The 57,671-nt window shown below is 47.6% G+C and carries 46 protein-coding genes (2 of these 46 running past the window's edge); 21 read left to right on the forward strand and 25 right to left on the reverse strand.

The window, feature by feature from the left end; all coding sequences use genetic code 11:
- From KOD92_RS22095 to KOD92_RS22105, 3 genes are all read left to right on the forward strand, one after another.
- A protein-coding gene (locus tag KOD92_RS22095) for a DUF4347 domain-containing protein (RefSeq protein ID WP_215235780.1) crosses the window boundary here: on the forward strand, positions 1 to 764 show its 3' end. The gene continues 2,968 nt to the left of window position 1, outside the view; 764 of the gene's 3,732 nt are visible here — the last part of the coding sequence; the start codon falls outside the window, past its left edge; its stop codon occupies positions 762 to 764.
- A 222-nt stretch (positions 765 to 986) separates the two neighbouring features.
- Entirely contained in the window at positions 987 to 2,180 is a 1,194-nt protein-coding gene (locus tag KOD92_RS22100) for a serine hydrolase domain-containing protein (protein WP_215235781.1), read from the forward strand.
- Between the two features lie 122 nt (positions 2,181 to 2,302).
- Positions 2,303 to 3,088, forward strand: coding sequence for a hypothetical protein (locus KOD92_RS22105; protein ID WP_215235782.1), 786 nt, complete (start codon positions 2,303 to 2,305; stop codon positions 3,086 to 3,088).
- Positions 3,089 to 3,091: 3 nt separating this feature from the next.
- On the opposite strand, the gene map is transcribed toward KOD92_RS22105, so the two are convergent.
- A complete protein-coding gene (map, locus tag KOD92_RS22110) occupies positions 3,092 to 3,856 on the reverse strand; it encodes a type I methionyl aminopeptidase (RefSeq protein WP_215235783.1) in 765 nt (254 codons plus the stop codon).
- 154 nt (positions 3,857 to 4,010) lie between these two features.
- Between map and KOD92_RS22115 the strand changes: the two genes are divergently transcribed.
- Positions 4,011 to 4,322: a hypothetical protein gene (locus KOD92_RS22115; protein ID WP_215235784.1), complete on the forward strand. Its 312-nt coding sequence runs from the start codon at positions 4,011 to 4,013 to the stop codon at positions 4,320 to 4,322.
- A 105-nt stretch (positions 4,323 to 4,427) separates the two neighbouring features.
- Positions 4,428 to 6,851, forward strand: coding sequence for a TonB-dependent receptor (locus tag KOD92_RS22120; RefSeq protein ID WP_215235785.1), 2,424 nt, complete (start codon positions 4,428 to 4,430; stop codon positions 6,849 to 6,851).
- A gap of 147 nt (positions 6,852 to 6,998) precedes the next feature.
- On the opposite strand, the gene KOD92_RS22125 is transcribed toward KOD92_RS22120, so the two are convergent.
- Complete coding sequence (locus tag KOD92_RS22125) at positions 6,999 to 9,086, reverse strand: CehA/McbA family metallohydrolase domain-containing protein (RefSeq protein ID WP_229254799.1); 2,088 nt, start codon at positions 9,084 to 9,086, stop codon at positions 6,999 to 7,001.
- A gap of 277 nt (positions 9,087 to 9,363) precedes the next feature.
- On the opposite strand from KOD92_RS22125, the gene KOD92_RS22130 reads away from it, so the two are divergent.
- Positions 9,364 to 10,317 carry a lysophospholipid acyltransferase family protein gene (locus KOD92_RS22130; RefSeq protein ID WP_215235786.1) on the forward strand — a complete coding sequence of 318 codons (954 nt, stop codon included), beginning with the start codon at positions 9,364 to 9,366 and terminating at the stop codon, positions 10,315 to 10,317.
- A 44-nt stretch (positions 10,318 to 10,361) separates the two neighbouring features.
- Here KOD92_RS22130 and KOD92_RS22135 read toward each other — a convergent pair whose 3' ends face one another.
- Positions 10,362 to 11,360 carry a 2-hydroxyacid dehydrogenase gene (locus tag KOD92_RS22135; protein WP_215235787.1) on the reverse strand — a complete coding sequence of 333 codons (999 nt, stop codon included), beginning with the start codon at positions 11,358 to 11,360 and terminating at the stop codon, positions 10,362 to 10,364.
- 136 nt (positions 11,361 to 11,496) lie between these two features.
- On the opposite strand from KOD92_RS22135, the gene KOD92_RS22140 reads away from it, so the two are divergent.
- Together KOD92_RS22140 and KOD92_RS22145 are read left to right on the forward strand one after the other, a co-directional pair.
- Positions 11,497 to 11,658: a hypothetical protein gene (locus KOD92_RS22140; protein WP_215235788.1), complete on the forward strand. Its 162-nt coding sequence runs from the start codon at positions 11,497 to 11,499 to the stop codon at positions 11,656 to 11,658.
- 31 nt (positions 11,659 to 11,689) lie between these two features.
- Entirely contained in the window at positions 11,690 to 11,962 is a 273-nt protein-coding gene (locus KOD92_RS22145; protein WP_215235789.1) for a hypothetical protein, read from the forward strand.
- Between the two features lie 81 nt (positions 11,963 to 12,043).
- Here KOD92_RS22145 and KOD92_RS22150 read toward each other — a convergent pair whose 3' ends face one another.
- Positions 12,044 to 12,643 (reverse strand): SRPBCC family protein, encoded by a 600-nt coding sequence (locus tag KOD92_RS22150; protein WP_215235790.1) that lies wholly within the window; start codon positions 12,641 to 12,643, stop codon positions 12,044 to 12,046.
- Positions 12,644 to 12,904: 261 nt separating this feature from the next.
- Between KOD92_RS22150 and KOD92_RS22155 the strand changes: the two genes are divergently transcribed.
- A complete protein-coding gene (locus KOD92_RS22155; RefSeq protein WP_215235791.1) occupies positions 12,905 to 13,993 on the forward strand; it encodes a Gfo/Idh/MocA family protein in 1,089 nt (362 codons plus the stop codon).
- Between the two features lie 37 nt (positions 13,994 to 14,030).
- Here the strand turns inward: KOD92_RS22155 and KOD92_RS22160 are convergent, their stop codons facing one another.
- Positions 14,031 to 14,423 (reverse strand): response regulator, encoded by a 393-nt coding sequence (locus KOD92_RS22160; RefSeq protein WP_215235792.1) that lies wholly within the window; start codon positions 14,421 to 14,423, stop codon positions 14,031 to 14,033.
- 92 nt (positions 14,424 to 14,515) lie between these two features.
- A complete protein-coding gene (locus KOD92_RS22165; protein WP_215235793.1) occupies positions 14,516 to 14,779 on the reverse strand; it encodes a hypothetical protein in 264 nt (87 codons plus the stop codon).
- Between the two features lie 190 nt (positions 14,780 to 14,969).
- Between KOD92_RS22165 and KOD92_RS22170 the strand changes: the two genes are divergently transcribed.
- From KOD92_RS22170 to KOD92_RS22180, 3 genes are read left to right on the forward strand one after another with little or no spacing between them, the layout of a single operon-like run.
- On the forward strand, positions 14,970 to 15,350 hold the full coding sequence (locus KOD92_RS22170; RefSeq protein WP_215235794.1) for a hypothetical protein: 381 nt from the start codon (positions 14,970 to 14,972) through the stop codon (positions 15,348 to 15,350).
- Positions 15,351 to 15,364: 14 nt separating this feature from the next.
- Complete coding sequence (locus tag KOD92_RS22175; RefSeq protein ID WP_215235795.1) at positions 15,365 to 15,712, forward strand: hypothetical protein; 348 nt, start codon at positions 15,365 to 15,367, stop codon at positions 15,710 to 15,712.
- A 14-nt stretch (positions 15,713 to 15,726) separates the two neighbouring features.
- Positions 15,727 to 18,216 carry a M4 family metallopeptidase gene (locus tag KOD92_RS22180; protein ID WP_215235796.1) on the forward strand — a complete coding sequence of 830 codons (2,490 nt, stop codon included), beginning with the start codon at positions 15,727 to 15,729 and terminating at the stop codon, positions 18,214 to 18,216.
- A gap of 40 nt (positions 18,217 to 18,256) precedes the next feature.
- Here the strand turns inward: KOD92_RS22180 and KOD92_RS22185 are convergent, their stop codons facing one another.
- Positions 18,257 to 19,786: a SulP family inorganic anion transporter gene (locus KOD92_RS22185; protein ID WP_215235797.1), complete on the reverse strand. Its 1,530-nt coding sequence runs from the start codon at positions 19,784 to 19,786 to the stop codon at positions 18,257 to 18,259.
- A gap of 89 nt (positions 19,787 to 19,875) precedes the next feature.
- On the opposite strand from KOD92_RS22185, the gene KOD92_RS22190 reads away from it, so the two are divergent.
- From KOD92_RS22190 to KOD92_RS22200, 3 genes are all read left to right on the forward strand, one after another.
- On the forward strand, positions 19,876 to 21,687 hold the full coding sequence (locus tag KOD92_RS22190) for a TrkH family potassium uptake protein (RefSeq protein ID WP_215235798.1): 1,812 nt from the start codon (positions 19,876 to 19,878) through the stop codon (positions 21,685 to 21,687).
- Positions 21,688 to 21,698: 11 nt separating this feature from the next.
- Positions 21,699 to 22,376, forward strand: a complete 678-nt coding sequence (locus KOD92_RS22195) for a potassium channel family protein (protein WP_215235799.1) — start codon at positions 21,699 to 21,701, stop codon at positions 22,374 to 22,376.
- 68 nt (positions 22,377 to 22,444) lie between these two features.
- Entirely contained in the window at positions 22,445 to 23,641 is a 1,197-nt protein-coding gene (locus KOD92_RS22200) for a cytochrome-c peroxidase (RefSeq protein WP_215235800.1), read from the forward strand.
- A 15-nt stretch (positions 23,642 to 23,656) separates the two neighbouring features.
- Here the strand turns inward: KOD92_RS22200 and KOD92_RS22205 are convergent, their stop codons facing one another.
- The 5 genes from KOD92_RS22205 to KOD92_RS22225 all read right to left on the reverse strand — a co-directional run bounded on the left by KOD92_RS22205 (position 23,657) and on the right by KOD92_RS22225 (position 31,703).
- Positions 23,657 to 24,823, reverse strand: a complete 1,167-nt coding sequence (locus KOD92_RS22205) for an FG-GAP repeat domain-containing protein (protein WP_215235801.1) — start codon at positions 24,821 to 24,823, stop codon at positions 23,657 to 23,659.
- A gap of 111 nt (positions 24,824 to 24,934) precedes the next feature.
- On the reverse strand, positions 24,935 to 26,428 hold the full coding sequence (locus tag KOD92_RS22210; RefSeq protein WP_215235802.1) for a RagB/SusD family nutrient uptake outer membrane protein: 1,494 nt from the start codon (positions 26,426 to 26,428) through the stop codon (positions 24,935 to 24,937).
- Positions 26,429 to 26,461: 33 nt separating this feature from the next.
- Positions 26,462 to 29,746: a TonB-dependent receptor gene (locus KOD92_RS22215; RefSeq protein WP_229254800.1), complete on the reverse strand. Its 3,285-nt coding sequence runs from the start codon at positions 29,744 to 29,746 to the stop codon at positions 26,462 to 26,464.
- A gap of 241 nt (positions 29,747 to 29,987) precedes the next feature.
- Entirely contained in the window at positions 29,988 to 31,025 is a 1,038-nt protein-coding gene (locus tag KOD92_RS22220) for a FecR family protein (protein WP_215235804.1), read from the reverse strand.
- 114 nt (positions 31,026 to 31,139) lie between these two features.
- Positions 31,140 to 31,703, reverse strand: a complete 564-nt coding sequence (locus KOD92_RS22225) for an RNA polymerase sigma-70 factor (RefSeq protein ID WP_215235805.1) — start codon at positions 31,701 to 31,703, stop codon at positions 31,140 to 31,142.
- 168 nt (positions 31,704 to 31,871) lie between these two features.
- Between KOD92_RS22225 and KOD92_RS22230 the strand changes: the two genes are divergently transcribed.
- The gene (locus KOD92_RS22230) at positions 31,872 to 34,142 is read left to right on the forward strand and encodes a cation:proton antiporter domain-containing protein (RefSeq protein ID WP_215235806.1); all 2,271 of its coding nucleotides are present in this window, start codon (positions 31,872 to 31,874) and stop codon (positions 34,140 to 34,142) included.
- A gap of 142 nt (positions 34,143 to 34,284) precedes the next feature.
- The gene (locus KOD92_RS22235; protein ID WP_215235807.1) at positions 34,285 to 36,444 is read left to right on the forward strand and encodes a T9SS type A sorting domain-containing protein; all 2,160 of its coding nucleotides are present in this window, start codon (positions 34,285 to 34,287) and stop codon (positions 36,442 to 36,444) included.
- 12 nt (positions 36,445 to 36,456) lie between these two features.
- On the opposite strand, the gene KOD92_RS22240 is transcribed toward KOD92_RS22235, so the two are convergent.
- On the reverse strand, positions 36,457 to 36,867 hold the full coding sequence (locus tag KOD92_RS22240; protein WP_215235808.1) for a hypothetical protein: 411 nt from the start codon (positions 36,865 to 36,867) through the stop codon (positions 36,457 to 36,459).
- A gap of 188 nt (positions 36,868 to 37,055) precedes the next feature.
- On the opposite strand from KOD92_RS22240, the gene KOD92_RS22245 reads away from it, so the two are divergent.
- The gene (locus tag KOD92_RS22245; RefSeq protein ID WP_215235809.1) at positions 37,056 to 37,679 is read left to right on the forward strand and encodes a hypothetical protein; all 624 of its coding nucleotides are present in this window, start codon (positions 37,056 to 37,058) and stop codon (positions 37,677 to 37,679) included.
- Between the two features lie 124 nt (positions 37,680 to 37,803).
- The gene (locus KOD92_RS22250; RefSeq protein WP_215235810.1) at positions 37,804 to 38,658 is read left to right on the forward strand and encodes a glycosyltransferase family 2 protein; all 855 of its coding nucleotides are present in this window, start codon (positions 37,804 to 37,806) and stop codon (positions 38,656 to 38,658) included.
- A 31-nt stretch (positions 38,659 to 38,689) separates the two neighbouring features.
- On the opposite strand, the gene KOD92_RS22255 is transcribed toward KOD92_RS22250, so the two are convergent.
- Positions 38,690 to 39,811, reverse strand: coding sequence for an AI-2E family transporter (locus KOD92_RS22255; protein WP_215235811.1), 1,122 nt, complete (start codon positions 39,809 to 39,811; stop codon positions 38,690 to 38,692).
- 68 nt (positions 39,812 to 39,879) lie between these two features.
- Between KOD92_RS22255 and KOD92_RS22260 the strand changes: the two genes are divergently transcribed.
- The gene (locus KOD92_RS22260) at positions 39,880 to 40,872 is read left to right on the forward strand and encodes an FAD:protein FMN transferase (protein WP_229254801.1); all 993 of its coding nucleotides are present in this window, start codon (positions 39,880 to 39,882) and stop codon (positions 40,870 to 40,872) included.
- On the opposite strand, the gene KOD92_RS22265 is transcribed toward KOD92_RS22260, so the two are convergent.
- From KOD92_RS22265 to KOD92_RS22275, 3 genes are read right to left on the reverse strand one after another with little or no spacing between them, the layout of a single operon-like run.
- A complete protein-coding gene (locus KOD92_RS22265; RefSeq protein WP_215235812.1) occupies positions 40,866 to 43,061 on the reverse strand; it encodes a PepSY domain-containing protein in 2,196 nt (731 codons plus the stop codon). The genes KOD92_RS22260 and KOD92_RS22265 overlap by 7 nt on opposite strands.
- Positions 43,062 to 43,076: 15 nt before the next feature.
- Positions 43,077 to 43,565: a DUF2271 domain-containing protein gene (locus KOD92_RS22270; protein ID WP_215235813.1), complete on the reverse strand. Its 489-nt coding sequence runs from the start codon at positions 43,563 to 43,565 to the stop codon at positions 43,077 to 43,079.
- Positions 43,566 to 43,570: 5 nt separating this feature from the next.
- Entirely contained in the window at positions 43,571 to 45,040 is a 1,470-nt protein-coding gene (locus KOD92_RS22275; protein ID WP_215235814.1) for an ankyrin repeat domain-containing protein, read from the reverse strand.
- Between the two features lie 345 nt (positions 45,041 to 45,385).
- Between KOD92_RS22275 and KOD92_RS22280 the strand changes: the two genes are divergently transcribed.
- A complete protein-coding gene (locus KOD92_RS22280; RefSeq protein WP_215235872.1) occupies positions 45,386 to 47,047 on the forward strand; it encodes a GH39 family glycosyl hydrolase in 1,662 nt (553 codons plus the stop codon).
- A gap of 75 nt (positions 47,048 to 47,122) precedes the next feature.
- Here KOD92_RS22280 and KOD92_RS22285 read toward each other — a convergent pair whose 3' ends face one another.
- The 8 genes from KOD92_RS22285 to KOD92_RS22320 all read right to left on the reverse strand — a co-directional run.
- Complete coding sequence (locus KOD92_RS22285) at positions 47,123 to 47,431, reverse strand: hypothetical protein (RefSeq protein WP_215235815.1); 309 nt, start codon at positions 47,429 to 47,431, stop codon at positions 47,123 to 47,125.
- A gap of 124 nt (positions 47,432 to 47,555) precedes the next feature.
- A complete protein-coding gene (locus tag KOD92_RS22290; protein ID WP_229254802.1) occupies positions 47,556 to 48,233 on the reverse strand; it encodes a hypothetical protein in 678 nt (225 codons plus the stop codon).
- 133 nt (positions 48,234 to 48,366) lie between these two features.
- Complete coding sequence (locus tag KOD92_RS22295) at positions 48,367 to 49,206, reverse strand: endonuclease/exonuclease/phosphatase family protein (RefSeq protein ID WP_215235816.1); 840 nt, start codon at positions 49,204 to 49,206, stop codon at positions 48,367 to 48,369.
- 311 nt (positions 49,207 to 49,517) lie between these two features.
- On the reverse strand, positions 49,518 to 50,774 hold the full coding sequence (locus KOD92_RS22300; RefSeq protein ID WP_215235817.1) for a purple acid phosphatase family protein: 1,257 nt from the start codon (positions 50,772 to 50,774) through the stop codon (positions 49,518 to 49,520).
- A 36-nt stretch (positions 50,775 to 50,810) separates the two neighbouring features.
- Positions 50,811 to 52,547: a RagB/SusD family nutrient uptake outer membrane protein gene (locus tag KOD92_RS22305; RefSeq protein WP_215235818.1), complete on the reverse strand. Its 1,737-nt coding sequence runs from the start codon at positions 52,545 to 52,547 to the stop codon at positions 50,811 to 50,813.
- 32 nt (positions 52,548 to 52,579) lie between these two features.
- A complete protein-coding gene (locus KOD92_RS22310) occupies positions 52,580 to 56,179 on the reverse strand; it encodes a TonB-dependent receptor (protein WP_215235819.1) in 3,600 nt (1,199 codons plus the stop codon).
- A 156-nt stretch (positions 56,180 to 56,335) separates the two neighbouring features.
- Positions 56,336 to 57,352 (reverse strand): FecR family protein, encoded by a 1,017-nt coding sequence (locus KOD92_RS22315; protein WP_215235820.1) that lies wholly within the window; start codon positions 57,350 to 57,352, stop codon positions 56,336 to 56,338.
- Between the two features lie 72 nt (positions 57,353 to 57,424).
- A protein-coding gene (locus KOD92_RS22320) for an RNA polymerase sigma factor (RefSeq protein WP_229254803.1) crosses the window boundary here: on the reverse strand, positions 57,425 to 57,671 show its 3' end. It continues 338 nt past the right edge of the window; the window shows 247 of its 585 coding nt (coding positions 339–585); its start codon lies beyond the right edge, outside the window; its stop codon occupies positions 57,425 to 57,427.

A 57,671-nucleotide genomic window follows, 5' to 3' on the forward strand; every position in this document is an offset into this window, starting at 1 on the left:
CAGCCGGTACCGGATACGACCAGATAGAGGCCGCTGGATTTTCCGCAGGGGGAAATTTGTCAGTGTCATTCATTAACGGTTTCACTCCTCTCCTGGGTAATGCTTTCGTGTTGATAAATGCGTCCGAGATTGCTGGAACATTCGAAACACTTACATTGCCCGACATTGCGCCGCTCGTTTGGGAAACGAAGTATTCAGATGGTCAATTCATAATAAGAGCTGTGAATGACCCCATGCCCGTTACCCTCATCAATTTCAAAGCTTCAAAGAGCGAATCGGCGGTAGATCTTGTCTGGAATACTTCCAGCGAGGTGAACAACAGCCATTTTGAGATTCAGCGCAGTGCAGAAGGGAAGGTTTGGGAAAACATCGGCACCGTCGACAGACTTGACGATAACCTGGTAATCCGCCGCTACCGGTTCACTGATGCAATGCCACTGCTATCCGAAAACTTCTACCGCCTCCGCATGGTAGATAACGACGGTACTTTCGCATTCAGTGAGATCGAGCACGTGCGCTTTGCCGACAACAAAACGCCGATCAGGAGCTATCCAAACCCGGTTACAGACAAGATTTTCCTGGATGCCGCAAATATTGAAAGCATCACGTCGGTGGAGATCTATTCCGCTTCCGGAGCCCTGCATTATTCGGGTACATATACCCGCGCGGGTATTGATGTGAAAACATTTCCCGCTGGCATTTTTATAGTAAGAACGACAAGTTCGAATCGCGAAGTGTCGACTTCCCATTTCGCCAAATACTGATAAAACTTCTTTTTCATTTTTAGTAATCCCAGCGTAGATATCTTATCTGCGCTGGGATTACTATGTATTCACCAATCTCATTTTAATACTTTTTAATACTTCTTTACATACGTTAAAAGTTCGGGTGGTTTCGCACATATACCTTTGTTGTCATCAAAGTGTAAGTGCACTTCGATTAAATTATTTACACAATCTTTTAAAATGAACACTCAACTTTTAAAAATGAAAACGCAACTTTTGAAATCAGTAAGTGCATGTCTTATTGTAAGCACAGTATTATTTTCAACTTCTTGTAAAGAAGATCAAATTCTACAAGAGAGTCAGGTAGAACAAAATATCAGGGACGATAGTAATGCAAAGCTTCTGGGTACAAAACTGGATAAATTTGTATTTGCACAAAAAATCGAAGATTATCTTTATAATGTTGGATTCGGCTATTCAATTTATGTAGAGGGAGAAGAAATATTTAAAGGAAATGGAGGTGAAGGTTTTGCAAGAAAAGGCTTTGAAGTCGGCGGAGCTAAACCGCACGGGGCTTCCGTCAGGCAAGAAACGCTTGCAGCTACACAGTTCGTAACAGCGCTTGCAGTACTTAAAACTTTAAGGAAATACAATATCTCAGTCAAAGCGAAGGTGTGGCCTTACTTACCAAAAGGCTGGGTTCCCAGCCAAAAGTTTAAATCGCTGAGCTTCGAGCAATTGCTCGCTCACAAAACAGGATTAAGCAATGTTTTCGCGCCGAATAAGATCAAATTAGTTGTAGAGGGTAAAATTGATAATGCCCCTCTTATTGGGAATGCTGATATTAATTACAGTCTGCTCGGGATTATTACTCCATTTGTTGAAGCGGTTGAATTGAGCAAAAAGGGAAATGCAACCAGATTGAATCTGCTTAATAAGGTCCCGATGGCGTTTAATACCTATGCAAATGCGTTTGGGGAAATTGTTCTGGCCAATGTGTTCGTACCAGCAGGACTTCCTTACGCCAATAGAGTTTCCTGGAGTGCCTGGAATGAGAGCGGTCCGATAAATGCATCTCTTGCAACGCAGGGATATCCCGCACTGAAAGGCGATGCTCCCGGACTTGATAAAGCTGAGGTTGTTGCACATGCAGGGGCAACGGGATTATATCTGAGTGCGTCCGAATTTGCAAAAATTCAGTCAGCAGCTTCTCAATTCAAGATAGTTAGTTCAGACGATTTGAAACTAATGAAAGATAGCCTTTTAGGCTTTACCGGAAAAATTAATGGCGGAGCGGGTACTTACTATTACAAAACTGATTCAGGACTCAATTGCGAAACAATGATCATGGATTTTGGCAAAGTTCAGGTTTGTATATTGGCCAATTCAACACAAAATGATTTTGTTCAAAACCCTGCTGCTATTGCCAAGTTATTTGATCAATCATTACATTAAATAAACTTAAAATTAATACTATCGGAACCACTGGATCAATACGTGCAATTACATTGCCAGTTGGTTTCGATATTAAATGAACACATAAATTAATTCAACAATAATTTAATCAATTCAACACAATGAAAAAGAACATGACATTAATCGGGTTATCAAAATATGCAGGATTGGCTTGTATCGTATTGTTAAGTGCTTGCAATAACGATCACGAACCGGACGCAGAAATTCCGGGAACTTATAAGGTAGTGACGGGCAGCGGGGACATTAATGCAAAGCTCGCCGAATTCAGGACTTTACTTGGCGATCCGCTGAATACTACGCCCAATCAGCCCGCGGTTGGCAGGCGCGAAATCAACTGGGACGGTGTTCCTGACAATCTTACAAATACGGATACATTTCCGGGAGATTTTTTCAACAGCACAGATCCCGGGGCTCCTGCCGGCAGAAAGCGGGGCGCCGTTTTATCAACTCCCGGACAGGGTTTGCGTGTGAGCAACAACGATTTTACCGATGTTCTTACAGGGGATGCCAATCATTTTAACGCTTTTAGTCCGGCACGTACATTCGCAGCCGTTGGAAGCAACAAAATGGATGTTACCTTCAAAGTCCCGGGAACAGCGACCGATGCTTCTGTGAAGGGTTTCGGGGTTATATTTTCAGACGTTAACCTGGAAAATTATACTACAGTTGAATTTTACGACGGAGATAAAAGTCTGGGCCAGTTTAAAGCTCCGGTAAAAACGGACGAAAACGGATTTTCTTTCCTCGGTGTAGCCTTCACAGATGCCAAAGTAACGAGAGTGAGAATTACTTCCGGCACCGCAGCGATCGGGAAGGCTACCTATAATGCGCCGAACGATCAGGTGATTATGGACGATTTCTTTTACAGCGAGCCGCTGGCGCAATAGGAGTTACCTGAATATCTCATTCATTTCCGTTAATATCAACGGCGCCTTATCAGTCACAACAATTGTATGTTCGTGCTGAGCCATAAAGCCACCTTTATTTCCCACCATCGTCCAGCCATCGTTGAGTTCGGTTGCGAAGGATGAGGTTGTGGAAATAAAGGTTTCAATGGCTACAACCGAATTCTTCTTAAACCGTCTCTGATCAGATTTATTTTTATAGTTCAAAAGTTCGTTGGGCTGCTCGTGAAGAGCTCTGCCGATACCGTGGCCTGCCAGATTTCTGATCACTTTGAAGCCGCGTTTCTTAGCCTCCGATTCCATTAAATGACCAATATCCGCTATTCTCACACCGCCTCTGATACTATTGATCGTCTTGATCAGAATCTCTTTCGATGCATTCACGAGCTTCTGGTGCTGATTAATATCCTGTCCGAGCACGAAAGAGCCTCCGTTATCTGCCCAAAATCCATCCAGCTCGGCTGAAACATCGACGTTAATTAAATCTCCTTCTTTTAGTATCCTTTTATCCGAAGGTACACCGTGGCAAAATTCGTTGTTGACACTAATGCACGTCCATCCCGGAAAACCATAAGTGGAGTGGGGGGCTGATTTCGCTCCGAATTCAGCCAGTATTTTTGCTCCGAATTCATCAAGTTCTTTGGTCGTCATTCCAGGCTGAGCGTGCTGTATCATTTTCTTCAAAGTATATGCTACCGCCTCACTCGCTTTTTGCATTCCTGACAAATCTGACTCTTTCGTAATTGACATATATTCCCGTTGTTTATTGAAATGCTGCACCGTGATATACTGGCACCAGTTAGCGAACACCAGATATAGCTCTTTGGTTTTGCAAAATACAAAGGTTCCGTTTTTGATTACAACTAATTTTATGTCCTAACGGTCTTCCGAAAAAAGCTGTGTTATGAAAAATTTGTTATACTTACTACTTGCGCTATTGTTAGGTTGCAAAGATCGCCCCGCGGAACCAGATGAATACCAGGGTGTAATCACTGGATATATGGTAATCGACAACTGGGCCAAAGGATGCGGCAGTGGCGGACTTGCAATCGATATTAAAGGCAATACCTATCTGGTCACTAATTCAGTCGCAGACACTTTCGAAGACCCGAATGCCTGGCCCGTTCCGGTTTGGGTACGCTACAAACCAGCACCTGCCGACTCTTGTACCGGCTCTAAAAACCGAATTGAAATACTGTCGATCCGCAAGCAGTAGGTTCAGGCCGCATTTAAATCTCTCTTAATTTTTCGAATAGTTAGGAAGTGTTCTCTTGGCAAAATACATTTGCGCATCAATTTGTATTCTGTCTAAATAAGTTTAATGAAACCGCTTCTATCTATCTGTATTTGCCTCCTTTTATCAGCCCAATGCTTTGCGCAGACGGGAAAACTGAAAGGAATTGTAGTTGACAACGCCAAAAGCGGCCTTCCGGGTGTCAATGTAATGATCAAAAATACCAGCGCCGGGTCCCAGACCAACGAATCGGGTTACTTCGAAATATCCAATATTAATGACGGTGATTTCGTATTGTCCATTTCTTCGGTGGGGTTTAAGACCAAAGAAGTGCGCTTCACGATTGCTCAGAATGAAGTGGATCTGCAAACGATCACCCTGTATGCGGGCGACGAGATCTTGCGGGAAGTGGTGATCGAAGGCGAGCGGGAGAATAAATTTTCCAGAAGTAAAACAGCTTATGTTTCCAAACTGCCGCTGCGCGATTCCGAAAATACGCAGGTTTACAGCACGATTACCAATTATCTGCTAAAATCCCAGATCATCACCAACTTCGATGATGCATTGAAAAACGCAACCGGAGTGGAAAACCTGTGGACTTCTACCGGCCGCGGCGGCGACGGCGCTGGCTACTTTTCACTGCGCGGATTCGCAATTCAGCCCAAGCTGGTGAATGGACTGCCTGGTTTGACCAATGGAACGATCAATCCTGCCAATATCGAGCGGATCGAAGTATTGAAAGGACCGTCCGCGACATTGTTTGGAAATGCTGTAAGTTCTTATGGCGGACTGATCAACGTGGTTACTAAAAAGCCTTACGTCGGAACCGGCGGAGAGCTTTCTTATACAACAGGTTCTTTTGGATTAAATCAGATTACAGGGGATTTTAATACTGCCTTAAACAAAGAGAAAAACCTGTATTTCCGGTTGAATACCTCTTACGCCACTGAGCGCAGCTTTCAGGATGCGGGTTTTAGAAAGTCGTTTTTCGTAGCGCCTTCGCTTTCTTATAAAGTGAACAATAACCTGTCATTTTCTTTCTACGGCGAGATTACGCAGGCCGAGCAAACCAATCCGATGTTCCTGTTCCTGAACAGAAGTGCGCCCACGGATGCCAGAAACATCAAAGACCTTAATTACAACAACAAGCTTTCGTTTACCAGCAATGACCTGACATTGCAAAACCCTACCCAGAATTACCGCGTAGAAATGGACTACAAATTGTCGGATACGTGGGAATCGCAGACACTGATCTCAAAAAGCGCCACTTCGACGAAAGGATACTATTCCTATCTGTTTGATTACGGCATATTAGGGAACGATACTTATTCGAGGTTTTTGAACAAACAAAATGAATATACCGGTACTTCTGATATTCAACAGAATTTCATCGGCGATTTCAGGCTGGGTTCGTTGAGAAACCGCGTTGTGATCGGGCTGGACTATTTTTCAGCTACTTCAACCAGCAATGGAACGGGTTATGCTTTTTACGGAAATGTAACGCCTGAGGGTGGGGCAAATGGGGATAATCCTTTTACGCCTGATGAGGTTGAAACTACGGCTTACCCGCTTTCTACCGCCGCTGTGGATGCCGTTTTGGCGACTCAACCTGTTTCTAATGCAAAGTCGAAATTCAATATTTACAGCGCTTATGCTTCGGACGTTTTGAATTTAACCAATAACCTGTCCGTTATGCTGGGCCTTCGCCTGGACCATTTTGATAATGTCGGTGACGTGGCAACTGCTGCCGACGACTATAACCAAACCACTTTGTCGCCTAAATTCGGGATATTATACCAGCCGGTTATCGACAAGGTTTCGATTTTTGCCAACTATCAGAACGGTTTTACAAATGTAGCGCCGGCACTTGTAGGGAATCCGGAAGACGGACCCCAAACGATCAAAACTTTCAGGCCGGAACAGGCAAACCAGATCGAGTTTGGTATTAAAACGAATATCATTAAAAACAGGCTGAATGCGACGATCAGCTATTACGATATCCGCGTCAAAGATCAGGTTATCTCAGACCCTGCGTCCCCTTTTAACAAAATCCAGGGAGGCGAAATTTATAGTAAAGGTTTTGAGATTGAATTGAATGCAAATCCAGCCAACGGGTTGAATATCAGAGCAGGATATAGCAACAACGATAGCAAGACAACCAGGTCGGACAATACCGAAATTTTGAACAGACGTCCACTCGACGCCGGCTCAAAACATACTTACAATGCCTGGGCAAACTACGAGGTACCGGGCGGCAAATTACAGGGATTCGGGATCGGCGCAGGCTTTAATGGTGCAAGTGAAAGGTTTGCGATAAACTATGCATCTACCGGCAACTTCATGCTCCCGGCTTACACAGTAGCCAATGCATCCCTCTTTTACCAGGCCGAGAACTACCGCATCGGTGTAAAGCTGAACAATGCATTTAACAAAGAATACTACAAAGGCTGGTCAACGATCGCCCCACAAACGCCGCGGGCATTGATTGCGAACATTACTTATAGTTTTTGAGCAGTTAATAGAGCTTGCGTTGAAGGTCAGGGGATTTGTTTCCTCTGGCCTTTTTTGTGATGAAGCAAGTGGAAGCGTGAAGATTTTAAATAGGAGATTGGAAGGAGAAAAAAGTAGGGCAGTTACTCAGAAAACGGGATAGCCGGATCATTTCAGGTAAAACGTCTGACTGAAAGCACCGTTTGCCGCGCTGTCCCAGGCTTCCACGCGCATCCATTTCCTCCCTTTCAGCTTGGGACGAAACTGCAATTGCTGCTCACCGAATGCGCGGGTATTGGTCAGGTCCATTCGTTCACGGTACACTTTTTCGCCGTCGCCGGATATTACCTCCACAAAGTTCATCGGAAAAGTCCAGCTCAGTTTCAGGCGCAGATCAGCTGTACCGTCTGCATTCAATGCGAGCGAGTCGCCGGACAATTTTCCGTTTACTTTTAATTCATGCATTAATACCTCGCCGGTAGTCGCAAAGAATTTGCCGCGCTGCATTGCGTCCACCACCGGCTGCCAGCCTTCATTGAATTTGGGAAGCTGGTCGAGCATCAGGTAGTTCACATTCATGTGCGCATACATTTCATTTTCCTGCGTAACCGTGAAGAGATCAGCCTCGGCAATCACCGTTTTCTTTTCCCCCCAGTTATTCATATCGTCCAGCAGGTCCAGCACGCGGTTTCCGAGTCGGGGCTGCGACAGGTCGGCGGGCATTGCTTTCCAGGCTGCTCCCATAAACCGATCGGATTTAAAAAAGGGTTCGTGGTTATAAATGTCGGGGGTATTCACTGATCCTTTGGTGCGCGCATGGGCTGTCCACGCCAATCCCTGCTCATCCTGCAACAGTTTCAGCATTTCATTTTTATCCCCGATGTGATATACCTTGCCAAAACCCGGCTTATCTTCCACATAAGGCGTTTCCTTTTTCCGCGACATGATCCAGTAGACTGGTTTGGGGAAGATCTGCATCCAGTGCCCGCCAAAGAATTCGTTGGGTTCTTCTCCCGGCATCAGCAGAAATTCATGATCGGAAAGCCGCTCGCATTGTTCAAAAAGCGCTTTCAACTCCCTCAGCCGAAGTGAATCCGGGCCTTTTGGGTGGGCGGTGTAATGAAACTCTCCCAAATGGACCATATCAACACCCAGCCGCTTGAATACTTCCACAAACTCTGGCTTTTCAGGAACGGGCTTGCCGGCCAGTACCACGTTCATAATGAATTCATTATGGAAATGGCTCGACATAGTTTTGAATCCCGGCAGCTTGACATACTTGTCCGCATTTGTGAATTTTTTGACAGCATTAATAGCCTCTTTGCCACCGGCATTATCCAAAAGGCAGAAGAAATTTAGCCGCTGCTGCGTTCCCGGCGGGGCATTGAACCACGGCACAAAACGCTGGTCACCTTCCAGTTCCTGACGGATGCCAATCCCGTAACCGTCCAGCATTTTGCGGTAACCCTTTCCGTGCCAGATGAATTTCAGGTTAAAAGCTTCGTCGAGCGGATAAAAGTACTGGTGCGGCGCAGGGAAAACCGCCAGTGTTCCGCCGGTAGTCTGGGCAGCAATAGTTCTGTATTTCAAAGCAAGATTTTTGGCAGAATCACCATAATGTACCGGAATTGATTCGATCTGTTCTGCTGTATTTGTCCAGGATAGGTTTTTCCACTTTTCCGTCTGGCTTATCAGCCCCGCATCGTACACGATCGCGGCCGCCTCTGCTTTCGTGGACATCACAGCAGCAATGTTGAAAAGCGGGCTGCCGTTGTAGAAAGTTACTTCCAGCACTCCGGAAAACCGGTCGGCCGAGAGGCTGCCTATCGTTACTACCGTGCGACTGCCCACACTTTTAACCGCGATATTTGTCTTTTTTAGTTTAATAGGATAGGTTTCAAAGGGGCGGGAGGGGACTTTGTCAAAGAAGATATTCCACCCGTTCTGAGAGAGCAGGTCGCGTTTTCCGACGGTCAGCAAAAAAGCGGCATCCAGATCTTCCGAAACAGTTTTGGGGTCTGATTTTGTGCCTAATGCAATGCGTTTGAACAATGGATTAGCGGGCGACATATCGAACTGCACATTTGCAAACTTCCCGTTACCGGCCGGCCATGAAACTTCCACAAGTTCTTTCTGGCTCGTGACGGTAGCCTCATTTTTCCGGTTAAACTGGTCGGTATTCAATTTCACCTGCGACCACGCCTGCACGGATCCCACAGCCAGGATAGTGATCAGAAATAAAGTTCTGCGTATCATAAATCGTCTCGACAGTTCCGACATGAAATTTTTTCTGGCATAAGTCCAAACCCGGTGACTTTTACCCGGTTACCGGCTCAACAACCGCTCGATTGTCTCAAATGGCCGTTTTTTGGATGAAATGTCGGATATTTGCCGCGCCATATTTGTCTTTTGCGAGTTCATTAAGTCGACTTATCAGGTGCGATTTGAAAATTTTCGGACTTTTTTTGTAGGGCGGGAGGGATTACGGTTGTCTTCCTGTTAAGTAGTCAGATAGCCATTTAAATTAAAAGATATGAAAGATCGTGCTGAACATTTTCCGGGAGAGGGGCGAGATCGGGGGATTCCGGTATCCCGGCAACAAATGTCGTCGGCCCCGAAAATGAGTATCGGATTGAATTTACTGCTGATAATCTGCCGCGCTGCTTCTTTTGCCATCTATTTCACGACAAGATTTGTACTCAGGTACCGGCGTGAGATACTTGAAGAAAATTTCAAAAATGCATTTCCGGATAAGTCAAAGGCCGAAAGAAAGGCGCTGATCAAAGTATATTACAAGCATTTGGGCGACCTGGTTGTTGAGCCGGTACTTTTCTCGATTGTGAATGCGAATGTGAAAAAGAGGCTGGCCACCTATCAGAACAAAGAATTGCTGAGCAAGTTATATGCTGAAAACAAGCACGTAATCCTGTTGGCCTCCCACCATGGAAACTGGGAATATCTGATCAACCTGCCGCGGGAGGTCGATTTCAAGGTTTATACCGCCTATACAGCTATTTCTAATGCACACGTAGACAGTTGGGTGCACAAAATGCGGTCGAAAATGGGGGTGGAAGTGATCGTGAAAAAGAACTTTTACAAAACCGCCTTGTCCGCATTGAGATCGCCGGATCAGCCTGCATTGGTTGTCGTGATCGCCGACCAGCGACCTGCGCCGGGAAGTACGAAATACAGCGTCGAGTTTTTGCACCAGACTACCAGCGTGCAGATTGGCGCTGAGCGGCTTGCACTGGCTTCAAATGCAGTGGTTTTATATCTGCAATGCGAAAAAGTTGCGCGGTTCCATTACCAGTATACCTTTCATCTCATCACCGAAAATCCCGCTGCCGCAGAGCCGCTCAGCATTACAAAAGCCTATTACGAGAAGATTGAGCAGGATATTCAAGCCGATCCCGGTTACTGGCTGTGGACGCACAAACGGTGGAAGCCCGTCGCGTCGCTTTCAAAAGCGGACCCCGTCGTCGCCTGATTTGTAGGGTAGTTTTGGTTGATAAAAAAACTTAACAGTCGTTACTAGACCAATATCACAGCAGTATTTTCAGGTTCGGAACCTTGTGCCAGCCGGGCCACTGAGCCAAGCGTGACGCGCGCGATTTCGGACAAAGCTTCTTCTGTAAAAAAGCCCTGGTGCGCCGTCACGAGCACATTTGGAAAGCTCATCAGCCGCTGGATCACATCGTCGTCAATGATAGAACCAGAAAGGTCCCGGAAAAAAAGTGCCTCTTCCTGTTCATACACATCAAGTCCAAGCAACCCGACCTGCTTCGCTTTCAGTGCATTGATCACATCCTTCGTATTGATAAGCCTGCCCCGGCTGGTATTGATCAGCGTCACGCCAGGCTTCATCAGTTGCAGCGTATTTTTGTTTATAATTTCAAAAGTGCTGTCATTCAGCGGGCAATGCAGCGACAATACGTCTGAAATGCGCAGTACTTCTTCCAGCGTTTCGTATACTACGCCCGCCTGGCGCAGCTGCTCATCGGGGAATATGTCATAGGCGACAACCCGGCAGCCGAAGCCCTGGGCGATCTTGCAAAATGCCCTTCCGATCTTCCCGGTACCGATCACGCCGATCGTTTTTCCGTGGAGATTGAAACCCATTAGTCCATTCAATGCAAAATTCTGCTCTCGCACGCGGTTGTAAGCTTTGTGGGTTTTTCGGTTCAGTGTCAGCAGCAGCGCCATCGCATGTTCGGCCACAGCCTCGGGTGAATATTCGGGCACCCTGCAAACCCGGATACCGGCCGCCCGGGCAGCATCGAGGTCAACATGATTGAAACCTGCGCTCCTGAGCGCGATGATCTTAACTCCTTTTTCTGCCAGCGCACGGATCACCTCCGCATTAACCTGATCATTTACAAAAACACAAACCGCAGCCCCACGTTCGACCACACTCGTTGTGCCAGGCCTCAGGCCGGTTTCGAGGAACTCCAATTCAAAGCCTGTTTCACTATTATATTGCTCAAAGAACTGTTTATCATAAGGTTTCGCTGAGAAGAACTGAATTTTCATGCCTTTGCTGTTTTGTAAAATGTAAATGTCTGCTGGCGGCATTGCGCTTGCCTTCCTTCAAACCTACCAATTTTCAGTTAACACTTGACACGTAACGTGTCGATTATTACCTTTATAAAATACACCACTATCATCGATGGATAAAAGACGACTGATATTTGAACTCAGGATGGAAATTGCAGCAGTCAGACAAGCACTCAGGGATTCGGAAGATGCCGGTTTAACAGAGTTGCAGATTAACGGACTACTGGAAAGGCTGAGTTACCTGTTGGAAATTGTGCGAAAATTGGAAGAATAGGGGAAGTGGAAATTTAGAGAACAGATCAACAATGACTACAACGGAAAAAACTAACGTGAACGTAGATGAGCTTCTTAGAAGGGCTGATCAATTGATCAATGCAGGAAAGGAATTTCTGGTGAGTGAGGGAAAAGTCCTTGAATTGAGTGACTGGCTGACAATCACTCAATATGCAGATAAATATGGTGTTACAACGCAGGTCGTTTCCAAATGGATCGAGCGGGGTGTGATCGGGGAGGATGACTATGTGGACGTTGGTAAGTTCGGTAAAAAACTCGTCAGAGATACAGCATACAGATCCTGATCCTGTTGCACAAAAAAATCGCCTGCGCTGGTTATTTTCAGCGCAGGCGATTTTTATAATATCACAGGTCAAATCAATATATCAACCACCTCCAACTTTGGCTTGTTCGGGCAATCCGTCGTAGCCGCCTGACTGGTCTGCGGCTTCTGCTTCACTTTGGTGCGCATTTTCGGGTTGGTTCGTATTTTCTGAGGTATGTGTTTCACTTTCAGCTTCCTGCGATGTTGCCGAATCTGTATTGTCACCATTGGAGGACAGGTAACTGGTCAGATCATTCAGTCCTTTTTCCCAGCCTTCCTGATGTGGGGAGAGAAATTCCGGACCTGAAAATCCTTCCTGTACTACCCGCAGCCTGCTTCCTTCGCCTTCTGAAGTGAATGTAATATGAAGGGTATAACCGCTTTCGGAACCTTCGTCATTCATATTCCAAACCCAAGTATAAACAAGTTTTTCGCCGGGTACCACTTCGCTGTATGTGCCGGTGATCTCTAAATCTGCATCTCCCACGTAATATTCCACGGCCCCGCCTTCGCGCAGCTCATTCTTCACGTCGGTGATCGTTTCTCCCATTGGCTTCCACCATTTTTTCAATTGCTCAGCTTCTGTCCAGGCAGCGAAAAGTGTCGCTACATCGACATCAAAGTCACGCTCTATTTCAAGCACATTATTGTTCTGATCCATTTCCATTTTTCAATTTTTAGTTTGTTGACTACGCGCACCGCGTTATGCGTCGCAGTGTCATAATAACTATGCCGCGGAAAGGTTGTTTTCTTGCGGGTCAAAAAGCGACCTCATATTTGTAGCGAATAAGAAGGTCCGTTTTAAAGTAAATATGCATTGTCGCCGAGTTTAGTATTAATTAGCTGAGGCGATTCGAAAAGTGTTTTCAGTTGTTTGCTGATAAATTTTGATATTACTATTTTTAAAGTATTCAAACAGACTATGATACTAGAACGGCGTGAATTCCTTTCCTCACTGACCCTGGCCGGCGCGGCTACTTTGTTTCCGGGCATTTCCCTGCTGGCAGCGACTTCTCCCAAAAAAGAAAAACTGGGCGTAGCACTTGTTGGTCTGGGTTATTACAGCACCGACCTGCTGGCTCCCGCACTACAACTTACCGAGAAATGCTACCTCGCAGGTATTGTGACCGGAACACCGGCAAAGGCGGAAACGTGGAAAACCAAGTACAATATTCCTGAAAAGAATATTTACACCTACGAGAACTTTGATAAGATCGCGGACAATCCAGACATCGATATTGTGTACGTGGTATTGCCGCCTTCCATGCACCGGGAGTTTGTAGTACGCGCAGCAAAAGCCGGTAAGCACGTGTTTTGCGAAAAACCGATGGCACCTTCCGTCGCCGACTGTGAAGCGATGATCGCCGCATGCAAAAGCAACAAGGTAAAGCTGGCAATCGGGTACCGCTGCCAGCACGATCCGAATATTCAGGCTTACATGAAAGTAGCGAAAGAGCAGAAATTCGGGAAAGTGAAAATGGTGACCAGCGCGGCCGGATATGTAGACAACCGGACAACGCATTGGAAGCAAAATAAAAAACTGGGCGGCGGCGTAATGGGCGATATGGGCGTTTATGCATTGCAGGGAGCAAGACTGGCAACCGGTGAGGAGCCGATCAGTGTGATTGCGCAGGCGTCGACCACCCGCCCGGAAATTTATAAGGAAGTAGAGGAAACGATGATGTTTATGCTGGATTTCCCTAGTGGTGCACGCGCGGCTTGCCAGACAAGTTTTGGCACTAATATGAACCACCTGCAAGTCAATTACGAAAAAGGCTGGCTGAAAATGGAGCCGCATTCGGGTTATAACGGGAATAAGGGTAGCATGTCTGACGGTACGGTGATCAACTTCCCGATTAAAAGTCAGCAGGCGAAGCAAATGGATGAAGACGCGCTGGCGATTATGAATAACACAGACCTGATCGCGCCGGGAGAAGAAGGATTGCGGGATATCAGGGTAGTGGAGGCGATTTATAAATCTGTTGCTTCCGGTAAAAGTGTTAAGATCTAGTTTATCATTAAAAAGGAGCGTGCAAATGCGCTCCTTTTTAATCAGCTTCGGTCAGGTGCCGGATCTCATCCACGAGCGTAGGTACTGAAAATGTTTTTTCTATAAATTTATCTACACCCAGATTAGAAAGCCTCGATTGCCATTCTTTGGGGATAGAAGTCGAATAAACGACGATACAAGGGTGGTCAAATTCTTTCAGCTTCTGTAATTCCTGTAAGCAGCGGTCGCCGGCAATCCTCGGCAGGCTAAGATCTATAAAAACATAGCCGGGCGTAGAAGCCGCTGGTTTACTGAAATACCTGATTGCAGACTCACAATCGGAGAAGAACAGACAGTCAACGGATCTTCCCAGGTCGTCGAGTGCCATCTTGAATATTTCATGATCATCCGTATCATCGTCGATCATTACAAAAAGTCCTTTATTACTCATATAGTGTTGTTTCAATCTTTTATGTAAAGTGGGTAATCAAAAACAGGTACCTCATCAGCACCTGTTTTTGATTTTGGATATTGATTCGCGGATCAATATTCATCCAGATTTTCTTCCTGATCGTGGCCCTGCAATTTGACGATCTTGTTGTAAAGTCCAAGTAACAGGAAAGGCGCCGGCCATTGTCCCACAAATAGGGCATTGTGTTTATGTCCCATAATTTTAAGTCCAAGCGAAACACCTATTGCTCCCACCGCTGCCCAAAGAAAAAGGTCTGACGGTAATTTAGAAGTTTGTTCTTCGATTGCTTTTGCAACTTTCCCCTCGCCATGTCCGGCATTTGTTAGATCTTTCATAGTAATTATTGATGATTAGTGTACGGCGCGCTTGTTAAAAAAGCATACCAGGAATGCATGAGGCGGGATGGGGAGTGATGGAAAAATAAATTTTCAAAAAAATGTGACCATCTGACGAGTCGGACGTCTAAAGGATTGTATCGCTGCAATTACAGGGCGAACACAACATCCATAAATCATCCGGAACCTCATGAGACAACTTATCGCTTTCGCACTGATCCTGTGCCTTGCTGGCTGTAAGAAAGACAAGATCGATCCCCATCAGGCTATCCTGGGGAAATGGGATGAATTCTATCTAGGAAACGGCGAATACCGCCCACCGATAAAAAATCCTTCTGCTTATTGGCACTTTTTACCCGACAGTGTATTGCTTGAATATGAATACGCCACCAAAAAAACATGGCATAAAAAATATTGGATCGATACGCTATTGCACATAGGAATACCCCGGGGAGATGGCTACCTGCTAAGATTCGATTATGAATGCAGGTTTGAGGCAGACACGCTCCGACTCTATTGGGTTAATGCAAGTCCCCAATTCAGCGTCTCCAAATGGAAAAGAATTCACTAAAACAAATACACACTATGAAGCAACTGATCACATTAGTGCTGCTCTGTTTCCTTGCCAGCTGCAAGAAAGACAAGATCGATCCCCACGAGGCTATTCTGGGGAAATGGGAGCTCGTTTACCATGGAAATGGTGAGCCTATTCCAATAAACTCACGCAGCTACCTCGAATTCCTTCCCGATAGTGTATTGTTAACTCACGATTATAATCCAAACATCACAATGAAACATAAGTATTGGATTGATTCACTCCTTCATATCGGATCAGCTTATTACAGCTATGAGTTTCATGCTGACACATTAGAACTAAATATAGAATATGCTACATCAATATTTAGCCTTTCAAAATACAAGCGAATTCAATAAAACAAGTACACACTATGAAAAATCAGTTACTCTCCGCTATGATTTTGGCGTTTCCGATGCTGGGCGAGGCGCAGCAGCCGGAATCCGTACCGACCGTTTTAACAGACAAAAATGGCATTATCCAGGCGATGGAATTTCCGGATAACGCGCCGAGCCCGAGTGATCAGGAATTTATGAGGCAGTATTTAAAGGTATCCGCCGACGATCGTTTTGAAAAAGCAAACGACAAGCAGCGAAGTCCTGGAAATACCGACGATCACTTTGACCAATTTTATAAAGAGATAAAAGTGGATGGGGCAGGATACAATTTTCACTACAAAAAAGGAAAGCTATTTTACGCACACGGTCATTTTGTTAAAATTGAAAACCTGGACATAGTATCATCGATTAATTCGGAAAGAGCGAAAGAACTATTTGCCCAATACAAGCAAATACCTGCTAACGAAATCTCTGACTTCACTTCGGAGTTGTTGGTTAAGGAAATCGCCTCGGCAGACAGCGCGGCTTATCTGGTATTCGAAATTTACCTGCACAGCAACGCTCCGGTGAATGATGAAATTGGGTATGTAGACGCTAAAACCGGCGAAGTCCTGGCGACGGAGCAGATTTTTTCGCATAGCTCGCCACACGTTAAAATCATTCAGCCGAAGATAACTCAAACGACCACCCCCGCCTTGAAACGTGCATTAGCTCCTGCAAATGGCAACTTTGCTACCCGGTACAGCGGAGCCAAGACGGGGAGCACGGACGAAGATGGGCTCAAATATCGCCTTTTAGATGAAACCAGGGGCGCTGTTATACATACCTGGAACATGCAGGGAAGTTTTGATTTTGACGCCCGTGTTGAACTGCTAGATAACGATAATATATGGACTGCGGCAGAACATGCGGCCAATGAAAATGACATGGGTCTTGACATTCATTGGGCATTGCAAAAGATCTATGATCGACTAAATACCGTACATGCCGTCAACAGTTTTAATAATCCAGTTGCTGGCGCGGGTTTTCCAATCAATGCATGTATAAGGTATGGAAGCACTAATGATTCTCGGGACAATGCGGGTTGGGCAGCAGCTTTAAAATTCTTAGTCTTTGGTGACGGTGCTATTCTTTTTCGACCAATGGCAAGTGTTGATGTCGTTGCACATGAATACGGGCATGGTATAACCGATTTTCAGATCGGATGGGGGAACTCGGGAGATCAAGGAGCTTTCAATGAAGGATTGAGTGACATCTGGGGAGCCATAATGCAGCATAGAATCACTGGGGGAAGCGTTTGGCAGGCAGGGGAACAGGTTGCTATCAACAATCCATGTGCGAGGGACATGCAAAATACCAACCTCCCCAACGTGCTCCGGCCAATGGCGAATACATTTGGCTCCGGCCAGTATAACGCTAATTCCGGGAGCCCCGGGATTGACGTTTACGTTCGCAGCGGCGTGTTATCTCACTGGGCGTATTTGCTGGCTAACGGCGGCTCGGGCACGAACGATGTCGGTACTGCGTATAATGTGCAGGGTCAGGGAATGGATCTGCTGGAAAACCTGATCGTGCGGGCGGTGTTTGGTAATTTTCTGGATAATAGTACCACTTATTTGCAGGTTCGGACAGGAATGGTCAATGCGGCAAAGGCCCTTTGCGGCAATCAGAACGGGGTGCTGGTGCAGCAGGTTGAAAACGCGTGGAAAGCAGTGAATGTGGGAGCAGCTACCCAGTCCGTCATTTCCGGTCCTGATCACCTTTGTCCGAATGCCACTTACACGATTGCAAATCTGCCCGCTGGCTCCACCGTGGCCTGGGTAAGCAGCAATGCCGCCGGGGTTACCATCAGCAATGCAGGTGCTGCGGCGCGTGTCGGGAATTTTCATGGAAATGTTACCCTGACGGCCACAGTCTCGGGTGGCTGCGGAAAGCTGGTGCTGACAAAAGCCATCAGTGTCGGCAAGCCCGTCGCAACAAATATTGCCATCAATGCACCAGACAAGTGCGCAGGTACAAGCCAGCTCGTGGTAGCGACTACAAAAGGCAATCCTACGAATATGAAGTGGTCTGTCACCAGCGGAAACGCCCCGAATGCTTCTCTGAGTGATTTTGCAAATGGTAGTGCCTCTTTTTTTACCAATACGCCAGACTGTTACGGATTGACACTTAGTATGACCAATACCTGCGGGGCTGCCACGACCGGAACGACCATTTGTATAGACAATTGCTTTGCCGGGAGTAAAGTATATCCCAACCCGGCCAGGGACCTGGTGACGATCGAATTTGAGCACGTTGAAAGTCTTCACGCGTTACCCGAGCAGATTCACTTGTATTCCGAGCATTCGACCGTGCCGGTCAGGTCGATATCTATCAGGGAAGTTTTTGAGAACAGGGGTTTTAAGGACGGTAATAAGATAGCGTTTCGTGTAAGTGACCTGCCCAGAGGTATCTATTTTGTGCACATTATTCCGGGCAAGAACTCGGGGCAGAAGCCGGAGCACATCAGGATTGTTTTGGAATAAAATAGTTGATAACCAGCCTGATCCTTCGCTACTTGACTGGTTAAATGGCCACAGGATAAGTGGGGTCGTCGATGATATTTACCTCAATAACATCACCCGCATTGCGGAGCAGCCGGCGGCAATCGGGGCTGAGGTGTTTTAAAAGGACTTTTTTACCAGCTTTCTGGTATCTGCCGGTGATCTTGTTTAATGCATCAATACCCGACATATCTGCAACGCGGCTTTCGGAAAAATCGATGATCACTTCCTGTGGATCTATTGCTACATCAAACTTTTCGCTGAATGCAGCCACGGAACCAAAGAAAAGCGGGCCGTAAATCTTGTAGGTTTTGACGCCGTTTGCATCCACAGACTTGTGCGCGCGGATCCTTTTCGCACTTTCCCATGCAAATACAAGGGCGGAGATGATCACACCGATCAGTACAGCCAGCGCAAGGTTATGCAGGTAAATCGTGATCGCTGCGACCAGAATCCCTACGAATACATCCTGTTTGGGCATTTTATTGATGATCCTGAAACTGATCCATTCGAAAGTACCAATCGCCACCATGATCATTACACCCGTCAATGCGGCCATCGGGACCAGCTCGATCACCGGCGCGGCGACAAGGATAATTGTCAGGATCGTTAATGCAGCGATGATACCGGACAACCTGGCGCGAGCCCCGGCAGAAAGGTTGACCAGCGTTTGGGCGATCATCGGGCAGCCGCCCATTCCGTAGAAAAAACCGTTCAGAATGTTCGCACTTCCCTGGGCAATGCATTCCCGGTTTCCGTTTCCGCGCGTCGCAGTGATCTCGTCAACCAGATTGAGTGTCAATAGTCCCTCCGTCAAACCCACGCCGCCCATGATCAGTGCGTAGGGGAAGATAATTTGCAGGGTAGCAAGGTTCAAAGGTACCTGCGGAATGTGAAATGGAGGAAACCCGCCACCGACCGACGCAATATCCCGTACTGTTTTGGTATCAATATTAAAACCCCAGACCACAGCAAAAACGACCAGGATCGCGACGAGCGAAGGTGGAATCGCTTCGGTGAATTTTGGCAACAATACGATGATCGCGACAGTGAGCAGCACCAGTGCGGCCATAATGAGCAGCGGGGTGCCGGTAAGCCACGTTGTTTCTCCGTTCACTACGGTTTTAAATTGTTCCAGCTGCGACATGAAAATGACGACTGCGAGCCCGTTCACGAAACCATACATCACGGGCTGCGGCACGAGCCGGACAAATTTGCCCAGTTTAAAAACCCCTACCAATATCTGCATAACCCCCGCAAGCGCCACAGCCGCGAAAACATACTCAATACCATGCGACTGCATTAATGCGATCAGCACGATCACCGTGGCACCCGCGCCGCCGGAGATCAGCCCGGGCCGGCCTCCGAAAATAGCAGTGACCAAACCCATGATAAATGCAGCATACAAACCCACCAACGGCGGCAAACCGGCCAGAATCGAGAAAGAAAGCGACTCGGGCATCATGGTCATCGCGACCGTGAGACCGGCGAGAATTTCAGTTTTATAATCTATCTTTTGCGTAAAATCAAAAAAATTCAAGTAACCTTTCATTACAGGACTATCATGGATTCGGGCGGAATGTATTTTCCTAATTCAAAGGAAGCCGGAATAGTGGCGATGACAAAACATTCATCGTATTATTGCGCAGAAACAACCGTCACAAACTAGCTTCCCGCAATGGAATGGATGAAAAAGTAAGGTATCTGCGTAAATTGCTGGACTATATCCTGCTCGGAATGAGCTTGCTATGTTGCATTGTGATCATTTTTCACCTGGGTTACAATACCAATACGGATATCGAGCGGCAAACCAACCGCATTCTCGAATGGTGTTTTCTGTTTTTCGCCCTGGCACTTTGTGTAAAAACCGTCACCGCATTTAAAAGTAAATCGTCGGTCATAGCCCGGGTCGGGGAGGCGATCCTGTTCCTTTATTTTGTGGGAGTGATCGTGGCCGACAGCTACTATTTTGCAGGAAAGGATGGTACCGAGCTTGTGAAACCGGAATGGATGTTCCTGGGCATTTTCGCCATTTTTATTATAGAGATTTCAAAACAAACGCTCTTTTTCGACCAGTTCTATTTCAATCCGACGCTGCTTTTTGTGCTCAGTTTCCTGCTTCTGATCCTGATCGGCACGGCGCTTTTACTTTTACCCAAATCCACTCATAACCAGCAGCTCAATTTCGTAGATGCGCTCTTCCTCGCAACGAGCGCGGTTTGCATTACGGGCTTGTCGGTGGTTGATATTGCCTCTGAGTTTACGCGGTTCGGTCAAATGATCATGCTCATCCTGGTGCAGATCGGCGGGTTGGGGATTATGACATTTACAGGCTTTTTCGGCTACTTTTTTTCAGGAGGTTTTTCGTATAAAAATCAGCTGATGTTTACCGAGCTGATTGGCGAAAACAAGGTCAGTTCCGTTATTTCAACACTATATAAGATCATTTTAGTAACCTTTTTCTTTGAGATCATGGGCGGCGTGCTCATTTACCTGAGCCTCGATCCTGATACTTTTGAAAGCAGCGCGGAGCAACTTTATTTCACCGTTTTCCACGCAGTTAATGCTTTTTGTAATGCAGGATTTTCCACGGTGCCCAATGGACTGCACAATGAGGCCCTCCGTTTTAACTATGAATTGCAGCTTTCTGTGATCATGCTTTATGTCATGGGCGGGCTGGGGTTTGGTATTATTTTTAATTCGTATGAATTCATCAGGCGCTGGGCTTTGAATATCTACCACAAAGTCAGGTTCGGGCGGCATTTTTCGCACCGGGCGGGCGTGATCGCATTCAATTCGAAGTTAATCGCCTACACTACTTTCTTCCTAATACTTTTCGGACTGATCGTTGTTTTTATCCTGGAATTCAACCACACGCTTTTGCAGCATGAAAGTTACTTTGGGAAATTTGTGACTGCATTATTTATAGGTACCAGTCCACGCTCGTCAGGTTTTAATACCGTAATGATGAGTGAACTGGCTTTTCCGACAGTTATGCTGATACTTTTATTAATGTGGATAGGAGCAGCGCCGGGCTCGACGGGCGGCGGGATCAAAGTGACCACTTTTGCGGTTGCGACGCTTAATATCCTCAGTCTGGCAAGGGGTAAGGACAGGATTGAGGTTTTTGGCAGAAAAGTCTCTGACAATTCCGTGTCCCGGGCGCTGGGTATCATTTCGCTTTCGCTCATTTTCCTGGGTCTGGCCATATTCATGCTTTCTATTACGGACCCCGACAAAAACCTGCTTTCGCTCGCATTTGAGACATTTTCGGCTTACAGTACTACTGGCCTCAGTCTGGGCGTTACGCCTGAGCTGAGCAATGCGGGCCGGTTGGTGATCATTTTGACTATGTTTGTCGGCAGGGTAGGGTCGCTCACCCTGCTCGTCGCATTCGTGCGGAAAGCGAAGCCGAAAAATTACCAGCTGCCCGAAGAACAAATGAATTTTTAAAACCGAACACAATGAAATACATCATATTAGGATTGGGAAGTTTTGGTAAATCCCTCGCGACCCGGCTCACGGAACTGGGCCACGAAACGATCGGCGTCGATAATAATATGCAGAAAGTGGAACAGCTGAAAGACCGGATCACGCACACGGTGTGCATGGACTGTACCGATAAAAGCGCAGTAAGCTCGCTCCCGTTGCGTGACGCCGATTCGGTGATCGTCGCGATCGGGGAAAACGAAGGTTCGTCCTTGCTGGCGACTGCATTATTGAAACAGTTGGGTGTAAAAAAGATCATCGGCCGGGTAGTTTCCGATCTGCAAAAAACGGTACTCGAAGCGATGGATATTGAAGAATACATCCTGCCCGAAGAAGAATCCGCAGAAAGGCTCGCCATGCGGCTCGACAATTCGGGTATCGTCGATTCTTTCAAGGTTTCGGATAAATACAGCATTATTGAAACCAAGGTACCTGCCCGTTACATTGGCAAAACACTCGCCGAGGCCGACCTCACAAACCAGTATAATGTGATCGTACTCACGGTATTAACACTTTCAAAAGGTTCTGAAAACGGTTTGGCAAGAATATTCAAAAGAGCTTCCGGCATTGCCACGCCGAATACCGTCATGCGCGAAAATGAAGTGCTGGTATTGTTTGGTGAATTAAAAGATATTGAAAAACTGATGCACTAAAATGGTTAAAAACTGCCGACCCAGGACTTAGAAATATATATTCAGGATTTTGGTTCCCGGCGGTTGGTATGGTTGGTCTTTTCAAATTTTCGAGGTTTTCTCTGCTGCTGTTGTTAGTGCTGGCTTCGCTGGGCTGGGCGTGCGGTAATAATCAGGAATCTTCCAAACCAAAGCGTAAGCCGAAAATTGAATCCCTCGCCGACCTGGGCGCATTGCCAAAATATGTAACTGATCCGCCCGGAAATCCAACCAGTCCTGAGAAAGTGAAGCTCGGTCGCCTCCTGTTTTTTGATCCTATTTTATCCGGAAGTAAAGACGTAGCCTGCGCCACCTGCCACCAGCCCGAGTTCAGTTACGCCGAGTTCCTCGAAACTTCAATAGGAGTGGGTGGAATGGGAAGAGGATCAAAACGCTTTTTCCTCGACCCGAACGATATTCCTTTCGTCAAAAGAAATTCACAAAGTATCCTGAACGTCGCATTCAACGGCATTCGAAATGGAGAAACCTATCATCCCGATTCGGCGGCAATGTTCTGGGACTTGCGAACCAAAGGTCTGGAAGAGCAGGCACTTTTCCCGATCCGTACATTTGAAGAAATGCGCGGGCACGGTTACGAAGAGGATAAGGTGGTGGATGATATCGTGAAAAGGATCAAGGCGATCCCCGAATACCGCAGCCTGTTCGCAGCTGCATTCGGCGGGCAAAGTGATCCTGTCAATGCAGGTAACCTGGCCAAAGCGATCGCGTCGTACGAAAGAACGCTCATCGCTAATAACTCCCGCTTCGACCAGTATATGCGGGGTGACAGCAGCGCGCTGACCACGGGAGAAAAAGAAGGACTGAATTTATTTCTGAAAGCCGGCTGCGCCAAATGCCATTCCGGTCCGATGTTCTCGGATTTCAAGCTGCATACTCTCGGCGTACCCGACACACCGAACCGGCCAGAAACAGACGCGGGCGGCGACAATAACTACGGATTCCGTACACCTACCCTGCGTAATCTGCGCTACACAAGCCCCTACATGCACAGCGGGGCATTCAAAACGCTGGATCAGGTTATGCTTTTTTACGAAGACCTGACCGGCGGAAAGATCGAAAACCCGAAAGTGGAAATGTACCAGATGGATTCCCTCGTGAGCCAGATCAATGTGAAATTCAAGGATATTGACCGCATCGTAGAGTTCCTCAATTCCCTCAACGATGAATCTTTTGACAAAAGTATCCCCGAAAAGGTACCCAGCGGGCTGCCTGTTTCGGGGATGTGACAGAAACTGAATATTTCAGTTTCCCATATTAAAAAATACCGCCAGCCCGTCTTTTCCGGCCACGATAATGTCTTTTCTGCCGCTTCCGGTCAGGTCGGCGATATCAAAATAAACGCCTATTCCCTTGCCTACGCCATAAGGTCCGTGTGAAATGATCTGCTTCACAAATGCCTCGCCATTCCATTTGAAATAATATAAACCTACCAGGTCCTTTTCGCCCGGATCACCGCCGTTATGAGCGCGGTACCGCTTTCCGGTCATCAGTTCCTTCACGCCGTCGCCATCCAGATCCACCCATGCCAGCGAGTGAAATTGCGAAGTATAGGGATCAATGCTGTGTTTTGCCCAGGTAATCTTGCCGGCAGCATCTTTCTTTTGCTCATACCAATGCAGCCCGTAACTATGCGCCTGGCCCACGATCACGTCATTTTTTCCATCGCCATTTACATCAGCCACAATAATAGGCACACTCGCGTCGCCGAAATTAAAATCGTTGTGCGCAATCCATTTGTCTTTCATCACATTCTTGGGCGCTTCAAGCCAGCCGGTACTGATGATAATATCGCCGCGTCCGTCGCCATTGATATCTCCAAAACCAAGTCCGTGATCCTGCTTGTCCGCAATCTGTACTTTGGTGAATTTGCCGGTACCTTTTCCGCTCTGGTCTCTTTCCAGTTTGTAAAATTTCAGGGGTTGGTTGGGGTTATTGGGCACAATTTCGAGCTGGCCGTCATTGTCAATATCCCACGCCTGGCCGGTTTCAACATTTCCGGTTTCGTCGATCAAATGGTCGGTCCACGGTTTGTCATTTCCCGGATTCTCCCGCCACAGCAGCGATTTGTTGAACCAGCCGCCGGTCACAATATCCATTTTTCCATCCCCGTTCACATCCATTGGTACAGTCAGGAACTCGTCCCAATATTCGCCGTGGCGTTTTACATCGCCCAGGTAGGCCCGGTCGAAAAACTCAGGGCCTTTATACCAATATGAACCCGAAACAATATCCAGCTTCCCGTCATTATTGACGTCAAAAACCGCTACCGATTCAAAGCTTTCCGAAGCGATCATCTTCTTTTCAAAGCGGAGCGGCGTCTGGCCTTTCACGTCCTGCGCCTGACTCTGGTTGGCTCCGAAAGCGCTGGCAACGAGCAGAAAGCAACAGGTGTTTTTTAATAAATGCATAGTAATTAGGCTAGGTGATAATGGAATGATTTCAGTTGATAAATTAAGCGGCAGGAACCAGTTGGTCCCCGCCGCCGGGTTCAGGGTTTAGGAAATAAGTCGGCCGGTCTATTAGTAGCCCGGGTTTTGTTGCAGATCGGGGTTTACTTGTATTTCAAGAAAAGGAATAGGGAAAAGCAATTTGTTCTGATCGAGATTGTAAGTCGCCGCGGTCAGATAATAGTAAGCCGGGTTTGCTTTCAGTTTTGCACCATATGCATTCATCACTGCAATCGCATTGCCCGTTCTTACCAGATCGATCCAGCGTTTGTTCTCGAAAGCCAGCTCAACGCGACGCTCTTTCAAAATCGCAGCCCGCAATGCAGCCTGGTCTTTCGCAGGCGAATCGGCGAGTCCCGCCCGCTTGCGCACCTGGTTGAGATAACCCGCCGCATCGGCAGTTTTACCCTGTTCGTTGGCTGATTCGGCCTGCATCAGCAGCACTTCCGCATAACGGTACACCGGGAAATTCTGGTTGGTCTGCCCGTAAATCGAATGCGGGTACTGGTATTTTTTGATATAAGGCAAATTCACATAACTCGTGTCCGAAACCTGCGACGGTCCTGTAATAAAACCGATCGACGCATTGAAACGCTTATCTTTCGTGCGGTCCTCGTAAGTCGCCAGCAGGTCTTCCGTCGGCGTGTTCCAGCCGGAGCCGGGAGCGGTTTGCGAGCCGGTCGGGCCTTTGGTGAACTGTGCGTGATTGACTGTCAGCGGAATGAAATAGTATGGGAAATAGCTATGCAAACCCAGTGTAGTACCTTCCAGATACTGCGCTTCAAATACAGATTCCGCATTGTTTTTATTGTTCGGATCAAAAACGGAAGCATAATCTGCCAGCAGTGAATATCCTGTCACTTTTGCTGACGCAGCTTCCGCCGCAGCCCAGTTTTTTTGATTAAGATAAACATCAGCTAAAAGCGTAAATGCCGCACCGGAAGTAGCTCTGCCTGGTTCCTGCGTGGCTTTGTTGGGTAAAAGTTCGCTGGCCTGGGTCGCATCCGAAATGATCTGTGCGTAGATCTGCTCCGCCGACGCGCGCGGCAGGGAGGCAGTACCCAGGTCAGAAGCCGGTTCCAGGTGCAGCGGAACGCCGCCGTAATATCTGACCAGATCAAAATAGGCCAATGCACGCAAAAAAAGCACCTGCCCTTTGAAATTAGCCAAAACTGCTGGGGCGAGACCTGAATCGTCGATCAATGCCAGCACCTGGTTAGCACGGGCGATCATGTCGAAATTGGAATAATACTTGGACGCTGTGATCGAGTTTTCGGAACCGTTCACAAACTCATCAATCTCTTCGGGAATAGGGGAGCGGTAATCGATATTGTAAAAGAAATGGGTGTTGTCTGACCGCATTTCGCCCATCGCCCAGCCCGATTCATTATTATAAAGTGCCTGCAAAGGCGCATAAGTACCGTCGACGGCCTGTTTGAAATCTGATTCGGATTCGAAAAAGTTGGAAGGTACTACTGCATTCTGAGGTTCTATATTTAAAAAATCACTGCACGAGCCGAGTACCACGGATATGACAAATATTGCTGATAGGGTCTTTGATTTCATGACCTTCGTATTTTAATGATGATGTCCAAAAATTTAAAAACCTACGTTGAAGCCAAGTGAATAGGTGCGGGGCACAGGATAAGAGCCGCCGTCGATCCCTAAACCTGTCGTGCTCTGACTAAGGCTCACCTGCGGGTTGGCGCCCGGGTATTTAGTGAAAATGTGGGCTTGCTGGATGCTTGCATAAGCGCGTAGCCTTTTGATCGCAGCGTTGCTTTTAAGCGGGATCGTGTAACCCAGTGTAATGTTGTTGATCGAAATGTGGCTCGCATCATACATCATCTGGCTTCCCCACCAGTCGCGTTCCAGGTAGGTAGTACCTGCTTCCAGGCTTCCATACCGGCCGCTGCCCGGGTTTTCAGGTGATCTCCATCTGTCTTTCACGTTCGCCAGCACATTGAATACACCGTCGAGGTTGGTCAGTGTCTGTTCCGCACCGCGCACTACATCATTTCCATAAGTACCTGACACTGTGAGCGAGAAGTCGAAGTTCTTGTAAGACACATTATTTGTCATACCAAAAATGAAATCCGGGTGCGGGTTACCAATGATCGTCGCGTCGTCCACGGTAATGATCCCGTCGCCGTTCACGTCCCTGAACTTGGCGGTACCTACCTGCGAAGTGCTGTGTTTGGGAGAGTTGTCGTATTCCTGCTGGTTTTTGTAAACGCCCTCGTGCTGCATACCATAAAGCATTCCGATCGGGTAGCCGACGCGCGTAATGTGGTCGCCGCCAATAAGCCCGCTGCCCGAACCTGTGATGAGCTCGTTGGTTTTCGTACCCATTGAAGTCACCTTATTGCGGTCAAATGAGATATTGAAATCGGTCGTCCATCTCAGTGCGCTTTTCTGCACATTCACGGTATTCAAAGAGAACTCATGTCCCCAGAAACGCAGCTCGCCGATATTCGTCTGGATATTTCCAAAGCCGGAAGCCCGCGGAACACGCACATTGAAAAGCAGGTCGCTCGTGTTTTTGCGGTAATAGTTATAGGTAAAATTGATCCGGTCTTTGAACAAATTCAGGTCGAGACCGATATTGAACTGCTCGTTGCTTTCCCAACCAATACCCTGATCTGCCAGGTTATCCACGCGGCGACCGCCTGCAACCGTTTTTCCGAAAACATAATTGGCCGTAGAGATCGTCGGAATATGGGTATAGTTACCAATATTAAAGTTACCCGCCACACCCCAGCTCGCGCGGAGTTTCAGGAAAGAAATGGTTTGAATATCAGACATAAAAGTCTCTTCACTCAAAATCCAGCCCGCAGAAACGGAAGGGAAGTTACCCCAGCGGTTGCGCGTCCCGAAGCGGGAAGAACCGTCGCGGCGGATAGAAGCAGAGAGGAGATATTTACCTTTATAATTGTAATTAACCCGCGCGAGATACGATAGCAGGCTCCATTCCTGAATGCTGCTGTTGGCGGTGACAGTACCCGCTGCGGCGAGCGTTTTCACCTTATCATCGGGATAATTATTTCCGTTGATCGCACTCGCATCCTGCCGGAACCGCTGCGCCGTGAATCCTCCGATCGCGTCGAAGTTGTGCTCGCCGAAGTTCTTCTGGAACGTCAGGATATTTTCATTTACCCACGATAAGTATTTGGATTGATTAAGGCTGGAAAACGGCACTTTGTACAACCCGGTACCTCTTGCGCCGGTAGTTAGTCCATTGAATGCAAAACTTCGTCCGTCGCCTTTGTCGATATTGGCCGAGGTTTTAAAAGAAAGCGCTTTTGTGATCTGGTATTCCGCAAAAAGATTGGCTAGAATGCGCGTTTCGCTGTTGTCGACCACGCGATCTGTCAGCGTCCTCGCATAGTTTGGAGTCGGGAACATACCCGGCGAAGTGGCAGTAAGCGTAAGTGATCCGTCCGGATTTCTCAGTGGCTCCAGTGGCGAAGTTTGCAGCGTTTCGTTCACAATACTTCCCACACCGTCCACGCCCGTATTGGAATCGGTGGTATAAGTCGGTGCGATGTTAATACCGATATTCAACTTTTCATGCGGGCGGAAATTGGTATTCACACGCAGCGAATAGCGTTTGTAACCCGAGCCTAAAATCACCCCGTCCTGCTGTAAAAAGCCGGCTGTCGCAGTAGTACTGAAATTCTCGGTACCGGTACTCAGGCTCAGGCTGTGATCCTGCATCAGTGCAGTGCGCGTGATCGCGTCGTACCAGTCAGTACCTTCGCCATATTGTTGTGGGTTTTGAAAAACGGGATCAACGGGCAAGCCTCTTTCCTCCGCCATTTCTTTCCGCCAGGTCGCAAATTCCTGCGCATTCATCATATCAGGCCGGCCGCGCTGCGGCACCTGCTGGGCTCCGATGTAAGTACTGTAATCAATGCGCGTTTTTCCGGGAACTGCTTTTTTTGTTTCAATCAAAACCACCCCATTTGCAGCTCTCGAACCATATAAGGCCGTCGCAGATGCATCTTTCAATACACTGATCGACTCAATTTCATTTGGGTTGATATTCGCAATACCGCCTACGATCGGGTTACCGTCCACTACATAAAGCGGGTCGGCACCGGCCGTGATCGAAGCCGCGCCGCGTATCCTGATCGCCATTCCGGCACCGGGCGTACCGGTGGTTTGCGAGATCTGTACACCGGCGAGTTTGCCTTGTAGTTTTTGGGAAAACTGTGAAACCGGCAAGTCGGCGAAGTCTTTGCCGCTCACTGTCGAAACCGAGCTGGAAAGCTGGCGCGTAGATTGTTTCCCATAACCAACGACCACAAGTTCGTCCAGCGATTTTTCATCTTCTATCAATGCGATATCAATCGTCGATTGCGTGCCCACCGCCACTTCCTGACTGATATAACCCACAAAAGAAAAGATCAGACTCGCATTATCATCGGCTACTACCACCGAAAAAGCCCCATCGGCATCGCTGCTGGTACCCTGCTGCGTTCCCTTAACCACAATGCTCACGCCAGGCAGCGGCGCACCTTTTGAGTCGGAAACTTTACCTGAAACCTTTCTTTCAGTAGATTTTACTTCCTCAGGCTGTACAGGCGCAGGGGTAGTTTCGGCAGGCTGGTTTTGCAGCATAATCTGCCCGCCCACGATCTTATAGCTGATATTGAGGGGTTTTAAAGTCAGCGTCAGCACTTCAGAGAGACGCAGGTTCACTGCATTTACACTCACCTTCCTGCCGGCACCAATGGTATTGGAACTGTACACAAATCTCACATTGGCCTGTTGCTCAATGCGCGCCAGCACCTTGCTGACCTGCGTGTTTTCCAGCTGGATCGTCACCGAACGATCCAGTAAATCCTGTGAATGCCCGCTGTGTGAGTAGGCAAAGGTCATTGTCAAAAAAGCTAGAACAGACTGTAAGAAGCTGATCCTCATAATATGAATCAATAGAGGATGGAGACGTATTCGGTTTTTCATTACTTTTACATGTTTTGTTTAGGACTGTGAAAAGGTTGAACAAAGCCCCACTCGCTCCATTGACGTCTTCCAAATGCCGGGGAGAGAGGGGGAAATCTTAGAGAGTCGAAAGTGCTGGTAACACGTTCGGCTCTTTTTTTATGCTTAAAAAGTCTGCTTACCTGGGTGGCGGGCAACCGGCGCCACTGATCAGGATCCGGGTGCCGCGCACTTCATACGTTGCATTCACCGCGGCACACAGCAGGTCCAGTTTGGTAAATAAGGGTTCCTGGGTAATGTCCGCCGTGAAAAGGCAATAACGCATTGCATCGTTGTCAAGGATAATCTCCACGCCGAAAGATTTTTCGAGTTTTTCAATCACATCAATAAAATGAGTGTCCTGAAATACAAATGACTCCGGCGCGGGGACACCCTTCGCACTGCTGGTAACAGGCTGGGGATTAGCCACAAGGCCGGTCTCAAATGCATGCGTTTCGTGCGAATACTTCACGCGCTGGTTGGCAGTAAGTATCACTCCGTCTTTGATCTTACTGTTCGCTTCGTCTGGCCCGGTCGATTTTTTGGATACAGATACCTTCCCGGTTACTACCGACACTTCGATCGCGCTGTTATCATTGCTTCCCTCAACCCAGAAGCTGGTCCCGAGTACCTTGGTCACTACCTCGCCGGTGTGGACAAAAAACGGCCTTTCAGCATCGTGGGATACATTGAAGAACGCTTTTCCCAATAAATAAACTTCCCTTTTGGAGCCGGCAAGTTCGGCAGGGTAGGAGATTTTTGTTCCGGGCGAAAGCAGCAGTACCGAGCCGTCGGGCAGGGTGATATTTTCAGGGGTGGGGTTTCGGTTTAAATAAGTTACCAGGTTATCAGGCAGATTGCTGGCCGTGGCTACCACCGGGTCAGATTTTTTGACAAAAACCTTAATCGAAGCAAACCCTATTCCCAGAACAAGCACAGCCGCAGCCGCCCACTTCCAGAGCTGGAAGGTGCGAACGGGCGTTTCCTGTTCTATTTCCTGGTTGGCCAGGATCGCATTCCAGATCCGTTCTTCGATCGCCGCATTTTCCTGGGTACTTCGCTCGGGAACTTCTTCATCCAGCGTTGCAAACCATTGCTCCACGAGCGATCTTTCCTGGTCGGTACAGTTTCCTGCGCGGTAGCGATCAAGTAATTGGTAGAAGTTTTTTTTGCTCATAGAGAGTGGAATGGGGGCCTTTCTAGTAAGACTGAAAAATGAACGTCCACCGCAAATCATATAAACTTTTCCTTGAAAGTTTATATGTATTCTGACTTGGAGACCAGTTTTTCTTTAAAAGATGATATTGATAAAAAAGAGGAGCGCAGTGATACCGTTGCGCAAAATCTCCCTGAGCTTGCGCAAAGCCTGGGTAATGTGGTACTCAACGGTGCGCGATGGAAGTTGCAGTTTATCGGCGATCTCAGAAGCCGATTTCCCTTCGATACGGTTCAATAAAAAGATGTCCCGGGTTTTTTCAGGCAGCTGACCCATTGCTTCCCTGAAAGTCGATTCCAGTTCGTCCAGAAACAGCGGGTAATCGGGCGCGGAGGTATCGGAGGCTGAGGTAAGGTCGGAGAAAATGCGTTCTTTATAATGGTCGATGATCCGGTTCCGGACGGAAACGAAGAGGTAACTTCTCAGATTGGAGATCAGCAGCTGGTCGCGTTTTTCCCAGATACTGACAAAAAGGGCCTGCACAATTTCTTCCGCCACGTCTTTATCGTGGGTTTTGGCAACGGCAAAGTCATACAGCTCACGCCAGTGTTCCCGGTAAATACCCTCGAACTCTTTTCTGTTGATCGGAAAGGCGGAACCGGCACGCGCATCTTCTGGAATATATTTCAACCGTTTCATTGCCTATTTAAACACATCGATGTGGGTGCGGAACCAGCGCTTCGAAAACTGCACATTTTGCATTTCCACACAACCATAAAGCTTTGGAATGATGAATTGCTACCGTTCGTTCTCCATTTTATTCAGATTTCCTTTTGTATTTTGCGCAAATTCACTCCCAGTATACTTATGAAGAATTTGCGCAGCATACTGTTCTATACCGTCACGCTGGTCATCTTTTCGGGCTTGCTCTACTGGTTTATCATAGAAGGGCAAAAACTCGAAAGTCCGGAAGTAGCAATCAGAAATCCCGTCCCGACCACCTCTTCTTTCGAACAATTTCAGGGGACATTTTCGCACGATCTCACCAGTCCGCTGGCGATCCTGCTATTGCAGATCATCACGATTATTCTGGTAGCGAGGGTCTTTGGTTGGTTTTGTAAAAAGATTGGACAGCCTACTGTGATCGGGGAAACTGCCGCAGGGCTATTCCTCGGCCCGTCGCTGGTAGGTACGTTCTTCCCTGAGTTTTCAGCCTTTCTTTTTCCAAAAGCTTCACTCAGTAACCTGCAATTTCTGAGCCAGATCGGACTAATCCTTTTTATGTTCATCATCGGCATGGAACTGGATCTTAAAGTCTTGAAAACCAAGGCAAAGGAAGCGATCGTGATCAGCCACGCCAGTATCGTACTACCTTTTGCACTCGGTGTCGGGCTGGCGCTTATGCTGTATCAGGAATTTGCGCCGGCAGGGATCAGCTTTCTTTCTTTTTCGCTTTTTACCGGTATTGCACTGAGTGTGACCGCATTCCCCGTACTCGCTCGGATCGTGCAGGAAAGAGGATTGTCGAAAACCCGGCTGGGTATGATGGTGATCACCTGCGCCGCTACCGACGATATTACTGCCTGGTGTATTCTGGCTGCAGTGATCGCGATCGTTAAGGCAGGTTCGTTTGTGAGCTCTCTGTACACCATTTTGCTGGCAATCGCTTACGTACTGGTGATGCTGAATGTGGTCAAACCGTTCCTGAAAAGGCTGGGCGATCATTACGATTATAAAGAAGGGTTAACCAAACCTGTGGTCGCGATATTTTTCGTGGTACTGCTGGCTTCGGCTTACAGTACCGAGGTAATCGGCATTCACGCGTTGTTCGGGGCATTTATGGCGGGGGTGATCATGCCTTCAAACCATAAATTCAGGAATATATTCATTGAAAAAGTAGAAGACGTTTCGATGGTATTGCTGCTGCCTTTATTCTTCGTATTCACAGGTTTGCGCACGCAGGTCGGCCTGCTGAACGATCCCTATCTGTGGAAAGTAACCGGGATCATTATGCTTGCCGCTGTGGCTGGTAAGTTTATCGGCAGTGCAGTGGCGGCGCGTTTTGTGAAGCAAAGCTGGCGCGACAGTCTGATCATCGGCTCGCTGATGAATACGCGCGGATTAATGGAGCTGGTGGTACTGAATATCGGCTATGATATCGGCGTGCTTTCTCCACAGATTTTCACAATGATGGTGATCATGGCGCTCCTCACCACCTGCATGACAGGCCCGGCACTGGATCTGATCGACCGGTTTATGCCCGAGAAGACTACTTTGGCCGAAGTTGTAGGCGCAGTCGGAAATAAATTCGCGGTCGTGATCGCATTCGCCAGTCCGCTGAGTGGCCGCAAAATGCTTAAACTGGCCAGCCAGCTGAGCTCGCGCCAGGAAACAAAAAGCCTGACTGCATTGCACCTTTCGCCCAGCAGCTATCTCAGCCAGGTCGATTCGCAGGAATATGAAACCGAGACTTTCAGGCCGATCACGGAGGAGGCGGAAAAGCTGGAAGTGCCCGTTACCACGCTATTTAAACCATCACAGGATATTGAACACGATATCATCGAATATGCGAATACGGGCGGTTATGACCTGTTAATGATGGGTATTGGTCACGGAGCGTTTGAGGGTACTTTTTTGGGTAAATTGCTGGGTATCACGAATAAGATCATCAGCCCGGTCCGCCTGTTTGATACCATTACAGGTAAGGAAAAGCTGTTCCATGCCGATATTTTTGATGAACGCACGAGCCACGTGATCAAGTCGGTGAAAGTGCCGGTTGCTTTATTGATCGATAAAAACCTCAGTAAAACCGAGCGCATATTCCTTCCCATATTCTCTTCGGCAGACCGGTTCCTGCTCGATTTTGCCGCCAGGATGATCGGTCAGCACGGAACCACTGTTACGATCATGGATCCGACAGGATTGCTGGATCAGAAAACGGAGGTCAGGGAAGCTGTCGCACACATGCAGAGCAACTTCCCGGATCGCATTGAGCTACACAATGAGAATGCACTTGAAAAGGAATTTCTGGTAAAACAGGATTTGATGCTCATCAGCTACCAGAGCTGGAAACTGGCTGTGCGTTCTCACAGCGTGTGGCTCTCGCATTCTCCTTCGGTGCTGGTAATCCGAACATAGCAGGGCGTATATGGAGTAGCGTGTTATCGGTTACTTTTTTTGTTAAACTCAATTTAATAGGCAGGATCTTAGGCAACACTTGGGTGTAAAGCTGTGTCTGGTAAGATAACATCGTTTTCACCAGTTCCTAAATCGATCGGCTATGAAATTCAACGTTTACTTCATCATCACATTTCTTTTCTTTTCTGCCAGCGTCAGTTTTGGCCAAAAGGGTCTTCAATTGGTGGTCGATTCCGTCACGCACGAATATAAGGTCGTGGAAACGCCGCTGAAATCTTCCAACAAACGTACTGCCGCCCGGGATATAACCGTCACGGTCACACCACATGCAGCCAAGCCTGAAAGTATGATCGATATTCACATGGAGATCGGCGCGGGAACCAACATCGAGGAGATAAGCTCTATTTATTTAACCATTATACCCGATTGCGGCGATGGTTGTATGCAGAACGGATTTGCGCACATCTGGCTCTCGCCCAGGGCTATTAATAAAACTGCCAGAACGGTGGATCTCGTAATGGGCGGCATGCAGGCGGGTAAGGATTATCGCCTCATGACAGCAGTATTTGGTGTTGACGGGAGTGCATGCAGCGGTGATGGCTGGATTATTAACCCTTTCAGGACGGACAATGCAGTGAAACGACAGGAGAAAATGCTGCTTGTGATCAATGAAGAATGGAGAAGCACTGCCGCAATTCAGGAGAAGCTGGATCAATATATTGCTGACGTGAAAGTTACCCGGCCAAATCTTTCGGTTGAAAAATTTCACATGGAGAGTAACAGTTTCGACAAGAACAGGCTCTTTGAATACATCCGTCAAAATCATCTCACGGACAACATTACATATCTGTTTTTTATCGGTGCTAATGCGGCTACAACATCTACCCGCCATTTGCTCAATGATGCCGGAAATATCGAGATGACCTTTTCTTCAAGCACTTTTTCCCGCTATACACACCCGCTCTACAAGCACTACATTTATGATGCAGAAAACGACGAGATGCGTACGTACAAGTATCTTAATACCTGCTTGTACCCGCCGCAGGAAGTCAGGGAAGCTGTTTTTGAGCAAACTAACCCGCTGATATCGATGGGTATGGTCATTCCGGCTCCTAACCTGACGCCGCAGGAGAAGGTCAGTTACGTGACAGATTATTTTACAAAGCTGCACCGATTCCGAAAAAGGGAGATCTCATTTGACCGGAAAGTCCTGATCACGGACGGTTTTGTAGATGAGCAGAATGTGGTGGCAATGGCGCAGGCAAACGGAAGGTGGAGTTCGGCCAGTACGGTCGCTTTCGGGCTGGAAAAAGATGCGAACTATTCCGGAGAAGACGCGATATGGAAAGCAGATTACCTGAATAAGCTGGGTACGCAATCCTATGAGATTATGAGCCTCAATGTGCACGGCTCGCCCGATTATCAGTCTTTCGGTATTTATAAAGAGGATATTAATAGCCTTCCCGCGCTGAATACGCAGGTAATCAGTCTGAGCTCCTGCAACCTTGGGAGTTACGGCTGGGGTAATTACCTGGGCGGCGAATATCTTGGGAAAGGTAATGTCCTGAACGTAAATTGTTATTCGGATCTGCTGCTGCTGATTACGACGAATGGTGCCAGCGCGCTGGAATATGAGTACCGGAACAACGGCGCATTTACTTTAATGTCGCAGGGATATGCATTCAGTGATGCGTACCGATATGCAGCCGGATACGTCGAGAGCCAGGTTTTACTGGGCGATCCGCTGGCAACATTGCGCGACTCGGACCCGTTACCCGTTGTGCTGAAAGATTTTAATGTGACTGCCGAGGGAAGAACCGCTCAGGTTTCGTGGTCAACTACTTCTGAAACGAAAAGTGCGCATTTTGAAGTGCAGCGGAGTAAAAATGGCAGCGACTGGAAGCAGATCGGCAAAATGGATTCGCAAGGTGAAAGTGCGGCGGAGCATTTTTACAGCTTCACCGACTGCCAACCCTATTCGGGTCAGAATTTATACAGGCTGAAAATGGTTGACCTCGACGGGACATTTGCCTATTCAGAGATACGTAACCTGCGATTTGAAGGCGGGGAGGAAGCTGTTTATCCGAACCCGGTTTCGGACAAGATCTATTTTGACGCGGAAATGCGTGGGCAGATCAAATCTGTGACAGTTGCTGATATTGCAGGAAAGATAGTGCTGCGGGTTACCAGCGTTTCTGATCAGGGCATTTCTGTAAAATCATTTGGTACAGGGCTTTACCTGCTGCGGATTTCTAAAATGGACGGAAGTACAGAAGTAAAAAAGGTGCTGGTAAACAGATAGTGCGTTCCTGCCTTATTCCCTGACGTATTTCGATTTGTTTTCAGGGGAGCAAATACTCAGGGTCATCTCGTTGGGTTGCAGATCGACATTCCAGGTAGGGCAGTCGGCGCAAATGCTGAGGAAGGGTTCAATGGCCGGCTCACTTTTGAGTTGAATCGTGAAGTGGTCGCCATTGATCCGGAGATAGCTCGGTCCGCAAAACCGCCGTTTTCCTTCCGAATTGACTACTTCACCGTATTTGCTGAAATAGATATAAATAGAATCGGCGCTCTTATCCTGTGTGACGATCTTGCCTCCCTGTAAATGTTCCGTGGAAACCAGTTTCCATTTTCCCACGAGTCCCTGGGGAGCTACTTCAATTTCATCTTTTTTACACGCAAGCAGGCACGTGAAGATTAATAGGAAGGATAAAGCGAGTTTCATAATCAGGTCAGTTTTATCCTCAGACACATGTGGGCTGGAATAAGTTGGTTACCGGGTAGAAAGAATTTTAGTAAAAGTATTTTGAGTTTAACTATTAAAACTAATTAGTACGACTTCTTACGAATGAAAACTTTGAAAGATTTTATATAATTCTTATCATTACCGACAGTTACATGCCTCTGTCAATAATGAAACATTCTTTACTCTCAACGTTATTAATTGTACTACTGTGCTTTCCTGAACCTGCCTCCGCACAAAAAGCGGGACTTCCTTATAACAGGTTTACCGGCGAGATCACGCAAACCAAAGTTGTCCAGACCGGACAATCGAAAGCAAAAACCTGTCAGGCATTAAGGTCCTGGATCTTCAAAACCTACCCTAACTATCGGGAGATCATGAAGGTTGACGATCCCGGTACCGGCAAGATCGTTTATCAGGATAAAGAACCGATCGTTTCCGGGAAGTTCAAATCATTCAGCTACCGCGTTTCGATCGATGTGAAAGACGGGCTTTACAGCTGTACCATCGATCAGGTGCGGACATTAGGCCCCGGTTCGACGGAATTCACGTCTGCGGATATGGATTTTCCCACAATAGGGATTTTCAAGAAGGACCTGGATGATGTTGAACGGGACATTTCTTATACTACAAACAAACGCGAGCTGGCGAAACTTTATAAAGAGCGCCGCACGCTGAAATCGTTTTTGCTGGACTACCACAAGTCGCACCAGACTATGCTTGCGCAGTTCAATATGATCCAGAACGGGCTCCGGTTAGCGGTAAACGGCATTGGGCCGCTGGCGGCAAAGTGATGTATCCTGGCGCAATGCGTAAATCGCCTTCACTCGGATCTTGCAAAAAAAACCGAAAATGAATACCTTCGGATGTACCCTGGCACCTGCCTTTGGGTGTTTCTGCTGATTTAAAAGCTGCCAAATGTTTTCTTTCAAGTCCTTCTTTTCGCAACTGTTTGGTTCAAACGGAGATAAACGCGTTGCTGATAATTCCCATTATTTGTCACTTTGCTGTATTGTAAAAGATGAAAACGATTATCTCGCGGAGTGGCTGGATTACCATCTGAAAATAGGCGTGACGCACTTTTTCATTTACGATAATGGAAGTAAGGTTCCTATTGAAGAGACAATCAAATCGCTGGGACTCACTGATATTGTGACAGTAACCAGAATCCCCGGCAGAAACAAGCACGTAAAAGCATATCAGCATTGCCTCGATCATTACGGGAACAGCTCGCAGTGGATAGGATTTATTGATACTGACGAATTTATAGTGCCGAAAACCGGTGATCCCGATTTTACCAAACTGCTGAACAAATATGAATCTTATGGTGGGCTGGGAATTAGCTGGCTGATTTTCGGCTCGAACGGGCACCAGTCAAAACCTTCCGCAGGTCAGCTCGTGAGTTTTACAAAACGGTCGGAAACTGATTTTTTAGCGAACAAACACATTAAGAGTATTGTACAGCCGCGGTTTGTGAAGTCGGCTTACAAATCGCATTGTTTCAAATATAAACCGGGTTATTACTGTGTAAATGAGCACGGTGTGAAGATCGAAGACTCTTTCGCCGAGCCGAGTATTGATACCGTGCAACTCAATCACTACTATTGCCGCTCTCTGGGGGAATATCAGGAAAAGATAAAAAGGGGGATCAGCGACACAAAAAGGGAGCGGAAACTGGACGAATTTTACTACCACGACGGAGAATCGAACAAAGTGGAAGATCGGGCGATACTTGACATTCTGGCCCGGACTCAGGCCAGAACATCAGAGTAACGTCAGCTTTTCTTTATTCTTAATACTTCATTTAAATATCCTTAGCCGGGATCTTCCACCTTTTCATGATGATCTTGGCTGAATATCGTTTGAGGTGATATTGCTCTGGTTCACCGATTAAAAAGCCGAATGCTTTCATCGAAGGCACCGCGTCGAAAACCACCTTTAACACAGCTGTAATCGGGATAGCGAGGATCAGACCCGCCAGACCAAAGAGCATTCCGCCTAATAGCAAGCCAACGAGCGCCATCAACGGATTGATACTCACTTTCCCTCCTACAATATTAGGGGTGAGGAAGTTACCTTCCAGAAACTGAACGACCTGAAACCATGCCACTACGCCCAATGCATACCAGGCGCTGTCTTTGGTAGCCAGTGCAAAAAGCGCGGGCAATACCGACCCGATCGCAATCCCGATGTAGGGTAATAACATAAGCAGAGAAGCCAGAATGCCAAAAAACCATGCATAAGGTATACCAAGAACCAGTAGTCCGACCGTATTGAGGATCGCGACGATGCCCATTACAGTTACGAGGCCCACGAGGTAGCTTTGAACTACATAATAGATCTTGTCGAGTACCTGGCTCACCAGCTCTTTGGAAGCGGAAGCGAACGCGTGAAAGAAAAATTCACGGAAGAAATCGCGGTAGTACAGCAGAAAGAAAGTGAATAGCGGCACGATGATCACACCAGCCAGAATGCCGCCGACAGAGCCGAACGCAGTACTGATGATCATGCCTGCATTACCGACCACCTTGTTGGAAAACGCAGTGATCTGTTTGGTGATTTCGCCTTCTTCAACACCAAAACGCACAGTAACCCATTTCTGGATCGTTTCCAGAATGTGTACGAAACGAACCTGGATATCACTTCCATTAGCTCCGATAACAATCACCTGATGAATAATAAACCACACCAGAAACCCGATCAGGATAATAGCGATGATCACGGAAAGCAAGGAGGCGGTGACGCGGTTGATCTTGTACTTTTCAAAAAACCGGGTAACGGGAAATAGGGAAATCGCGAGCAGAATAGAGAACATGAGCGGGACTACTACACTTTGCATGGCATAAAGCAAGGCGATAATCAGCACGAGGCTCAGTAAAGATGCCGCCAGATTGATGCTGCGGCTGTTTTCAGAAAGTCTTATCATAAATTCGAGATGGTTATCATGATATACAGTATTAATTTGGTGCCAGGGTATATTTGCCCTTTAATGCTATGAAAAAATTACTGACTATCGCCGCTCTTCTGATCACGCTCACTGCCCACGCACAGGCTTTGCGCAAGCGTACTACCATGTTAATGGGCGCGAGGTTTGATATTACAATTGTCGCTAAAGATTCACTCACTGCCGAGCGCAGCATTGATACCGTAATTACGGAGATTACCCGCATCGAGAACCTGATTTCAGACTGGATACCTTCTTCGCAGGTTTCGCAGGTGAATGCCCATGCAGGAATACGTCCGGTGCGGGTAGATAAGGAGGTTTTTGGGCTGACCGAACGGGCGATCGCTCTTTCCGAACTGACTGGCGGCGCTTTCGATATAAGCTTTGCGGCAATGGACAGAATATGGAAGTTCGACGGTTCGATGACCAGAATGCCAACGAAAGCCGCTATTCAGAAGTCAGTCGAAAAGGTGGGATATAAGAACATCATCCTCGATCGCGGGCAATCTACTATTTTTTTGAAATACAAAGGCATGAAGATCGGCTTCGGCGCATTGGGAGAAGGTTATGCGACAGACAAATGCCGGGATATGATGCTTGAAAAGGGTATTAACGCAGGTATAGTGAACGGTTCGGGGGATATGAGCGCCTGGGGGAAGCAGCCCGACGGAAGCGACTGGGTGATCGGGATCAACGATCCAGCGAAGTCAGGCGAGCTTTTCGCCATTGTGCCGCTGCGGGAAGGCGCGGTGGTCACCTCGGGGAGTTATGAGAAATTTGTGGTGTTGAATGGAAAACGCTACTCCCATATTATAAATCCCGCCACGGGCTACCCGGCCACCGGACTCACGAGCGTCACCGTTTTTGGCCCCAGCGCAGAGCAGGCAAATGGTTTCAGCACGTCGATCATGGTTTTGGGTAAAAAGGCGGGGCTGGAAATGCTGGCAAAGTTTCCGGAATTCAGCTGTTTGCTAATTACCGACAAAGGTAAAGTAGTGACTTCACCGAATTTTGATATTTCCAGATACAAAACGGATCAGTAGCAGTCCATCAAAATCTGGCTGCGCGACTGGTAATAGCTTACACTTTTCCCCAGCCGGTCCTGGCAGATCTGTTCCAGGAGTTCGATTACATTCGTTTGCATGGAAAGCGAGCCGCAAAGCATAATCACCCCTTCTTTATTCAAAACCTCGGCTACCAGCAGCTCGTCGCGGCTGAGCAGGTCTTTTACATATTGCTTTTCACCTTCACGCGAATAGGCGATTTGCAGGCTGCGCAGCTTGTGATCGGCCACATTCTTATCAATACTATTTTTATATAAACCAAAAGAAGCCCGGTCGCGGAAGCCGCAATATAAATAGGTATCTGCATTCGGTTTCTGCTGATCGATCATACCCAGAAACGGTGCGATACCGGTTCCGTTCGAGATCATGATCACGGAAGTAGCCCGTTGCGGAAAATGGAAATGCGGGTTACTCACAATGCGGGCATTGAGCAAACTTCCGGTACCGAGGCGATACAGATATTCGGAGCCAAGTCCCTGCTCGTGCAGCTTTACACTCAGCTGGATATCTTTCCCGATCTTCCCGATTGAATATAGCCGCTCGCGGTGATCGTTTGCCGGATAAATTGCGAGCAGGTCGCCCGAAGTAAAGTTGGTGCGACGCTTGGGTTTCAGTTTTATCAAAAATGATTCTCCCGGTTTCTCGATCTCAGTTTTTTCTACTACTATCAAAGATTGCAGAGGATCTTGTCTCGTAACCATGGACCCGCTATCAACGGTGAGCGGAATCCCCGCGTGCTGGGACCAGGTAGTGGCCCACTGCCCAAATTCCTCCGGCGATTTGTCATTGACCGTATGGATTTCCAATAGAGGCACCGCCCATTTCTGTTTAGCAAAAAGGTTATCTGCTTCAAAAGCGAACTTGCAAAAATCGGGATAGCCGTGCGACCCGAAACCGACCACTGAATAGTGGACTGAATTCGGCTGCGGATATTTTTCCAGCACTTTGGCAAACTGCGCAGCATTGGTAGGAGGGTTACCCAGCCCGTAAGTCGCCGACATCACGATCATGTGCGAAGCTTTTGGGAAAACGGTATAATTATTCAGTTCAGTCACAAAAGCGGCTTTCCCACTTCCGATCAATTGCTTGTGAATCGCATTTGCATAACCGAACGTACTTCCATTTTCGGAACCTACCAGAATGATATATTCACTTTCGGCTGCACTATACTTATTCCTGACCCGGCCGGCGCGGCGTTTCAATGTGATCGCAAATCCGGAGTAGATGAAAAAGAGGATATTGGCTGATGCAATCGCGATTATGATCGCCCACACAGCATTGGTCCGCCCGGTGTGTAAATCTAAGCTCAGCTCAGTGAGTATAGTTGCGGAAGGATATTTAACAGTGGTCAGAATATCGCCAGTAATCTGATTTACAGTCAGTTCCCGATCTTTCAGTTTGAGCGTGTAATAATCTTCGGGATCTTCGGAAAAAGGAAATTCGATTGTCTGTACTTCTGAAAGTCTGGTTTTTCTAAAAATTTCAAATTCTGCCGCATTTTTTACGGGCTCTTCGCGGATAGCGTCGAAGTCTACGTCTGCTGAAATCCTGGCCGTATCAATGAGTCCGAAACGGGCGAGGGAAAGGTAAGTTCCGCTTAATGCAAGAATAAAGATCGGGATCAGCGACAGCCGGCCGAGCACGACGTGGTAGTATTGCGCAAAGTTCTCGTTAACGATTTTAGTGAAAAACCGTTTGAATCCCCGCTGCCGCTGCACGATCAGCATCGTTCCCGAAACTGTGATTAGCAAGAGTAGAAATGCGGTCAGTCCTACAAAAAAACGGCCCGCTTCATGCAGAAAAAGGGAGCGGTGCAGCGCCGTAACCCATTCGAAAAATTCACTTTTTGGCTCGGGAACACCCAGGATTTTGCCTGTTGCGGGATCAACGTAGGCAAGCAGTTTTTTACCATCATTACCACTTCCCTGAACCTGCACAAACTCGTTTGCATCAACCGAAAGCGAGCTGATCCCGGGATATTGCTTTCTGAGCAGGGGAAGGGTAGTGGAGAGATTTGTTTCACTGAAATGCTCGGACCGATAGGATTGCAGCTTTTCAGATATGGGTTGAAAAGCCAGCAGGATACCGGTTACAGAAGCGAGGGTCAGCAAAAGAAAAGAAGATACAGCCAGGGCTAAGTGGCTGTATCTCCATATCGAAATGGTCATAAATTACTCGGAACATTAATTGGGGCTGAAACGAACATAGCGGATGTAGCCGGTACCTTCGTTTTTGGCGGAAAGGGATTCCGTTGTCAGCGGAATTTCCAGGTCTTTCACATGGTAAGCTTTGTCTTCTACCGCGCTTTCAAACCGGAGTTTATAGCCGGCATTGATCTTGGAAGCTTCAATCTCGATCACATTCACACTGCGGTCGCCGCCGGTCACCGAAGCGCCCGTGATCGCGCTGATATTTCCGGGTTTTTTAGACTGGAACTTGTGCCACTCTTTCATGCTGTTGTACCACTTTTTATCGGGACCAAGCACGTAAAGCGTCTTTTCGTATGCACCTTTCGCATTCATCAGTGAGATTACGATATAGGCGCCTTCGCCCATGTAGTTCGTCATCTGGATCATGCATTTATATTTATTCGTGCCTTGCGCCGTTGCAGCGTTGGAGCGGGCAAATGTGAGCGCGAGGAAAAGCAGGGTTATTTTAAATAAACTGGACATGAAAATTATTTCAGGAAATTGACTGTAACATTGTTTTTAGAAAGTGACTCATTTTCGCCGGCCAGATCGAAAGCCGTTTCCTGGAAGTTGGTCACAATATCCTTTTTGGCACCGATCGAGATCAGGTATTTCAGCATTTCATCATCTTTGGAAACCATCGCCGCTTTGTGCAGTGCCGTAATACCTTCGCTATTCTTCGCGTTCACGTCAATCTGCAAGCCTTCCAGACGTTTTACCAATGCCATATCATTCTTGGCTACTGCGCTGTGATATAGTGTGTTGCCAATTTTTGAAGGCGCAGCTACTTTGAAACCTTTGTCTTGAAGCACTTTCAATTTGGCATCAAAATCAGTAGCTGTGCGGGGATTATAAGATTGCGCCAGATAGAAGCCCAGGTTTTCGCCTGCTTTATCTGTTGTGTTGATGTCTGCACCTTTCGAGATCAGGTAAGCGATCACTTCCGGTGAGTTACCGCGAACTGCCATCGCTAATGCACTGGTTCCCTTTGCATTACCAACGTTAATATCCTTTACTTTCGGAAGCAGCAAAGCCAGCACAGCGGTATCGCGATTGGTCGCAGCTGCATTCATAAATACCGTATTTCCGTTCTCGTCAGCCTTGTTTACGTCCACGCCTTTGTTCAGAAAATACTTCACAATTTCCTCCTGCTTCGGTTTGCGAACTATCGAATGCAATGCATTTTCGCCGTTGTTGCCGATCACCGTTGGTTTGAGTTTCAAACTTTCCAGGTATTGGTATACTTCAATCGTATTCGCCGTGCCGCGACCTCCCTGCGCCGCCATCAGGAATGCATTCGGATTGGCCGTAACCCCTTTTTCCAGCAAGGCTTTTAGTACGTCTATCTTTCCCGCACGGGCTGCGTAGCTGAATGCATTGTTGCCGGCGGCATCGGTGCTTTTCAGGTCAAGTCCTTTGGAAATGAAATAATTGGTAAGTGCGAAATCCTTATCATTCGCGATACCGATCAGCAATGCATTCGCGCCGTCATGATTCAGGTCTTTTTTTAGGTCCGCCCCAGCCGCGAGCAGGATATCGTATACTTTGGTATTCTGCTGACTGCCAGCCGCAAAGTTGATCGGGGTAGCACCGTGGCCATCGACAAAATTCCCTTTCGATCCTTTCGCAACCAGCGATTCCATCAACTCCACATTACCGCGTATCGCAGCCCAGTGCAGGTAAATGCGACCGTCGTGGGTTAATTTATCAACGGTATTACCCGGTTGTGTAAGCAAAAACTCGATCGTCGCGTTCGGCGCGCCTGAATTGATCGCCATCACAACGGGGTCAAACATATTGTTATTGAACTGGGAAGGATTGCTGCCTTTTTCAATTTCTGCTTTTACAGCATTCACATCAGGGGAAGTTTTCCAGAAAGATTGTTCCAAAAGCGTATTTTGCTGAGCCTGTGCAGCGAACGCAAATAGGGTGCAAAAAGCGATAACAAGTTTTTTCATATAAAGAGAATGGATTGAAAGCTGATTACCTCTGCCTCTATGCCGCGAAGGTAGGTCGTTCAAAGTTAACGATAACTAGTCTAAATAATGGCCAAAACTGCTTTTTGATTCCGCTTTACGTCAATTCGTCCGTTTTTTTTGAGGGTTGGCGTCATTGGGGGGAGGATGGGAGGAAGGGAGGAAAGGAGGAAGGGAGGAAAGGAGGAAGGGAGGAAGGGAGGAAGGAGGAAGGTAGGATGGGGGAAGGTAGGATGGGATGGAGCTTCTTTACTGGTTTATTGGACATTTTTATTTTACATATTGATGGAAAAGCTCTTTTGGAGGTTGTTTTTGGGGGCGGTTTGCATGCTTTCGGGTGTCGGCTTTCATGCATTTGCGCAGAGTAATGCTGGTACGCCGGCCAGGATAGAGGTGAATTTTGATAAAACAGTCGGGCCGATGAAGCCGGTTTGGGCCTGGTTTGGCTACGATGAGCCGAACTATACCTATATGAAAGATGGTAAAAAATTATTGACCGAAATCGCGGAACTGAGCCCCGGACCGGTTTACGTACGGGCGCATTGCCTGCTTTGCACAGGCGACGGTACCGCTGCATTAAAATGGGGTTCGACGAATGCATACACCGAGGATGAAAACGGGAAGCCGGTTTATAACTGGGCTATTGTCGACAGTATTTTTGATACTTACGTGAAACGCGGAATGAAGCCGCTCGCGCAGATCGGTTTTATGCCAAAAGCACTTTCCACCAATCCCGAGCCTTACCAGCACGACTGGAAGCCGGGCGATCCCTACAACAAGATCATGACCGGCTGGGCATATCCACCAAAAGATTACCAGAAATGGGCGGATCTGGTTTACAACTGGGTAAAGCACAGTGTGGAACGCTACGGGCAAAAAGAAGTGGAAAGCTGGTATTGGGAAGTTTGGAATGAGCCAAACGGCTACTGGAAAGGTACGATGGAGGAGTTTTTCAAACTATACGACTATTCAGCCGATGCAGTTAAACGCGCATTGCCGACTGCACGGATCGGTGGGCTGAATATTGCCGGTACTTCGTCGCCGGGAGGTAAAAAGTGGCTCGAAGCTTTTCTGCTGCATTGTGCAGAGGGCACTAACTATGCAACTGGCAAAAAAGGCGCGCCGCTAGACGCCGTACTTTTTCACGCCAAAGGTTCGCCCAAACTGATCAATGGGGTAGTGAGAATGAATATGAGCCCGCAGCTGCGGGATATTCAGACCGGGTTTAAATCTGTGCTCGCTTATCCTCAGTTCAAAAACCTGCCGCTTATCGTAGGCGAATCGGATCCCGAAGGTTGCGCCGCTTGCGGTATGGCTACCAATCCGTCCAATGCATATCGGAACGGCACCATGTATTCCAGTTACACAGCCGCCACTTTCGCCCGGAAGTATGCGTTGGCAGATCAATATGGTGTCAACTTTCTCGGCGCAGTTTCCTGGTCATTTGAATTTGAAAATCAGCCGTGGTTTTACGGTTTTCGCGACCTCGCGACCAATGGAGTTGATAAGCCGGTTTTGAATGTATTCAGGATGTTTGGTAAAATGAGTGGGAATAGGGTGGAAGTGAAAAGCGACCGGATGTATCCGCTGCAAATGGTACTTGATTCCAGCATCCGCGGGCAGCAAACGGAAATAGGCGCACTGGCCTCAAAAGAAAATAAAAAAGCTGCTGTCATGCTCTGGAACTACCACGATGATGATTTGCAGGGAGCTGCCGAGCCGGTGGAGCTGACGCTTAACGGTATCAACTCAAAAAAAATAAAAATCACGGAATACCGAATCGACCGGGAACATAGTAATTCGTACGAAGCCTGGAAAAAAATGGGCTCTCCACAAAATCCTGACAAAGGGCAGATAGTTGCGCTAGAAAAGGCCGGCCAACTGGAAAAGATGAGCCGCGAGCCGCTTTTAGAGCATAAAAAGGGAAAAACAGTGGTGAAAATTGCCCTGCCGCGTCAAGCTGTTTCCCTGATTACCCTGGAATGGTAGCATAAAAATAGGCCACTTTTGGTGGCCTATTCTGAGGTTCGTAGAGTTGTCTGTGTCTGTGGATCGATGGATCCTTTAATCATTATTAAATTGAAGAACCCACATGCAGTTGTCCGGCCAGGGTGCATCGACCGTCCCGCAGTTTACCAGCTCATCGTCTACGACGGCGTAGCTCATTAAACTGCCGCCAGAATTTTCGATCTCCGTTTTGGCGCGATTGTACAATTGATTGAGAGTTTCGGAAGGTACAGGCTCAGCCCATTCGCTCGAAGCATTTTTCCAGGCATAATCGCCGACATGCTCGCCGTATCTGTTTATCAGATAATGCTTGAAACTCTCGCCACTTAATGAAATGACCGGATGTTTTTCGTTTTCCCGTTTCATACTTTCAAGGTTTACTGAAAAGAATATTGCTTGTCATAATGTATCCGTCGGCTACTAAAAACATACCAAACCCTTTAAGTTGGGGATCCAATTAATTCTACAAAATTTTTGCACAAAATGGGAGTTATCTGGTTCCGGTGATTTCCTGCTTTTTTGCTTTCAGAAGAAGATAATTCCGGTGTTTGAAAAGTGAAGCGTCGAGTTTTTCCAGCAACCCCATATTTTTAAAGGCATACCAGTTGATTTTCAGCAAGTAAAGGCTTACGTAGGATTGTGGATTTGTGCGGATAAATTCGGCAGTTCTTGCTAGCAGGTCTTCCCGTTCTCTGGTTTGGCACGCAATCCAGTATTGGGCGCTGTCGGGCAAGTTCTTTCTGCGCATCCGCGCTTCCTGTACTACAAATGCATTCGCACGCGCATCGGAAGGTTTCTGAATGCTATCATTGAACTGTCGCCATTCCAGATTGCTGCGCGAATGCGTGACCACTGACTGTGCCACATTGCCAGTATCCAGCAGGATCTGCGTGCCCGATTCAAAGAAAAATGTGAGAGAACCTTTGAGTTTGGATACTTGCAGCTGATAGAGATCGGGCAGCAAATGTGCGTCCATTTTCAGGTGCGTCGTGTCAAAACCGAGCTGAATGGAATGCACAATCGCAGCAAAGCCCTTTTCCCGTGTCAGCAAAATCGCTTTCCTGTCATCCAGTACCCGCGGGGAAACGATGCTGATCTTTACATTTTGTGCAAATGAAGCAAAAGAAACAAACGCAAGGAAAGTGAGAAGGAAGGAGATTTTCGTCATCTAATTTGAGACAGTCACATCAGGCAATGTTCGCTGACCGGAGTTCGCAGGTGCCGAATTTAACGAAAATAAGTTGGGCGTAGTGTTTTGCTACGCCCAACTTATTCAAAAGTATTCTGTGTTTCTGCAAAAGCTATTTAATAAGTGCCTTGACTACAACTGGCTGGTGATCAGACGGATATCGTTGTTCCTTCGCATCAGTCAATACCCCGTATTTCAAGACATCAATATCCTTGCTTACGAAAATATAGTCAATGCGCTTGTCCATTTTTGCGTCGAACTGGAAGCTGTTAAAAGTACCCTCTGGTCCGTAAGGCGGCTGTTTGGTCACTTCGTGGGTATCGTTCAAAATTCCCTGGATCGCTTTCATTTGCTCAGTTTCTGGCGTGGAATTAAAGTCTCCCGTCAGAAATGTAGTCGCTTTTCCGGCGATCTCGTTGATTTTCTTTACCATCAGTTTGCCCGACTCCTTCCGGGCCTCTACGCCCTGGTGATCGAAATGTACATTGAAGAAGAAAAACTCCTTTTTAGAGGCCAGATCCTGGAACTTACCCCACGAACAGATCCGGTTGCAGCAGGTAGCATCCCAGCCTTTGCCCGGCTTATCAGGTGTTTCACTCAGCCAGAAATCACCAGATTTCAGCAATTTAAAACGGTCTTTCCGATAAAAAATCGACGAATGCTCGCCACCTTCCTTCCCATCGTCGCGCCCTTTTCCGATAAATGCAAACTCAGGGAGCTCAGCCACATCTTTGATCTGACCGATTAGCGCTTCCTGCACGCCGAAGATGTCGAATTCATGAAAACGGATCAGACCTTTTACATTTTCCTTACGATTCGGCCAGGCATTTACGCCGTCGTTGGCGGTATTGTAGCGGAGGTTGTAGGAGGCCACATTAATCGTATTTTTTTGCGCAAAAGAAAGCGTCGATAAAGTCAGAAGAAGGAGAAGAAGGAAAGCGTTTTTTTTCATTGATTATTTATGTTAGTTAAAAGTTTGTTTGTGGAAACATAGGAGGCCCCGCCGGGGCCGCATAATTTGTACCGTCGATCTTCCTACAAACAGGAGGCCGCTCGGCGGCCGCAACTGCCCCGGCGGGGCATCCTGTTTATAGAAAAAAGGTAATTCATTTTTTGTTGGCCCCGCCGGGGCCAAATGTTTGTACCGTCGATCTTCTTACAAACAGGAGGCCGCTCGGCGGCCGCATTTGCCCCTGCGGGGCATCCTGTTTATGTTCCATTTTTTGTTGGCCCCGCCGGGGCCTCCTTCCTACAACAACGATATTATTTCCCTTTCCTCGGGATCAATAACTTGCCAACCACCTCGCCGTCGTCGCGGATCATTTTCAAGTCAAGCTGCTTGCGGGTCGCATGCAATTTGATCAATGTTCGCTTGCCTTCCAAAGGTCCGCCGCCGATTACGATCGGGTAATTGTGGTCTGCGTCGGGCTCGTGGGTCATGTACCGGTGCGTGTGGCCGGAGATCTGCAAGTCAATTTTCGCCTTGTTCAAAACCGGTCCGAACACTTTCCGGCAATGCAGCGTGCCGTGCCAGTCGCCCGAGTGGTAGGGGGAAATATGGATCAGTACCACGCGGAATTCAGCTTTCTTGAACTCCGGCGATTCCACTTCTCTTTCCAGCCACGTTTTCTGCGTTTCCCGGTAGCGGTCGAAGGCGATCAGCCCGCCGTAATCCACCGCGTCGTCGGCCTTGTCTTCACCAGAGTCCAGCACTACGAAGCGGACTGGTCCGCGGGTAAATGCATAGTAATATTTGTTTTCCGGATAAGCGTAATAGGAAGGAATGTGGCGCGAGAAACTGCCCCGGCATTCGTGGTTTCCCTGCGTGAGGATAAACGGAAATTCAGTGGCGAAAATATCCACGCAGGGTTTGATCAAATGGTCAACCATCTGACTTTCTTCCGTAACCCAATCGAAACAATCCCCATTGAAAACAACAAAGTCGTAGTCGCGTGTATTGCCCGTATAGGCATGACGGTAAAGCAGTTGCGGGATAATCTGCGGCCGGTCGTGGATATCATTGAAAACAACCATTTTGAACTCATCCTCATTGGCAGCCGGTGTTTTAAATCCATAAAGCGGACTGGAAATACTTTCGCCAAATTCAACTCGGGAACCTTTGTAGCCCGATATCTCGGTCGAAACCAGCTTGTATTTATGGTCGGTACCGGGCTTTAAACCTTTGAGAGTGATCTTATTAATGCGGTTATTAGCCTCGACCAAACCGTTGGTGTAACCCACTTCGCGCATACTTGTGTAAGTACCCGCGCCGTATTCAACCCAGCTGAAACAGTTTTTGTGGGTGATCCACATAATAGTCACTTCGTCGGTCCCCAGATTTTGGAGATAGGGACCGGCTACGAAGTGATTTTTTTCTTCCACCGTAGTATCCGAACTGTCGGCGGCGGCAGTTCCGGCGACGGCAGTTCCGGCGGCGGCTTGTGAGGCAGTGAGCGGCAGTAAGCTCAATGCCCCGATCTGGGACATTTTTTCAAGAAAAGACCTTCTGTCTGAAAGCATAAATTGCAAGGGTTAGGAATAGGATTGTACTGTTTTTTACTCCCAGTTAGGGTTCTGCGTCAGGTTGGTATTCAGCAGGCGTTCCTGTCTCGGGATCGGGTAAAGATAGTCTTTGGTTTCGTCGAATTTCTTGTTGATATGTCCATTCACGACGATATTACCGCCTTTATTCCCATTTTCCAGCAAAATCTCACTACCCAGTTTCAACAGCTGCGCACCCGGTACCGTCGGTTTTGTTCCTTCATAAATAACAAGGTCCACCTTTCCGTTTTTGTCAAGATCGTAGTTGCCCGGGCCGGGAAAGTACATTCCTTTGAACTGTCTCGTCAGCAATTGACCTTCTTTCCAGCGAATGATATCATCCCAGCGCAGGAAATTTTCCATCACCATTTCAATCCTTCTTTCACGGCGGATTTCCAGTAGTACGCCCGCATTCTTGCCGGTCAGGTTGGTGTACATTTGGGCCTGGTAAGGATCCGGTTTCGTATTCGCATTCAGCATATTAATGTTCGGCATACCTACGCGTTCGCGGGTCAGTTTAGTCGATATTTCCAGGTCTTCCTGCGTCAGGGTACCTTTTTCAGCTTTGGCTTCGGCGTAATTCAGCAATACTTCGGCATACCTGAAAATCGGCATATCCGTAATATCCTTATTGAAAGTATCCCATTTCGGCTCGGACACAAATTTGATGAGCTGATAGCCGGTAACCGTCGCGCCAAACTCCGGTACGAGCGGGGTAGTTTCTCCAATGCGGGTATATCCCGGCGTGCGGATCGTCTGCGAAAGGCGCGGGTCACGGTTTTGAACTTCTTCGTAAAACTGCATCGTTTCGTAACCCTTCACATTCGTAAAAGGGGTCCCGTCTTTCATCAGGTAGCTATTCACCAGTTTTTTCTCCAATCCCGGCTTTCCGTAGGAAGCGGTCATGGTGTAGTAGTTGAGGTTATGATAAACCTGCAATTCATCGCTGAAATCCCTGGCCAGAATTACTTCGTCCGCAATCGCATTATCGGAAGAGAAAAGTCTCAGATAAGCCGTTTCGGGCGTCGCTTTATAAATCGTGTAGCCGCTGTTTTTGATCAGCTCTTCGGAAGCCGCAATGCTTGCGTCCAGGAATTTTTCGGAATCGGGCAGCTTAAACTCGGTGTGGTATTTGCGGAAAGTGCCTTCATAAAGTCCCACACGAGACTTTAATGCGAGTACAGTCCATTTTGTGACCGAGTTGACCTGACGAGCATTATTCGCGCTAAGTGCCTGCGCCGCGTAGTCCAGGTCAGCCATAACCGAGTCCATCACCAATGTGCGCGGGTCGCGGGCTTTGGTGAGCAGGTCTTCATCTTCCACTTCAATCGTGCTGGAATACCAGGGTACATCGCCGAAACGCTTTACCATTTGGAAATAAAAATATGCCCTGAAAAACCGCGCAACGCCATTATAGCGGGCGACTGCGTTCTTGTCGGGACATTTATTAGAATTGGCCAGGAAATAATTGATATTCCGCAAACTGCCCCACGACCAGCCTCCGCCGCTTGTAGGTACGATGCGGGTTCCCTGTAATTCGTCGCGTAAACTGTTTTTTATAACATTGTCAACATCCTCATTATAAACATCTTCCGCGCCGGGAAGCATATTGTAAAATGAGTTGGTATAAAGCAGCAGGTCATTTTCGGTATTGAAAAAAGTTTCAGGGGAAATGGCGTCCAGCGGCAGCCTGTTCAGATCGCACGAGGCTAGTCCGATGCCCAGAAACAATATGGTAAGTAGCTTTTTCATAAGATTATTTAAAATTTTGTTGGACAACCGGATCAGAAATTAATGCTCAAACCAGCAGAGTAGGTCTTCGAAAGGGGATAGGTCCTTCCGTTTGTACCGTCGCCGTCGAATTGTTCCGGGTCGATGTATTTGCTTCTCAGCGGCGTGTAAGTCAGCAGGTTTTCACCACTGATATATATCCGCGCGTTCGGGATGCGGAGTTTGGTGGTCAGTTTAGGAGGAATTGTATAGCCTATCACCACGTTTTTCAATCTCAGATAGCCCACATTCTGAATGTACCGGTCGTTTCTTGCATTCAGGTCGCCGCCGCCATTCAGTGCTGTGTAGCCACGCAGGATCGGGAAGTATGCATCCTGATTTTCAGGAGTCCACACATCTTCCTGGAAATCTTTTGGAATGAAAGAATAATAAGGTCTCGAATAAGGTCCCCAGAATTTGTCCGCATTCGCGCCCGGGTACCAGTTTTTGCGAAGAATACCTTGCGCCAGGGCTGAAATGTCAAATCCTGACCACGATGCACCCAGGTTAAGTCCGTAACGGAACCTCGGGCTGGTGTTTCCGATCACTTTCAAATCGCCGTGATCAGCCAGGGTATTGGCTCCTTCCGAGATCTTCCCGTCACCGTTCACATCAATGAATTTGAGATCACCCGCCTGCAATTTGCTCCATTCGCCCGGCGCGCTCAAACGCTGCTTGTTGACCAGTGTCTGATCCACCGTATAAGCCTGCGCCTCGTCGTTTGATTTGAAATATCCGTCAATCGAATATCCCCACATTTCTCCGATCGTCTGGCCTTCGTAGCGGCTGGAAAGGATTTTATTTGGGTTGTCAAATTTCGTGATCTTCGCTTTGTAGTCAGATAAAATGAACGACGCATTGTAGGAAAGCACTTTTCCAGCCACTTTAAACTGATCTCGCCAGCTGAGCGCCAATTCGAATCCGCGCGTTTCAAGGTCACCTGCATTCTGCGTCGGAACAGTAGCTCCGTACACTGATGGAAGAACCTGGCCGGGGATCAGCATATCCGTTGTTCTGCGGATGTAGGCGTCAAATACAAGGTTCAGCCTGCTTTTGAAGAAATCTGCGTCGAGACCAATATTGGAAGTGGTCGCTTTTTCCCAAGTCAGATTAGACGAGATCGGGTTCGGATTGTTGACATAATTGAGTTTCTGTCCGTTCGTCATCCAGGAAGAAAGCGCAGTCGGCATTGTAGAAATATAAGGATAGTAGCTCGCCGAGTTATTATTTGCCGGCAGCTGGTTGCCTAATGTTCCATAAGATGCTCTGATTTTCAGGTTATTGACAGCGCCTTTGATCGGGTCAAAGAAATTTTCCTCACTGATTCTCCAACCTGCTGAAACCGAAGGAAAGAAACCGAAACGGCGACCTTCACCAAAGCGCGAAGTACCATCGTAGCGACCATTCACTTCAAGCAGGTATTTGCCCATATAATCATAGTTGGCCCGGAAAAAAGCGCCGAATAGTGAATACTGGTAAGAATCTCCGTCAGTCAGCTGCTCGCCGGTACCGAGGTTCAGGTCATTCAGACTTTCAGAAAGCAGGTTTTTTCTGGCACCAAAAAGCCGCTGGTGCTTTTTGTTTTCATAGTTCATACCCAAAGTACCGGCGATATAATGCTTGCCCAGTGTTTTGTTATAAGAAGTATACACATTGGTCACATTCATCGGGTCGAACCAGAATGTCTTCTTCAACTGGTCGGTATTGTAATTAGGTACCGGCGTCAATATGCCGGGCTGGACCGAATACTGCGCGACCGCGGAACGGTACCAGTCGTCGGCGATGTAAAACGAATAAGAGTGATTTGCTACCAGGTTCCAGTTCTTGGTGAAATCCATCGTGATCGTATTGATCGTGGTCAGCTCGTGGACTTTCTTTTCACCACCGGCAACACCTTTCAATAGATTGGCAAACAACCCGTCGCCAATCGAATAGTTGTTTTTCAATGTATTATAGGTAGCAGTACCGTCCGGGTTACGGGGTGCGTAAGCCGGCATTGCGTGCACGGTAATCGCGACGAAATTCGCATTTGCGCCGCCTTCCAGTCCGGGATATTTGTATCTGGAATCAAAATACTGGGTATTGTTACTGATTTTCAGCCACGGGGTCAGCTGCGCATTCACTTTCGTACGCAATGTGTAGGAGTTGAATTTATCGGTATTGATCCGCATGATCCCTTCCTTTTGAAAAGCCGAACCTGACAGGAAATAATTGATCTTGTCCGTTCCTCCCGAAACATTGAGGTTATGCTGGCTCGTAGGCTGGGTCATATCGAAGATCGTATCCCACCAGTTGTAGTTTCCGTAGTAGTTGTAAATGTCTTTTCCGTTCACATTCTTCACCACTGTCCACGGGCGGGCAGGATTTTCAGTTTTGTCGTATCTTCTGGCTTCCAGTTCGGCATAATCTTCTTCTGAATACCGCGTGTAGGTATTGCCCGTCGCGCGTTTGAAAGCCTCGTCATTCAGCATCGTATGTTCGTACCCGTTCGTCATAAAGTCGGTGCTGACAGTAGGAGTGGACCAGCCGAAGTTATTGCTGTAACCAACGCTCGTTTTGCCGCTCTTCGCCGTTTTTGTAGTAACTAAAATTACCCCAAAAGCACCGCGCGCACCGTAAATGGCCGAAGCGGCCGCGTCTTTCAACACCGAAACAGACTCTACGTCGCCCGGGTTAATGCGGTTAATATCCCCCGGAATACCGTCGATCAGTACCAGCGGGCCGCCACCGTTAATCGAAGTTTCTCCGCGCACGTTCAAGCTGCCGCCCGAGCCTGGCTGGCCGGTACTGAATGTAATGTTCAGGTTAGGGACCATACCCTGCAATATTTGCGACATATTGTTCAAAGGTCTGTTTTCAAGATCTTTGGAACTGATCGTACTCACAGCGCCGGTCAGGTTAACCCTTTTTTGCGTACCATAACCAACTACAACTACTTCCGAAAGTGCCTTATTATCTGTATCCAGCGAGATATTGATTTCCGAGCGGCTGCCTACAACCACTTCCTGCGAGATATAGCCGACGAAACTAAAAACCAGTACCGCTTGCGGGTTGGGAACTACCATTGTGAATTTTCCATCACTGTCGGTTGTGGTACCCTGCGCACTTCCCTTCAAAACCACACTCACGCCCGGTAGCGTACCCTGCCCGTCATTCGAGCTTACCGTACCGGTGATGGTAATATCGACCGGGTTGACATAATTATAAAGTTTCTCTTCCATATTATTGATGAAAGATTCTTCCTTATTCACCTTGGTCTTCGCCAGTACGATCTGCTCGTTGATCACCTTGTAATCGATCCCCCTCGGGGTCAGCAGCTGGTCAAGTACTTTCGAGAGTTTTTCGTTTTTTACATTAATACTAACCTGCTCCCTCACAGATACTCTGCTGCTGTACACAAAACGCGTATTTACTTTCTGCTGAATCTGGTTTAATGCTTCTTTAAGCGAAACATTTTTCAGGTTCAGTGTCATATCCTTGCTCAGAACAGATTGAGCGGAAGTCTCCTTCGCATAGCTGCCCCCGGCGAGCAGGGTAACGATAATCCATTGAAGCAGTCCAATGCGCATGATTTTTCGCCAGTTGACCGGCTTGTTACGTACTGATTTTTGCATAATTTTGATTGTCTGATGGTTAGGCACTGTTGGATAAATTCTTCTTTTTGATCGGTGGTACGATCAAAAAGGCTTTGTTTTGGAACCGGGGGTGGTGGTACACCTCCGGTTTTTTCATGGTGGTACTGAGTGGATGTTCATAGCTGACAGATTGGATTATTCACAGGGCGCGCCGCTGATCGTGATCGTATCGCCGGACAAGGAATAACTGGCCTCCAAAGTGGTACAGAGCATTTCAAGAATGCTGTTCAGAGGATGTGATTCAAAGTTGGCGGTGACGCTGCACTGGGCGATGCCCGGGTTGGAAAATGAAATATTGACATCGAACCGTTTTTCAAGCTGCTCGATCACTTTGATCATCGGAGTTTCTTCAAAAACAATGGTTACCGGTTCATAAATGGGCTTTCTGGCTTGCGGAACGATTACACGGGCAGTCAGTTTTCGCGAACCCGTTTCAAACAAAGCCTGCTCTTTAGGCTTCAAGATCACCTGCTGCGCCGCACCGACCTTATCCCGGGCGGATACTTCCACACTGCCTGTGACCACATCCACCTGAAACATTTTTTTGCTGACGGGCGCTTTTACATTAAAGCTCGTACCCAATACCCGGATCGCCAGCTCGCCGCTTTCGATCAGGAACGGGCGGGCAGGATCTTTTTGAATATCAAAAAAACCTTCTCCTGAAAAATGGACAGCCCGCTGGTTTGTATCAAATGCTTTCGGATAAATAATAACTGCATCCGGATGCATTGCCACTGAACTTTGATCGGGAAGCTGGTGGATCACGATCCGCGTCGCCTCGTTTCTGAAAGTGATCAGTTCGACAGATTTGTTCTGGATTTGCTGCGCAGCAATTTTCTGTTCTTTTGCCTGATTTTTGACATTATAAAAAAAGTAAATGCCCGCAGCGAGCAGTACCGAGGCCGCAATGCTGGTCAGCCAGCGCCAGCTGTACGAAAGCGCCGGTTTCTCTTCCTCAAAATCCAGTTGATTCTTTATTTCAGAAAATGTATTGTTCCTGATCTCTCCCACATCCGAGTCGGGCAGCTGGTCAAGAAATGCAGATTCCCCTTGCAGCGATTCGTACCACGCTTCCACCTGCGCCTTTTCTTCTTCGGTGCATTGGTCCAGCAAATATTTTTGAAGCAGCGAAGGGGGGATCTGAGGGGTCATCTTCCTAATAATGGTTATACCAGGAAGTCGCGCGCCGGAGCAGCGACCCTTAGCCGGTCGCTCAATTTATTTTCAGAAGATCAGAGAAAGTATTAAAGCGTAGATCATGTGCTCTTTCAAATGCGCTTTCAGTACTCGCAAAGCTTTGGTAATGTGCTGTTCCACAGTCTTTTCCGAGATAGAAAGCTGTTCTGCGATATTTTTATTGGCAAACCCCTGGCGGCTCAGGATGAATACTTCCTGGCATTTAGGCGGCAGCAAATGTAGTCCCGACTGGTAACGAAGTTCCAGATCGGAGACCAATGCAGACTGGTCGGCG

The organism is Dyadobacter linearis (assembly GCF_907165045.1).
Lineage (GTDB): Bacteria > Bacteroidota > Bacteroidia > Cytophagales > Spirosomataceae > Dyadobacter > Dyadobacter linearis.

Bases quoted from the DNA above. Each gene is read 5' to 3' on its own strand.
- KOD92_RS22100 (WP_215235781.1), top strand. From the start codon at position 987: ATGAAAACGCAACTTTTGAAATCAGTAAGTGCATGTCTTATTGTAAGC.
- KOD92_RS22105 (WP_215235782.1), top strand. From the start codon at position 2,303: ATGAAAAAGAACATGACATTAATCGGGTTATCAAAATATGCAGGATTG.
- map (WP_215235783.1), bottom strand. From the start codon at position 3,856: ATGTCAATTACGAAAGAGTCAGATTTGTCAGGAATGCAAAAAGCGAGT.
- KOD92_RS22115 (WP_215235784.1), top strand. From the start codon at position 4,011: ATGAAAAATTTGTTATACTTACTACTTGCGCTATTGTTAGGTTGCAAA.
- KOD92_RS22120 (WP_215235785.1), top strand. From the start codon at position 4,428: ATGAAACCGCTTCTATCTATCTGTATTTGCCTCCTTTTATCAGCCCAA.
- KOD92_RS22125 (WP_229254799.1), bottom strand. From the start codon at position 9,086: ATGATACGCAGAACTTTATTTCTGATCACTATCCTGGCTGTGGGATCC.
- KOD92_RS22130 (WP_215235786.1), top strand. From the start codon at position 9,364: ATGAAAGATCGTGCTGAACATTTTCCGGGAGAGGGGCGAGATCGGGGG.
- KOD92_RS22135 (WP_215235787.1), bottom strand. From the start codon at position 11,360: ATGAAAATTCAGTTCTTCTCAGCGAAACCTTATGATAAACAGTTCTTT.
- KOD92_RS22140 (WP_215235788.1), top strand. From the start codon at position 11,497: ATGGATAAAAGACGACTGATATTTGAACTCAGGATGGAAATTGCAGCA.
- KOD92_RS22145 (WP_215235789.1), top strand. From the start codon at position 11,690: ATGACTACAACGGAAAAAACTAACGTGAACGTAGATGAGCTTCTTAGA.
- KOD92_RS22150 (WP_215235790.1), bottom strand. From the start codon at position 12,643: ATGGATCAGAACAATAATGTGCTTGAAATAGAGCGTGACTTTGATGTC.
- KOD92_RS22155 (WP_215235791.1), top strand. From the start codon at position 12,905: ATGATACTAGAACGGCGTGAATTCCTTTCCTCACTGACCCTGGCCGGC.
- KOD92_RS22160 (WP_215235792.1), bottom strand. From the start codon at position 14,423: ATGAGTAATAAAGGACTTTTTGTAATGATCGACGATGATACGGATGAT.
- KOD92_RS22165 (WP_215235793.1), bottom strand. From the start codon at position 14,779: ATGAAAGATCTAACAAATGCCGGACATGGCGAGGGGAAAGTTGCAAAA.
- KOD92_RS22170 (WP_215235794.1), top strand. From the start codon at position 14,970: ATGAGACAACTTATCGCTTTCGCACTGATCCTGTGCCTTGCTGGCTGT.
- KOD92_RS22175 (WP_215235795.1), top strand. From the start codon at position 15,365: ATGAAGCAACTGATCACATTAGTGCTGCTCTGTTTCCTTGCCAGCTGC.
- KOD92_RS22180 (WP_215235796.1), top strand. From the start codon at position 15,727: ATGAAAAATCAGTTACTCTCCGCTATGATTTTGGCGTTTCCGATGCTG.
- KOD92_RS22185 (WP_215235797.1), bottom strand. From the start codon at position 19,786: ATGAAAGGTTACTTGAATTTTTTTGATTTTACGCAAAAGATAGATTAT.
- KOD92_RS22195 (WP_215235799.1), top strand. From the start codon at position 21,699: ATGAAATACATCATATTAGGATTGGGAAGTTTTGGTAAATCCCTCGCG.
- KOD92_RS22200 (WP_215235800.1), top strand. From the start codon at position 22,445: ATGGTTGGTCTTTTCAAATTTTCGAGGTTTTCTCTGCTGCTGTTGTTA.
- KOD92_RS22205 (WP_215235801.1), bottom strand. From the start codon at position 24,823: ATGCATTTATTAAAAAACACCTGTTGCTTTCTGCTCGTTGCCAGCGCT.
- KOD92_RS22210 (WP_215235802.1), bottom strand. From the start codon at position 26,428: ATGAAATCAAAGACCCTATCAGCAATATTTGTCATATCCGTGGTACTC.
- KOD92_RS22215 (WP_229254800.1), bottom strand. From the start codon at position 29,746: ATGACCTTTGCCTACTCACACAGCGGGCATTCACAGGATTTACTGGAT.
- KOD92_RS22220 (WP_215235804.1), bottom strand. From the start codon at position 31,025: ATGAGCAAAAAAAACTTCTACCAATTACTTGATCGCTACCGCGCAGGA.
- KOD92_RS22225 (WP_215235805.1), bottom strand. From the start codon at position 31,703: ATGAAACGGTTGAAATATATTCCAGAAGATGCGCGTGCCGGTTCCGCC.
- KOD92_RS22230 (WP_215235806.1), top strand. From the start codon at position 31,872: ATGAAGAATTTGCGCAGCATACTGTTCTATACCGTCACGCTGGTCATC.
- KOD92_RS22235 (WP_215235807.1), top strand. From the start codon at position 34,285: ATGAAATTCAACGTTTACTTCATCATCACATTTCTTTTCTTTTCTGCC.
- KOD92_RS22240 (WP_215235808.1), bottom strand. From the start codon at position 36,867: ATGAAACTCGCTTTATCCTTCCTATTAATCTTCACGTGCCTGCTTGCG.
- KOD92_RS22245 (WP_215235809.1), top strand. From the start codon at position 37,056: ATGAAACATTCTTTACTCTCAACGTTATTAATTGTACTACTGTGCTTT.
- KOD92_RS22250 (WP_215235810.1), top strand. From the start codon at position 37,804: ATGTTTTCTTTCAAGTCCTTCTTTTCGCAACTGTTTGGTTCAAACGGA.
- KOD92_RS22255 (WP_215235811.1), bottom strand. From the start codon at position 39,811: ATGATAAGACTTTCTGAAAACAGCCGCAGCATCAATCTGGCGGCATCT.
- KOD92_RS22260 (WP_229254801.1), top strand. From the start codon at position 39,880: ATGAAAAAATTACTGACTATCGCCGCTCTTCTGATCACGCTCACTGCC.
- KOD92_RS22265 (WP_215235812.1), bottom strand. From the start codon at position 43,061: ATGACCATTTCGATATGGAGATACAGCCACTTAGCCCTGGCTGTATCT.
- KOD92_RS22270 (WP_215235813.1), bottom strand. From the start codon at position 43,565: ATGTCCAGTTTATTTAAAATAACCCTGCTTTTCCTCGCGCTCACATTT.
- KOD92_RS22275 (WP_215235814.1), bottom strand. From the start codon at position 45,040: ATGAAAAAACTTGTTATCGCTTTTTGCACCCTATTTGCGTTCGCTGCA.
- KOD92_RS22280 (WP_215235872.1), top strand. From the start codon at position 45,386: ATGCTTTCGGGTGTCGGCTTTCATGCATTTGCGCAGAGTAATGCTGGT.
- KOD92_RS22285 (WP_215235815.1), bottom strand. From the start codon at position 47,431: ATGAAACGGGAAAACGAAAAACATCCGGTCATTTCATTAAGTGGCGAG.
- KOD92_RS22290 (WP_229254802.1), bottom strand. From the start codon at position 48,233: ATGACGAAAATCTCCTTCCTTCTCACTTTCCTTGCGTTTGTTTCTTTT.
- KOD92_RS22295 (WP_215235816.1), bottom strand. From the start codon at position 49,206: ATGAAAAAAAACGCTTTCCTTCTTCTCCTTCTTCTGACTTTATCGACG.
- KOD92_RS22300 (WP_215235817.1), bottom strand. From the start codon at position 50,774: ATGCTTTCAGACAGAAGGTCTTTTCTTGAAAAAATGTCCCAGATCGGG.
- KOD92_RS22305 (WP_215235818.1), bottom strand. From the start codon at position 52,547: ATGAAAAAGCTACTTACCATATTGTTTCTGGGCATCGGACTAGCCTCG.
- KOD92_RS22310 (WP_215235819.1), bottom strand. From the start codon at position 56,179: ATGCAAAAATCAGTACGTAACAAGCCGGTCAACTGGCGAAAAATCATG.
- KOD92_RS22315 (WP_215235820.1), bottom strand. From the start codon at position 57,352: ATGACCCCTCAGATCCCCCCTTCGCTGCTTCAAAAATATTTGCTGGAC.